At 63.0% G+C, this 55,651-nt stretch carries 54 protein-coding genes, 1 tRNA gene and 1 pseudogene (1 of these 56 only partly in view); 28 read left to right on the top strand and 28 right to left on the bottom strand.

Annotated features, from left to right (window positions below):
- Positions 1-136 precede the first annotated feature (136 nt).
- The 7 genes from ABIB90_RS04950 to ABIB90_RS04920 all read right to left on the bottom strand — a co-directional run bounded on the left by ABIB90_RS04950 (position 137) and on the right by ABIB90_RS04920 (position 8,224).
- A complete protein-coding gene (locus tag ABIB90_RS04950) occupies positions 137-991 on the bottom strand; it encodes a ParA family protein (RefSeq protein WP_007598621.1) in 855 nt (284 codons plus the stop codon).
- A 29-nt stretch (positions 992-1,020) separates the two neighbouring features.
- Entirely contained in the window at positions 1,021-1,794 is a 774-nt protein-coding gene (gene rsmG / locus ABIB90_RS04945) for a 16S rRNA (guanine(527)-N(7))-methyltransferase RsmG (RefSeq protein ID WP_354200332.1), read from the bottom strand.
- A gap of 7 nt (positions 1,795-1,801) precedes the next feature.
- The gene (mnmG, locus tag ABIB90_RS04940) at positions 1,802-3,682 is read right to left on the bottom strand and encodes a tRNA uridine-5-carboxymethylaminomethyl(34) synthesis enzyme MnmG (RefSeq protein ID WP_354200331.1); all 1,881 of its coding nucleotides are present in this window, start codon (positions 3,680-3,682) and stop codon (positions 1,802-1,804) included.
- Between the two features lie 442 nt (positions 3,683-4,124).
- Positions 4,125-5,483, bottom strand: a complete 1,359-nt coding sequence (gene mnmE, locus ABIB90_RS04935; protein WP_354200330.1) for a tRNA uridine-5-carboxymethylaminomethyl(34) synthesis GTPase MnmE — start codon at positions 5,481-5,483, stop codon at positions 4,125-4,127.
- Positions 5,484-5,792: 309 nt separating this feature from the next.
- Positions 5,793-7,058 carry a transcription termination factor Rho gene (rho, locus tag ABIB90_RS04930; protein ID WP_007598612.1) on the bottom strand — a complete coding sequence of 422 codons (1,266 nt, stop codon included), beginning with the start codon at positions 7,056-7,058 and terminating at the stop codon, positions 5,793-5,795.
- A gap of 246 nt (positions 7,059-7,304) precedes the next feature.
- On the bottom strand, positions 7,305-7,739 hold the full coding sequence (gene hemJ / locus ABIB90_RS04925; RefSeq protein WP_354200329.1) for a protoporphyrinogen oxidase HemJ: 435 nt from the start codon (positions 7,737-7,739) through the stop codon (positions 7,305-7,307).
- Positions 7,740-7,915: 176 nt separating this feature from the next.
- On the bottom strand, positions 7,916-8,224 hold the full coding sequence (locus tag ABIB90_RS04920; RefSeq protein WP_354200391.1) for a hypothetical protein: 309 nt from the start codon (positions 8,222-8,224) through the stop codon (positions 7,916-7,918).
- Here ABIB90_RS04920 and ABIB90_RS04915 point away from each other — a divergent pair.
- From ABIB90_RS04915 to dnaQ, 4 genes are read left to right on the top strand one after another with little or no spacing between them, the layout of a single operon-like run.
- The gene (locus ABIB90_RS04915) at positions 8,198-9,037 is read left to right on the top strand and encodes a pyruvate, water dikinase regulatory protein (RefSeq protein WP_007598606.1); all 840 of its coding nucleotides are present in this window, start codon (positions 8,198-8,200) and stop codon (positions 9,035-9,037) included. The genes ABIB90_RS04920 and ABIB90_RS04915 overlap by 27 nt on opposite strands.
- A gap of 19 nt (positions 9,038-9,056) precedes the next feature.
- Entirely contained in the window at positions 9,057-9,665 is a 609-nt protein-coding gene (locus tag ABIB90_RS04910; RefSeq protein ID WP_354200328.1) for a Maf family protein, read from the top strand.
- Positions 9,666-9,688: 23 nt separating this feature from the next.
- The gene (coaE, locus tag ABIB90_RS04905; RefSeq protein WP_007598603.1) at positions 9,689-10,288 is read left to right on the top strand and encodes a dephospho-CoA kinase; all 600 of its coding nucleotides are present in this window, start codon (positions 9,689-9,691) and stop codon (positions 10,286-10,288) included.
- 28 nt (positions 10,289-10,316) lie between these two features.
- Entirely contained in the window at positions 10,317-11,033 is a 717-nt protein-coding gene (dnaQ, locus tag ABIB90_RS04900; protein WP_354168466.1) for a DNA polymerase III subunit epsilon, read from the top strand.
- Here dnaQ and secB read toward each other — a convergent pair.
- Positions 11,030-11,512 (bottom strand): protein-export chaperone SecB, encoded by a 483-nt coding sequence (gene secB / locus ABIB90_RS04895; protein ID WP_007598595.1) that lies wholly within the window; start codon positions 11,510-11,512, stop codon positions 11,030-11,032. The genes dnaQ and secB overlap by 4 nt on opposite strands.
- A gap of 414 nt (positions 11,513-11,926) precedes the next feature.
- Between secB and ABIB90_RS04890 the strand changes: the two genes are divergently transcribed.
- The 9 genes from ABIB90_RS04890 to ABIB90_RS04850 all read left to right on the top strand — a co-directional run bounded on the left by ABIB90_RS04890 (position 11,927) and on the right by ABIB90_RS04850 (position 20,236).
- A complete protein-coding gene (locus ABIB90_RS04890; protein WP_007598593.1) occupies positions 11,927-12,622 on the top strand; it encodes a Tim44/TimA family putative adaptor protein in 696 nt (231 codons plus the stop codon).
- Entirely contained in the window at positions 12,600-14,126 is a 1,527-nt protein-coding gene (gene mltA / locus ABIB90_RS04885) for a murein transglycosylase A (protein WP_219681900.1), read from the top strand. The genes ABIB90_RS04890 and mltA overlap by 23 nt, the downstream gene beginning before the upstream one ends.
- A complete protein-coding gene (locus tag ABIB90_RS04880) occupies positions 14,123-14,713 on the top strand; it encodes a Smr/MutS family protein (RefSeq protein WP_007598590.1) in 591 nt (196 codons plus the stop codon). The genes mltA and ABIB90_RS04880 overlap by 4 nt, the downstream gene beginning before the upstream one ends.
- Before the next feature lie 297 nt (positions 14,714-15,010).
- Positions 15,011-16,327 (top strand): sn-glycerol-3-phosphate ABC transporter substrate-binding protein UgpB, encoded by a 1,317-nt coding sequence (gene ugpB / locus ABIB90_RS04875; RefSeq protein WP_219681901.1) that lies wholly within the window; start codon positions 15,011-15,013, stop codon positions 16,325-16,327.
- Between the two features lie 47 nt (positions 16,328-16,374).
- Positions 16,375-17,256 carry a sn-glycerol-3-phosphate ABC transporter permease UgpA gene (gene ugpA, locus ABIB90_RS04870; protein ID WP_354200327.1) on the top strand — a complete coding sequence of 294 codons (882 nt, stop codon included), beginning with the start codon at positions 16,375-16,377 and terminating at the stop codon, positions 17,254-17,256.
- Positions 17,256-18,104 carry a sn-glycerol-3-phosphate ABC transporter permease UgpE gene (gene ugpE / locus ABIB90_RS04865; RefSeq protein WP_007598587.1) on the top strand — a complete coding sequence of 283 codons (849 nt, stop codon included), beginning with the start codon at positions 17,256-17,258 and terminating at the stop codon, positions 18,102-18,104. The genes ugpA and ugpE overlap by 1 nt, the downstream gene beginning before the upstream one ends.
- A 5-nt stretch (positions 18,105-18,109) precedes the next feature.
- On the top strand, positions 18,110-19,189 hold the full coding sequence (locus ABIB90_RS04860) for a sn-glycerol-3-phosphate import ATP-binding protein UgpC (RefSeq protein WP_354200326.1): 1,080 nt from the start codon (positions 18,110-18,112) through the stop codon (positions 19,187-19,189).
- Between the two features lie 297 nt (positions 19,190-19,486).
- Entirely contained in the window at positions 19,487-19,912 is a 426-nt protein-coding gene (locus tag ABIB90_RS04855) for an Hsp20 family protein (protein ID WP_007598583.1), read from the top strand.
- Between the two features lie 51 nt (positions 19,913-19,963).
- Positions 19,964-20,236, top strand: coding sequence for a BQ00720 family protein (locus tag ABIB90_RS04850; protein WP_007598581.1), 273 nt, complete (start codon positions 19,964-19,966; stop codon positions 20,234-20,236).
- 562 nt (positions 20,237-20,798) lie between these two features.
- Here the strand turns inward: ABIB90_RS04850 and ABIB90_RS04845 are convergent.
- From ABIB90_RS04845 to ABIB90_RS04790, 12 genes are all read right to left on the bottom strand, one after another.
- Entirely contained in the window at positions 20,799-23,120 is a 2,322-nt protein-coding gene (locus ABIB90_RS04845) for a S8 family peptidase (RefSeq protein WP_354200325.1), read from the bottom strand.
- A 29-nt stretch (positions 23,121-23,149) separates the two neighbouring features.
- On the bottom strand, positions 23,150-23,962 hold the full coding sequence (locus tag ABIB90_RS04840) for an AAA family ATPase (protein ID WP_354200324.1): 813 nt from the start codon (positions 23,960-23,962) through the stop codon (positions 23,150-23,152).
- 478 nt (positions 23,963-24,440) lie between these two features.
- Positions 24,441-25,553 (bottom strand): tetratricopeptide repeat protein, encoded by a 1,113-nt coding sequence (locus ABIB90_RS04835; protein ID WP_354200323.1) that lies wholly within the window; start codon positions 25,551-25,553, stop codon positions 24,441-24,443.
- A 103-nt stretch (positions 25,554-25,656) separates the two neighbouring features.
- Positions 25,657-26,118, bottom strand: a complete 462-nt coding sequence (gene ptsN / locus ABIB90_RS04830; RefSeq protein ID WP_027514736.1) for a PTS IIA-like nitrogen regulatory protein PtsN — start codon at positions 26,116-26,118, stop codon at positions 25,657-25,659.
- Between the two features lie 238 nt (positions 26,119-26,356).
- The gene (gene hpf / locus ABIB90_RS04825) at positions 26,357-26,974 is read right to left on the bottom strand and encodes a ribosome hibernation-promoting factor, HPF/YfiA family (RefSeq protein WP_007598572.1); all 618 of its coding nucleotides are present in this window, start codon (positions 26,972-26,974) and stop codon (positions 26,357-26,359) included.
- A gap of 80 nt (positions 26,975-27,054) precedes the next feature.
- Positions 27,055-28,668: an RNA polymerase factor sigma-54 gene (gene rpoN, locus ABIB90_RS04820; protein WP_354200322.1), complete on the bottom strand. Its 1,614-nt coding sequence runs from the start codon at positions 28,666-28,668 to the stop codon at positions 27,055-27,057.
- 91 nt (positions 28,669-28,759) lie between these two features.
- On the bottom strand, positions 28,760-29,758 hold the full coding sequence (lptB, locus tag ABIB90_RS04815; protein ID WP_354200321.1) for an LPS export ABC transporter ATP-binding protein: 999 nt from the start codon (positions 29,756-29,758) through the stop codon (positions 28,760-28,762).
- Between the two features lie 230 nt (positions 29,759-29,988).
- Positions 29,989-30,717, bottom strand: a complete 729-nt coding sequence (locus tag ABIB90_RS04810; RefSeq protein ID WP_354200319.1) for an LptA/OstA family protein — start codon at positions 30,715-30,717, stop codon at positions 29,989-29,991.
- Positions 30,714-31,439 (bottom strand): LPS export ABC transporter periplasmic protein LptC, encoded by a 726-nt coding sequence (lptC, locus tag ABIB90_RS04805; protein WP_354168486.1) that lies wholly within the window; start codon positions 31,437-31,439, stop codon positions 30,714-30,716. Before lptC ends, ABIB90_RS04810 begins: the two co-directional genes overlap by 4 nt.
- 145 nt (positions 31,440-31,584) lie before the next feature.
- The gene (locus ABIB90_RS04800) at positions 31,585-32,199 is read right to left on the bottom strand and encodes a ribonuclease D (protein ID WP_007598566.1); all 615 of its coding nucleotides are present in this window, start codon (positions 32,197-32,199) and stop codon (positions 31,585-31,587) included.
- 119 nt (positions 32,200-32,318) lie between these two features.
- Complete coding sequence (locus ABIB90_RS04795) at positions 32,319-33,839, bottom strand: glycosyltransferase family protein (RefSeq protein WP_354200318.1); 1,521 nt, start codon at positions 33,837-33,839, stop codon at positions 32,319-32,321.
- Positions 33,836-35,359, bottom strand: a complete 1,524-nt coding sequence (locus ABIB90_RS04790; protein WP_354200317.1) for a hypothetical protein — start codon at positions 35,357-35,359, stop codon at positions 33,836-33,838. The genes ABIB90_RS04795 and ABIB90_RS04790 overlap by 4 nt, the downstream gene beginning before the upstream one ends.
- 241 nt (positions 35,360-35,600) lie before the next feature.
- Between ABIB90_RS04790 and ABIB90_RS04785 the strand changes: the two genes are divergently transcribed.
- Positions 35,601-35,858: a type II toxin-antitoxin system ParD family antitoxin gene (locus ABIB90_RS04785; RefSeq protein WP_354200315.1), complete on the top strand. Its 258-nt coding sequence runs from the start codon at positions 35,601-35,603 to the stop codon at positions 35,856-35,858.
- Positions 35,855-36,115, top strand: a pseudogene (locus ABIB90_RS04780) (type II toxin-antitoxin system RelE/ParE family toxin); the annotation flags it as partial. The gene ABIB90_RS04785 and the pseudogene ABIB90_RS04780, both read left to right, overlap by 4 nt.
- Positions 36,116-36,185: 70 nt before the next feature.
- Here the strand turns inward: ABIB90_RS04780 and ABIB90_RS04775 are convergent.
- Positions 36,186-36,272 (bottom strand) — tRNA-Leu (locus tag ABIB90_RS04775).
- A gap of 161 nt (positions 36,273-36,433) precedes the next feature.
- On the opposite strand from ABIB90_RS04775, the gene ABIB90_RS04770 reads away from it, so the two are divergent.
- Positions 36,434-37,399: a complex I NDUFA9 subunit family protein gene (locus ABIB90_RS04770; RefSeq protein ID WP_354200314.1), complete on the top strand. Its 966-nt coding sequence runs from the start codon at positions 36,434-36,436 to the stop codon at positions 37,397-37,399.
- A 133-nt stretch (positions 37,400-37,532) separates the two neighbouring features.
- Here ABIB90_RS04770 and ABIB90_RS04765 read toward each other — a convergent pair whose 3' ends face one another.
- A complete protein-coding gene (locus ABIB90_RS04765; RefSeq protein WP_007598554.1) occupies positions 37,533-38,339 on the bottom strand; it encodes an undecaprenyl-diphosphate phosphatase in 807 nt (268 codons plus the stop codon).
- 170 nt (positions 38,340-38,509) lie between these two features.
- On the opposite strand from ABIB90_RS04765, the gene ABIB90_RS04760 reads away from it, so the two are divergent.
- The 3 genes from ABIB90_RS04760 (at position 38,510) to ABIB90_RS04750 (ending at position 41,340) form a co-directional block, all read left to right on the top strand.
- Positions 38,510-39,202: a glutathione S-transferase family protein gene (locus ABIB90_RS04760; RefSeq protein WP_007598553.1), complete on the top strand. Its 693-nt coding sequence runs from the start codon at positions 38,510-38,512 to the stop codon at positions 39,200-39,202.
- Positions 39,151-40,341 carry a tRNA epoxyqueuosine(34) reductase QueG gene (gene queG / locus ABIB90_RS04755; RefSeq protein WP_354200313.1) on the top strand — a complete coding sequence of 397 codons (1,191 nt, stop codon included), beginning with the start codon at positions 39,151-39,153 and terminating at the stop codon, positions 40,339-40,341. Before ABIB90_RS04760 ends, queG begins: the two co-directional genes overlap by 52 nt.
- 201 nt (positions 40,342-40,542) lie before the next feature.
- The gene (locus tag ABIB90_RS04750; protein WP_035993858.1) at positions 40,543-41,340 is read left to right on the top strand and encodes an acyl-CoA thioesterase domain-containing protein; all 798 of its coding nucleotides are present in this window, start codon (positions 40,543-40,545) and stop codon (positions 41,338-41,340) included.
- Between the two features lie 17 nt (positions 41,341-41,357).
- On the opposite strand, the gene ABIB90_RS04745 is transcribed toward ABIB90_RS04750, so the two are convergent.
- Both ABIB90_RS04745 and ABIB90_RS04740 read right to left on the bottom strand, forming a co-directional pair.
- Positions 41,358-41,825, bottom strand: coding sequence for a nuclear transport factor 2 family protein (locus ABIB90_RS04745; protein WP_354200312.1), 468 nt, complete (start codon positions 41,823-41,825; stop codon positions 41,358-41,360).
- A gap of 149 nt (positions 41,826-41,974) precedes the next feature.
- Positions 41,975-42,799 (bottom strand): alpha/beta hydrolase, encoded by an 825-nt coding sequence (locus ABIB90_RS04740; protein ID WP_354200311.1) that lies wholly within the window; start codon positions 42,797-42,799, stop codon positions 41,975-41,977.
- A 249-nt stretch (positions 42,800-43,048) separates the two neighbouring features.
- Between ABIB90_RS04740 and infC the strand changes: the two genes are divergently transcribed.
- Positions 43,049-43,588, top strand: a complete 540-nt coding sequence (gene infC, locus ABIB90_RS04735) for a translation initiation factor IF-3 (RefSeq protein WP_085349942.1) — start codon at positions 43,049-43,051, stop codon at positions 43,586-43,588.
- A 106-nt stretch (positions 43,589-43,694) separates the two neighbouring features.
- Here infC and ABIB90_RS04730 read toward each other — a convergent pair whose 3' ends face one another.
- A complete protein-coding gene (locus ABIB90_RS04730) occupies positions 43,695-44,099 on the bottom strand; it encodes a hypothetical protein (protein ID WP_007598546.1) in 405 nt (134 codons plus the stop codon).
- Between the two features lie 270 nt (positions 44,100-44,369).
- Here ABIB90_RS04730 and rpmI point away from each other — a divergent pair, with 270 nt between their 5' ends.
- Both rpmI and rplT read left to right on the top strand, forming a co-directional pair.
- Entirely contained in the window at positions 44,370-44,570 is a 201-nt protein-coding gene (rpmI, locus tag ABIB90_RS04725) for a 50S ribosomal protein L35 (protein ID WP_007598540.1), read from the top strand.
- Between the two features lie 80 nt (positions 44,571-44,650).
- Positions 44,651-45,010, top strand: coding sequence for a 50S ribosomal protein L20 (rplT, locus tag ABIB90_RS04720; protein ID WP_007598538.1), 360 nt, complete (start codon positions 44,651-44,653; stop codon positions 45,008-45,010).
- A 3-nt stretch (positions 45,011-45,013) separates the two neighbouring features.
- Here the strand turns inward: rplT and ABIB90_RS04715 are convergent, their stop codons facing one another.
- Complete coding sequence (locus tag ABIB90_RS04715; protein WP_354127087.1) at positions 45,014-45,424, bottom strand: hypothetical protein; 411 nt, start codon at positions 45,422-45,424, stop codon at positions 45,014-45,016.
- A 150-nt stretch (positions 45,425-45,574) separates the two neighbouring features.
- On the opposite strand from ABIB90_RS04715, the gene pheS reads away from it, so the two are divergent.
- The 4 genes from pheS to ABIB90_RS04695 all read left to right on the top strand — a co-directional run bounded on the left by pheS (position 45,575) and on the right by ABIB90_RS04695 (position 50,413).
- Positions 45,575-46,657: a phenylalanine--tRNA ligase subunit alpha gene (pheS, locus tag ABIB90_RS04710; RefSeq protein WP_027514765.1), complete on the top strand. Its 1,083-nt coding sequence runs from the start codon at positions 45,575-45,577 to the stop codon at positions 46,655-46,657.
- An 86-nt stretch (positions 46,658-46,743) separates the two neighbouring features.
- On the top strand, positions 46,744-47,214 hold the full coding sequence (locus ABIB90_RS04705; RefSeq protein ID WP_354200310.1) for an endonuclease domain-containing protein: 471 nt from the start codon (positions 46,744-46,746) through the stop codon (positions 47,212-47,214).
- Positions 47,211-49,619 carry a phenylalanine--tRNA ligase subunit beta gene (gene pheT / locus ABIB90_RS04700; RefSeq protein ID WP_354200309.1) on the top strand — a complete coding sequence of 803 codons (2,409 nt, stop codon included), beginning with the start codon at positions 47,211-47,213 and terminating at the stop codon, positions 49,617-49,619. Before ABIB90_RS04705 ends, pheT begins: the two co-directional genes overlap by 4 nt.
- 23 nt (positions 49,620-49,642) lie before the next feature.
- Positions 49,643-50,413, top strand: a complete 771-nt coding sequence (locus ABIB90_RS04695; RefSeq protein ID WP_354200308.1) for a sulfite exporter TauE/SafE family protein — start codon at positions 49,643-49,645, stop codon at positions 50,411-50,413.
- A 157-nt stretch (positions 50,414-50,570) separates the two neighbouring features.
- On the opposite strand, the gene ABIB90_RS04690 is transcribed toward ABIB90_RS04695, so the two are convergent.
- Positions 50,571-51,959, bottom strand: coding sequence for a flavin monoamine oxidase family protein (locus tag ABIB90_RS04690; RefSeq protein ID WP_354200307.1), 1,389 nt, complete (start codon positions 51,957-51,959; stop codon positions 50,571-50,573).
- 192 nt (positions 51,960-52,151) lie between these two features.
- On the opposite strand from ABIB90_RS04690, the gene ABIB90_RS04685 reads away from it, so the two are divergent.
- Positions 52,152-53,129 (top strand): YiiX/YebB-like N1pC/P60 family cysteine hydrolase, encoded by a 978-nt coding sequence (locus ABIB90_RS04685; protein ID WP_354200306.1) that lies wholly within the window; start codon positions 52,152-52,154, stop codon positions 53,127-53,129.
- 230 nt (positions 53,130-53,359) lie between these two features.
- On the opposite strand, the gene ABIB90_RS04680 is transcribed toward ABIB90_RS04685, so the two are convergent.
- Positions 53,360-53,635, bottom strand: a complete 276-nt coding sequence (locus ABIB90_RS04680) for a metal-sensitive transcriptional regulator (RefSeq protein WP_007598521.1) — start codon at positions 53,633-53,635, stop codon at positions 53,360-53,362.
- A 50-nt stretch (positions 53,636-53,685) separates the two neighbouring features.
- Here ABIB90_RS04680 and ABIB90_RS04675 point away from each other — a divergent pair, with 50 nt between their 5' ends.
- Positions 53,686-55,651: the 5' portion of a heavy metal translocating P-type ATPase gene (locus ABIB90_RS04675; RefSeq protein WP_354200305.1), read on the top strand. It continues 470 nt past the right edge of the window; 1,966 of the gene's 2,436 nt are visible here — the first part of the coding sequence; it begins with the start codon at positions 53,686-53,688; its stop codon lies beyond the right edge, outside the window.

Raw genomic sequence — 55,651 nt, 5'->3', positions numbered from 1 at the left:
AGCACTCCAGAACTGAATATCGAATTGTAGAATCGTAGGGTGGGTTAGCGAAGCGTAACCCACCATCACTTCGTTCGAGGCACCAGACGTGGTGGGTTACGCCTTCGGCTAACCCACCCTACGGGCCGGCGGTGGATCAATGCGTCGTCCGCAGTTCGCGCTCGCGCTGGATCACTTCGGTGGCGAGCCGCAGATAAGCTTCGCTGCCGACGCATTTGAGATCGTAGACCAGCACCGGTTTGCCGTAGGACGGCGCCTCCGAGATGCGCACGTTGCGCGGGATCATGGTCTTGTAGACCTTCTCGCCCATGAACTGCCGGACGTCGGCAACGACCTGGTTCGAGAGATTGTTGCGCGAGTCGAACATGGTCAGCACGATGCCGTGGATCGACAGGTTCGGATTGAGCGTCGAGCGCACCTGCTCCACCGTCTGGAGCAATTGCGACAGACCTTCGAGCGCGAAGAACTCACACTGCAGCGGCACCAGGATTGCGTCGGAAGCCGCCATCGCGTTCACGGTGATCAAGTTGAGAGAGGGCGGACAGTCGATCAGCACGTAGGTGTAATCGGCGTCGGGCGAGACGTTGTTGTTGAGCGCGCTGATCGCGTCGCGCAGCTTGTACGCACGACCGGGCGTGGTGCCGAGCTCGAGCTCGAGGCCGGAGAGATCCATGGTCGAGGGCGCGATATGCAGCCGCGGCACTGCAGTCGATACTACCGCTTCCCGCAGGCTCGCCTCGCCCACCAGCACGTCATAGGTCGAGCAGGAGCGGTTGCGGCGATCAATGCCGAGGCCGGTCGAGGCGTTGCCCTGCGGATCGAGATCGACGATCAGGACACGCTCGCCAATCGCCGCGAGCGCCGTGCCGAGGTTGATCGCCGTGGTTGTTTTTCCCACGCCGCCCTTCTGATTCGCCAGCGCCAGGATGCGCGGATGGCCCTGCGGGACGGCGGCGGTCTGTTCTTGCTGCGGTTCGTCAATCACGCTCATCGCAAATTCCCCACTCGGCCCCTGACGCCTCACCCGCGCCGTTCGACGGAAGCCAGCTCGACGATCCAACCGTCGCCTGTCCGGCTTTGGTGGAGCTGCGGCTGAATATTCCAATATTTAGTGGCTTCGGTCAATTCAGACTCTACATCTTGACCCTTGAGAAACAACGCTTTTGCGCCCTGGCGCATCAGCGGTTCCGCAAAGCCGATGAGTTGGTGTAGCGGAGCCAGCGCACGCGCGGTGACGCAATCGACCGGGCCGGTGATTCTATCCACATTATCCCCGATCTCAGCGAGATGTACGACTCCCGGGGATGTAGTTATGCGGACGGCTTCGCGCAGGAAGGCCGCCTTCTTGGCGATTCGCTCGACCAGATGGACGCTGGCCCCGGCCGTCCCCGCCATGGCGCAAGCCAGCACTATGCCGGGGAAGCCGCCGCCGCTGCCCAAGTCAGCCCAGCGTTTGGCCGATGGCGCAAGAGCGACGAGCTGAAGCGAGTCGGCGATGTGCCGGGTCCAGAGATGCGGCAATGTCGAGGGCGCGACCAGGTTGGTCTTGGCCTGCCACTCCCGGAGCAGTGCGATGTAGCGATCGAGCCGGGCCTCCGTTTCATGTGAAACGGGCGCAAGCTTGAGCGCCGCAATCTTGTCGGCTGCGATGACGGCGTCCAGCGATCGATCGTTGGCGCTGGCCTTGTCGATCTTCGGTCTGGTCGGCGCCGGTTCGAAGCGACCACCGGCGCCCTCTCCCGCCGAGGGTTTTCCTGATGACGATCTGCCGCCGCCCGGCCCGCGCTGTTTCACGTGAAACCTATGCGATCGCTTTGGACGTCTTCCGCGCTTCGCGGCGGAGATAGGCCGCAAGGATGCCGAGCGCGGCCGGCGTCATCCCGTCGATTCGGCCGGCTTGGCCAACCGTGAACGGACGTGCCTTCTCCAGCTTGGCCCGGACCTCATTGGAGAGACCGGGGACCTGCTGGTAGTCGACGTCCGACAGCCCCATCCCCTCGTCCCGCCTGAAGGCTTCGACGTCGGCGCTCTGGCGCTCCAGATAGACGTCGTACTTCGCGTCGATCTCAAGATGGGTGGCAATGACGGGATCAATGGCAGCGAGCTCCGGCCAGATCGCACGGACCTGGCTCCAGCCGATGTCGGGATAGGCCATCAGCTCGAAGGCCGACCGCCGCTGGCCGTCCCGGTTCAGGGACAGTCCATGCTTGATCGCTTCGTTCGGGGTGATCGTCAGCGACTTCGACAGCGCTCGAGCCGCATTCAGGGCGTCCATCTTGGCGCGATGATGCACGGTCCGGGCGCTCCCGACGCATCCCAGGGCGATGCCCTTCTCGGTCAAGCGCTGATCGGCATTGTCTGCGCGCAGGGTCAGCCGGTACTCGGCCCTGGAGGTGAACATCCGATAGGGTTCGCTGATGCCGCGGGTGACGAGGTCGTCGATCATGACGCCGAGATAGCCATCGGCGCGGTCGAACACCGTCAGCGCGGCGCCGCTCGCGGCCAATGCCGCGTTCAGCCCGGCCACGATGCCCTGGCCAGCGGCTTCCTCGTACCCCGTGGTGCCGTTGATCTGCCCGGCCAGGAACAGGCCGCGCAGACGCTTGGTCTGGAGGGTCGGATCGAGCTCCCGGGGATCGACGTGGTCGTATTCGATGGCATAGCCCGGCCGGACCATCTTGACCCGCTCCAGGCCGGGAATGGTTGCGAGGATGGCGAGCTGGACCTCCTCCGGCAGCGAAGTGGAGATGCCGTTGGGATAGACCGTGCTGTCGTCGAGCCCCTCCGGCTCCAGGAAGATCTGGTGACCATCGCGATCGCCGAAGCGAACGATCTTGTCCTCGATCGAGGGGCAATAGCGCGGTCCGGAGCTCTTGATCTGGCCGGAGTACATCGGAGAACGATGGACATTGGCCCTGATCACGTCGTGGGTCGCAGGCGTGGTCCGGGTGATCCCGCACTGGATCTGCGGCGTCGTGATCCGCTCGGTCATCACGGAAAACGGCTCCGGAGGCTCGTCCCCCGGCTGCATCTCGACCGCCGGCCAGTCGATCGTGGTGCCATCCAGACGCGGCGGTGTCCCTGTCTTGAGCCGTCCAAGGGTGAACCCGGCGCGCTCGAAGGACGTCGAAAGGCCCATTGCCGGCGCCTCGCCAACCCTGCCGGCCGGCCAGTTCTTCTCTCCGAGATGGATCAGACCGCGGAGGAAGGTGCCGGTGGTGACGACGACAGCCCCTGCCCGAAGTTCGCGGCCATCCGCCAGGCTCAGGCCGATCACCCGTCCCTCGACCACGATCAGCTCGTCCGCCTCGCCTTCGATGACGGAAAGACCCTCGGTCTCCCGGATCGCCGCCTGCATCGCGGCGGCATAGAGCTTCCGGTCGGCTTGGGCGCGCGGACCACGCACCGCCGGGCCCTTACGTCGATTGAGGACGCGAAATTGGATGCCGCCGGCGTCTCCGACCCGGCCCATCAGACCATCGAGCGCGTCGACCTCGCGAACCAGATGGCCCTTGCCGAGACCGCCAATCGCGGGATTGCAGGACATCGCGCCGGCGGTGGAGAAACGATGCGTCACCAGAGCGGTCGCCGCGCCCATCCGCGCTGAGGCCGCCGCCGCCTCACAGCCGGCGTGGCCGCCGCCAATCACGATGACGTCGAAGCTCTCTCGCTCTGTTCGCATGGGCGGACTTCTAACTCAGAGGCGGGCAAGCCGGAAGTGGAAACTGGTCAAGGCAGTTGTTTCACGTGAAACGGGGAAAGCGGAGCCCAAGTGTTTTCCGCGAAAACAACCCCATGCACAGTAGAATGGCCCTTGGAAAGATTACCATTTTTAGTGAGCGAAAACGGGGCTCTCGAAGGATAAAGGCAGCGACCGGAGGTCGTAATGCCCAGATACGGGCCGCTCTCCGAAGTGCGATGGCAGCGGCATACTCCTAATCATCGCGAGCGGAGCGATCCCTGGATCGCTCCGCGCACCCGGTCCTTATCTGGTACGTTTCAGGCCGGAGAATCTTGGGCGATGGAGCCATGTTTCACGTGAAACATCTGGAACCGCGCCCGCCGTGTTTCACGTGAAACAGAATAAGTGGAACAAAGGCTAGTTCTACAATGAAGAACTAGCGCTACTTTCCAACACAGAACTTCTGGAAAATGGCCCCCAGGACGTCCTCGACATCTACCCGACCCAACAGCCGGCCCAAGGCATAGGCGGCAGCGCGCAGCTCTTCGGCAGCAAGCTCCTCACCCTCTTCTACGAGCTCCAGACTCCGGTGCAAGCTGCCTGATGCCCGGCGCAGCAGATCCCGTTGGCGGGCCCGGGTCACCAAGGCGCCCTCGGTCGTTCCGAAGAAGTCGGCGGCGAATTTCACCAAGGCATCGACCAGCTCGGGGATGCCGTCCCCCCGGCTCGCTGCGATTCCGAACTCACCGCGCGGGCCGACGTCCTCGACCCCACCAAGATCGATCTTGTTGCGTACGATCCAGACCGAGCCGCCGGAGCGACTGCCTGCGTTGCCCGACTTCCCCAGCAGCGGCATCGCGGCCGGATCAACAGCGCGCCCACCCTCCACCAGCCACAACACGAGGTCGGCGTCTTCGGCTCGCGCCCGCGCCCGGCGCACACCCTCCTGCTCGACTGGATCGTCGGTCTCGCGAATCCCGGCCGTGTCGATCACCGTGACGGGATAGCCGTCGAGATCGAGCTGCACCTCGATCACATCGCGCGTCGTACCGGCATGCGGCGAGACGATCGCGACGTCGCGGCGCGCGAGCTGGTTGATCAGCGTCGACTTGCCGACATTCGGCTCGCCCGCGATCGCAACCACCAGGCCGTCTCGCAAACGTTCAGCTTGTCCCTGTGCCGCAAGGACTTCTGTGATTTCGTCGTGCAGCGCACTGATCGCCTTGACCGCAGGCGCCATCAACTCGGCGGGCACATCGCCCTCGTCGGAGAAATCGATGCCGGCCTCGATCAAGGCCGAGGCCTCGATGATGCGCTCGCGCCAGTCGCGCGCGCGATTGCCGAGCAGACCCTGCAACTGCCGTAACGCCTGGCGGCGCTGGCGGTCGGTGTCGGCGTGAATGAGATCGTCGAGGCCCTCCGCCTCGGTCAGGTCGAGCTTGCCATTCTCGAAGGCGCGCCGGGTGAATTCGCCGGGCTCGGCGGCGCGCATATTCGGAATTACGGAAATAGCGGCGAAGAGCGCGGCCAGCACCGCGCGGCCTCCATGGACGTGGAATTCGGCGACGTCCTCCCCCGTCGCGCTGGCGGGGCCTGGAAACCACAACACTACCGAATCGTCGATCGGCTGGCCCACGCCGTCATGCAGGAGCCGGCGGCTGGCCTGTCTCGGCGCCGGCAGCTTGCCCGCCAGCGTCGTCAACGCCAGGCTGGCGTCTGACCCGGAGACGCGCACCACCGCGAGCGCACTCGGCGGACGGCCGGACGACAGCGCAAAGATGGTCTGGTCTCGCGGATGCATGGCCTATTTGTCCGGCTGAAAGGGAAAAGGCAAACATCTGTTTCTGCCGACGAACGGCGGGTTTTGCTGCGCCAAATCCTGCAGCAAAACCTATGTTGCAATGCGATATATCCAGTGGCAATTGCTGCGAGAATTACTCACTGCGGAATGATAAACGAGCCGGATAATAAATATTACCAAGTAGTATCAAGGCCTTATTACAAAATCCGGTCGAGGCAACAAACACGCCGCCATGCTGCACCTTCGCTGCAGCAAAGCCGCACAAAAAAAGGGCGCCCGGAGGCGCCCTTTGATCATATTGCACCGCAATCAGGTGTTCATCGAATCGAAGAACTCGGAATTGCTCTTGGTCGAACGCAGCTTGTCGAGCAGGAAGTCGATACCGTCCATCGTCCCCATCGGATTCAGGATGCGGCGGAGTACGTACATCTTCTTCAGGACCACCGGATCGGTGATCAGCTCTTCCTTGCGGGTGCCGGAGCGCGAAATGTCGATCGCCGGGAAGGTCCGCTTGTCCGAAACCTTGCGGTCGAGGATCAGCTCGGAGTTGCCGGTGCCCTTGAACTCTTCGAAGATGACTTCGTCCATGCGGCTGCCGGTATCGACCAGCGCGGTCGCGATGATCGTCAGCGAGCCGCCCTCTTCGATGTTGCGGGCGGCGCCGAAGAACCGCTTCGGCCGCTGCAGCGCGTTGGCATCGACACCGCCGGTCAGCACCTTACCCGATGACGGCACCACGGTGTTGTAGGCGCGGCCGAGGCGCGTGATGGAGTCCAGCAGGATCACCACGTCGCGGCCATGCTCGACCAGGCGCTTGGCCTTCTCGATCACCATCTCGGCGACCTGGACGTGGCGCACCGCCGGCTCGTCGAAGGTCGAGGAGACGACCTCGCCCTTCACCGAGCGCTGCATGTCCGTGACTTCTTCCGGACGTTCGTCGATCAGGAGCACGATCAGATAGCACTCGGGATGATTATGCGCGATCGAGTGCGCGATGTTCTGCATCAGCACCGTCTTGCCTGTGCGCGGCGGCGCGACGATCAGCGCGCGCTGGCCCTTGCCGATCGGCGCGACGATGTCGATCACCCTTGCAGAAAGGTCTTTCCGCGTCGGATCGTCGATTTCCATGCGGAAGCGCTGATTCGGAAACAGTGGCGTGAGGTTGTCGAAATTGACCTTGTGCTTGGCCTTTTCCGGGTCCTCGAAATTGAGCGTGTTGACCTTCAGCAACGCGAAATAGCGCTCGCCCTCTTTCGGGCTGCGGATGTGGCCTTCGATGGTGTCGCCGGTGCGCAGGCCAAAACGGCGGATCTGCGAGGGCGAAACGTAGATGTCGTCCGGGCCCGGCAGATAATTCGCATCGGGCGAACGGAGGAAGCCGAAGCCGTCGGAGAGAACCTCGACGACGCCTTCGCCGACGATATCGGTCTCGGCGAGCGCAAGCTGCTTGAGGATGGCGAACAGCAGCTCCTGCTTGCGCATGGTGCTGGCATTCTCGACCCCGTTCTCTTCCGCGAACGAGACGAGCTCGGCCGGCGTCTTCGACTTGAGGTCCTGGAGTTTGATTTCCCGCATTGGGGTGGTCCTGTGGGGTAACCTGGGGAGGGGTGCGAGGAGGCTCTGAAATGCGGACGCGAAAAGGTAAGGTCCGCAGGTCTGGCAAGGAGAGCGCCGGTGAGGCTTCAAACCTGATGGGGTGTCCGGCCTCTGGAAAGCTCAGACACGACCACATCCGCCTGCGTTGGGTGGGATATTGCTAATATAGAAAATCGCCTCTCACTCCGCAAGCAGAAGCACTGAGCGATTGTTCGCGACCCCTGCCTAGAACGGCTTCACGATCACCATGATGACGATCAGAATCATCAGGGCAGTGGGTACCTCGTTGATAATCCGATAAAATTTCTGGCTCCGGGGGCGCCGATCCGCGGCGAAATCCTTCAGCCAGCGCGAAAAAAAGCCGTGGACCGCGGACATCGCGAGGACCAGTGCCAGTTTTACGTGCAGCCAGCCGAAGCTGAACCAATGGCCAGCCCAGGCGAGATAGAGCCCGGCGAGCCAGGTCACGATCATGGCGGGGTTGATGATGGCCTTGAACAGCCGCCGTTCCATGATCTTGAACGTTTCCGACTGCTTCGAGCCGATGTCGGCCTCGCAATGATAAACGAACAGCCGTGGCAGATAGAGCATGCCCGCCATCCAGGAGATGACGGCGATCACATGCATCGCCTTGATCCAGAGATAGACGTCTTCAAACATGTCTGGGATCCGGATTCCTGCCCAGCCGCGGGGAACGCTGGGGATAGTAAGAACTCGTTAAGGTCTTGCCTGCACACATATCCGTCCGTAGCGCCCTTCTCCAATAAGAATCTTAGATTCTTAAGGTTTGAGTCTATGTGACGGTGAATTGGACTCACACATTTCCGTCCGCCCGTTCACACGCGCTTGTTCACATCCATCGACATATCCCTGATCACTCTGGCCGCCCTCGATAAGGCGGTCAGCTTCAAAGGCTTGCGCGTTTCTGTCGGCAGCTTATCAAGAGGGTTATCGGCACAATCCCGTTTCCCTTTCGACGGGGCGCCGAACTTGTTCTCACGGGCAGTGGTGTGAAGAAAATTGGCACTTGTCCCGCCCCCGGTGTCGCGCATCCCTTTCCGAGGGGTTAAGGTCCACAGAAATCCACAAACCAAACCGGTTTCATACAAAGGGCTTTTGTGCCGACCTCGAACAATTATTTCCATTTGCACCTCGTGTCCGATTCCACCGGTGAGACGCTGATCACGGTCGCGCGGGCCGTTGCCGCCCAGTACGCCAACGTGACCCCGGTCGAGCACGTCTATCCGCTGGTGCGCAGTCAGAAACAGCTCGATCGCGTGCTCGACGAGATCGAGGAAGCGCCGGGAATCGTGCTGTTCACGTTGCTCGAGAAGGATCTGGTCGCCAGGCTCGAGGACAAGTGCAAGGGGATCAATGTTCCGAGCCTGTCGATCATCGGCCCGGTGATGCAATTGTTCGAGGCGTATCTCGGAGCCGCCACGACCGGCCGGGTCGGTGCCCAGCACGTGCTCAACGCCGAATACTTCAAGCGCATCGACGCGCTGAACTACACGATGATCCATGATGACGGTCAGCATGTCGAAGGGCTCGACGACGCGGACGTGGTGCTCGTCGGTGTCTCCCGCACCTCCAAGACCCCGACATCGATCTATCTTGCCAACCGTGGCATCCGCACCGCCAACGTGCCGCTGGTTCCAGGCATTCCGGTGCCGTCGCAGTTGGAAACGTTGACGCGACCGCTGGTGGTGAGCTTGCATGCGACGCCGGAACGCTTGATCCAGGTGCGCACGAACCGCCTGCTCTCCATGGGCGCCGATTCCAGCGGCGACACCTACACGGACAAGCAGTCGGTCGCCGAAGAGGTCGCATTTGCCCGCAAGCTGAGCGCCAAGCACGATTGGCCGCTGCTCGACGTCACGCGGCGCTCGATCGAGGAAACCGCCGCGGCGATCATGAAACTCTACAGCGATCGCCAGCGTAACCGGCCTTCTGAATAGCTTTGGGAATAGTTTCGCGATGGGTCTGTGGCTCGGCAAATCTGCGTTGATCCTGGCCTCGCAGAGCAGCGCGCGAAAGATGCTGCTGGCCAATGCCGGGCTCGAGTTCAAGGTGATCACGGCTGATATCGACGAGCGCGCGATCCAGGCCGCCTCCGGGCTGTCTGGTCCGCGCGAGATTGCCTTGCTGCTGGCGCGCGAAAAGGCCAAGGCGGTCTCGGCTCATCACGCTGGAAGCACCGTCATCGGTGCGGATCAAACGCTGGCGCTTGGCGATCGCCTCTTCAACAAGCCTGCGGGCCGCGCCCAGGCGCTGGCGCAACTGCGCGATCTCTCCGGACACAGCCATGAGCTGAATTCTGCCGTGGCGATAGCACGTAATGGTGAGATCATCTTCGAGGACGTCTCGGTCGCCCGCCTCACCATGCGGCAGATGACCGATGCCGAGCTTTCGGCCTATCTCGACGCCGCCGGCGATGCCGTCACCACCAGCGTCGGCGGTTATCAGCTCGAAAGCCTGGGTATCCATTTGTTCGAGCGTATCGAGGGCGACCACTTCACCATTCTCGGCTTGCCGCTGCTGCCGCTGCTTGCGTTCCTGCGGCGCGAGCGGCTAGTTGCGGTGTGATTGGCAGAGATGGTTGGGCGCTGATGCGGATCCTGGGACTGACCGGCTCGATCGGGATGGGAAAATCCACCACCGCGAAATTATTCGCGGAGGCTGGCGTCCCTGTCTACGATGCCGATGCCGCCGTCCATCAGCTCTATGAGGGCGAGGCTGCGCCCGCGATCGAGGCCGCCTTCCCCGGCACCACCGCGAACGGCAAGGTCGATCGGTCGAAACTGTCGGCGCGTGTGGTGCACGATGCTGCGGCCATCAAGCAGCTGGAGCAGATCGTCCATCCGATGCTGGGCGCTTCCCGCAAAAAATTCTTCGCCGACGCCGAAGCCGCCAAGGCGCCGGTCGTGGTGCTCGACATTCCACTGCTGTTCGAGACTGGGGGCGAGACGCGGGTCGATGCCGTAGTCGTGGTGACGACGTCTCCGGAACTGCAGCGCGAGCGGGTGCTGGCGCGCGGCACGATGGACGAGGCCAAGCTCGACGCCATCATCGCCAAGCAGACACCGGACGCGGAAAAGCGCAGGCGTGCCGATTTCGTGGTGGATACGTCCCACGGGCTCGATCCAGTGCGCGCCCAAATCGCGCACATCCTGGCGGAGGTCGTTAAGATGCCGCAGCGGCGCGCCTGATTCGGCGCCTGACACGGCTTCTCAGATCATGCGCGAAATCGTTCTCGACACAGAAACCACCGGCCTCGACCCGCTGCGGGGAGACCGCCTGGTCGAAATCGGCTGCGTCGAGATGCTCAATCGCATGCCGACGGGGCAGAGTTTCCACGTCTATATCAATCCCGAAAGGGACATGCCGGCAGAAGCCTTCGCGGTGCACGGGCTGTCGGCCGAGTTCCTGGCGACAAAGCAGCTGTTTCACGAGGTCGTTGACGATTTTCTGGAGTTCGTCGGCGATGCGCCGCTGGTGATCCACAATGCCTCGTTCGACATCAGCTTCATCAATGCCGAGCTCGACCGGATCAAGCGCCCGGCGATCCCGCGTGAGCGGCTGGTCGATACGCTGCTGCTGGCACGTCGCAAGCATCCCGGCGTGTCGAACCGGCTCGACGATCTCTGCTCGCGCTATGCGATCGACAATTCACGCCGCACCAAGCACGGCGCGTTGCTCGACGCCGAGTTGCTTGCGGAAGTCTATGTGGATCTGGTCGGGGCGCGGCAATCGCAGCTGCTGCTGGCCTCGGAATCCGAGGAGACTCGCGCCAACGGGGCTGCTGATGCGCCACGGCGGCAGCGGCCAGCGCCGCTCGCGCCGCGGATTTCAGACGCCGAGCGCGAGGCCCACCGGGCCTTCATCGCAACGCTCGGCGACAAGGCGATCTGGAACGAGTTCTTGCCCGCTCCAGCTGTCGCTTCGGCTGGTTAGGCCTGACCGCTCGGCTGAGCGGCCATTTGCCGCTCCATGTTCTGACGATAGAGGCCGACGAAGTCGACCGGGTCCAGCATCAAAGGCGGGAACCCGCCGTCGCGCACGGCCGTGGCGATGATCTCACGGGCGAACGGGAACAGCAGGCGCGGGCATTCGATCATGACCAGCGGATGCAAATTGTCCTTCGGCACGTTGGAGATGCGGAACACGCCGGCATAAGCGAGCTCGAACGAGAACATGATCTTGCCGGCGGTCTCGGCCTTGCCCTCGACCGACAGGGTCACCTCGAACTCCTGTTCGCTGAGGTTGTTGGCGCTGACATTGATCTGGATGTTGATCTGGGGCGGTTGGCTCTGCTGCTGGAGCGAGCTGGGCGCATTCGGATTTTCGAACGAGAGGTCCTTGGTATATTGCGCCAGGACGTTGAGCTGGGGAGCCTGGGCCGCCTCGGGAGGGGTGCCGTTACCGTTGGTCATAAGAGTGTCTCCTTACCCGATTGGGCTGAATTTCGCGGCGGTTGGCTAACATAGGGCTACCTCGTTCCACAAGGACGAACGGTCCCGGATGGGGAATTCCGGCCACGGCCACAACTGCGGCGTTCATCCCGCCGATCCAGCGCAACTGCGCCTTAAACGATTGAAGATGCGCGATTTCCGGCCAGGATCGGGTTTCCCCTTAAGCATAAAACGCGCTACACTCGGTGCTGTGCCAAAAGGCGCCATTGGCCGGGCAAGATTTCGTGCCTACATCCCACGGACCTGACGCGCGGACCCGAAATGGTGATGTGGACTTGCCGTTCCGGTATGGAACGGTCTACTGGCCGGATCGATTTTCCCGGCACGACGCCTTCGAACGGCCCCTTCTACAGACGACCAGAAAGCGAATACGACGTGGACATCTACACCATCATCTTCCTGGCGCTGGCGGTCTTCATCTTTCTGAGGCTGCGCAGCGTGCTGGGGCAGCGCACCGGCAACGAGCGGCCGCCGTTCGACCGTAACGCGCTCCAGGGTGCCCAGGACAAGAACGTCGTCACCATGCCGGGCAAGGTCATCGACCAGGCTCCGTTGGCGCCGACGGCCGAGCCGGCCCCGCCCTCCGACCGCTGGAAGGGCCTGACCGAGCCGGGCACCGTGCTCGCCCAGGGTCTCGATTCCATCGTCGAAAAGGATTCCACCTTCGATCCGCGCCATTTCATCTCCGGCGCCCGCGGCGCCTATGAGATGATCGTGCTGGCCTTTGCCAATGGCGACCGCCGCGCGCTGCGCGACCTGCTGTCGTCGGAGGTCTATGAAAGCTTCGATGCCGCGATCAAAGAGCGCGAGAAGAACGAGCAGAAGACCGAGACGCGTTTTGTCTCGATCGACAAGGCCGAGCTCGTCGGCGCCGAGCTGCGCGACCGCACCGCCCAGCTCACGATCCGCTTCGTCTCGCAGATGATCTCGGCCACGCGTGACAAGGCCGGCAACATCGTCGATGGCAGCGCCGACACGGTCGCCGACATCACCGACATCTGGACTTTCGCCCGCGACATCACCTCTCGCGATCCGAACTGGAAGCTGGTTGGCACCGGAAGCGCGAATTAAGGCTTTCCTGAAGACCAGCGCGACGGCGCTTTGCGCAGGTGCCGTCGCGCTGTCGTCGTTTTCACTCGGCGCCGAGGCGGCGCGGCGCCACTATCGCAGCCATCACCATCATCTCCCGGAATTGCCTGCCGCGCCGCCGCGCGCCTTGCCGTATCCGCAGCTTCCCCTGCCGTTCGAGATTCCCGGCGCGCAATATCTGCCGCTGGCCTGGGCCGACGTGAAGGGCTGGGGCGACGACAATCATCTCGCCGCCTACAAGACCTTTCGCGCGAGCTGCCGTCCGATCAGCGCCCAGACCGGCGCGCCCGAACCGAAGGCTTTGGGCGCCTCTCTGGCCGAACCCTGCCGGGTCGCCAAATCGCTCGAGCTTACCGACGACGCCAGGGCCAAAACCTTTTTCGAGGAAAATTTTGCGCCGCTACGGATCTCTCGCCTCGGCGAGCCGGATGGTTTCGTCACCGGCTATTACGAGCCGGTGCTGGAGGGATCGCGCACGCAGACCGACGTCTACAACGTCCCGGTCTATCGCCGCCCGTCGAACCTGTTCGTGCGCGGCTACAAGCAGGATTCGGTCAGCCTGCCCAACAAGGGCTCGGTCTATCGCAAGATCGGCCGCCGCAAGCTGGTCCCCTATTACGACCGCGCCGAGATCGAGGACGGCAAGATCGCCGGCCGCGGACTCGAGATTGCCTGGCTGAAGGACCCGACCGATCTGCTGTTCGCCCAAATCCAGGGCTCGGCGCGGATCAAGTTCGACGATGGCGGCACGGTCCGGCTCAACTACGACGCCTATAACGGCTATCCCTATACAGCGGTCGGTCGCATCCTGATCGAGCGCGGCATCATTCCGAAGGAAGAGATGTCGATGCAGAAGATCAGGGAGTGGATGGCGCAGACACCAGACGGTGCCAAGGAGCTGCGGCGCCAGAACCGCTCCTACATCTTCTTCCGCGAGGTCAATCTGTCCGACAAGGAGGAGGCCGTCGGCGCGCAGGGCATTCCGCTGACGGCCGGCCGCTCGATCGCAGTCGACAAATCGCTCCACGTCTACGGCACGCCGTTTTTCATCGAAGGCGAGTTGCCGATCGATTCCGAACGCGCGAAGACGCCGTTCCATCGGTTGATGATCGCGCAGGACACCGGCTCGGCCATCATCGGTCCGGCGCGCGCCGATCTCTATTTCGGCGCGGGCCAGGAGGCCGGCCGCGTCTCCGGGCGTCTGCGCCATGCCATGCATTTCGTGATGCTGGTGCCGAAGGGTCTCGATCCGACGGCGCGTGCCGCGCGGCTGCCGGTGCCGGACCCGCGGCCGTCGGAGAAGATCGCGAAGCTGTTTCCGCAAACAGAGCCCGCGAAGGACAAGCCGGCGGCAGCCGAGGCGCAAAGCAGGAGCGAGACGGTCGCTGTCGCCGGTCCAGTCCCGCTGCCGGTGCCGCGTCCCGTGATCGAGCCGGTTCAGGAGCCGCGGCGGCCGGTGAAAAATCGTTCCCATCGGCAGCAATGAAGCGATCGTCCCGTCCGCCCGTGCTGGAGCCTCGTCCCTCGCCGCGCCGTCGCGCGCTGAGCGAAGAAGAGCGCGCGCTGTGGGATACGGTCGCAAAGCAGGTCAAGCCGCTGAGGAAGCCTCGTGCGGTGAAGGCGCAAGCTGCGCCGCGCACCGAGCCTTCCCCCGCAGCGCCCCCCACGCGGCCTGCGCCATCACCACGTCCGATTGCCGCTGCCCCGGCACTGCGTGCAGCGAAGCCGGCGGTGCCGCCGCTCGCGCCGCTCGGCAAGCGCGAGCGCACAAAGTTGTCGCGCGGGCGCAGCGAGATCGAGGCGCGGCTCGATCTGCACGGCATGACCCAGATGCGCGCGCATCGCGCACTGACCGGATTTCTGCACCGCGCTCATCATGACGGCCTGACCTTCGTGCTCGTCATCACCGGCAAGGGCCGAAGCGGCGGCGAAAGCGGCGTGCTGCGCCGCCAGGTGCCGGAATGGCTGAGCCTGCCGGAATTCCGGGCTTTTGTGGTCGGCTTTGAGGAAGCCGGTATCGGCCATGGCGGCGAGGGCGCGCTTTACGTGCGGATCAGGCGGGCGAGATTCTAACCGCGGGCTCGCTGCGACCTCTCCCGCGTGCCTTGCGGGTGAGGTTTCGGAGCCCGCGGGACGATCGTCTGCTTCACTATTCTGCTGAAGACGTAGCGACCAACCCATCACTCCCGAATGCTGCACCGCGAACGGAGGACGCCGCTCGCGGCATTCGCCTATTTGACGGCTTCCCTTTTGCCGCGCTTGCCGCTTTCGTTTCGGCCGCTTACACAGTCATGTGAACGTCATATGGCGCTGCTAGCGCAAGCGATCATTTTTGACGGCCCAAGAGAACGGCCAAGGGAGGTTTACTTGATGGCTCTTAGACACTTTGGAGCGGCTGCCGCTATTGCGCTCACGGTTGGACTATCGGCCTCGCCGGCCTTGGCCGCGACCGAAATCCAGTGGTGGCACGCGATGACCGGCGCCAACAATGACGTCATCGTCAAGCTCGCCACCGACTTCAACGCGTCGCAGAGCGACTACAAGGTGATCCCGACCTACAAGGGCAACTACCCCGATACGATGAACGCCGGCATCGCGGCGTTCCGCGCCGGCAACGCGCCGCACATCATGCAGGTGTTCGAAGTCGGCACCGCGACCATGATGGCTGCGACCGGCGCCGTGAAGCCCGTCTACAAGCTTATGGCGGACGCCGGCGAAAAGTTCGATCCCAAGATCTACCTGCCCGCCATCACCGGCTACTATTCGACGTCGAAGGGCGAGATGCTCTCATTCCCCTTCAACTCGTCCTCGACTGTGATGTGGGTGAACCTCGACGAGCTGAAGAAGGCGAACGTGGAGATTCCGAAGACCTGGCCCGAAACGTTCGAGGCCGCCAAGAAGCTGAAGGCTGCGGGTCACGACACCTGCGGCTTCTCCGGCTCCTGGGTCACATGGGTCAATCTCGAGCAGCTCTCGGCCTGGCACAACGTGCCGCTCGCCAGCAAGGCCAACGGCCTCGACGGCTTTGACACCGTGCTCGAGTTCAACGGACCGCTTCAGGTCAAGCATCTCGAAACCCTTGTCGAGCTGCAGAAGACCAAGACCTATGACTACGCCGGCCGCACCAACACCGGCGAAGGCCGCTTCACCTCCGGCGAATGCCCGATCTACCTGACCTCGTCGGCGTTCTTCGGCAACGTCAAGGCGCAGGCCAAGTTCAACTTCACCGCCGTGCCGATGCCGTATTATCCCGACGTCAAGGGCGCGCCGCAGAACTCGATCATCGGCGGCGCTTCGCTCTGGGTGATGGGCGGCAAGTCGGCCGAGGAATACAAGGGCGTCGCGAAGTTCCTGACCTTCCTCTCGGACACCGATCGCCAGGTCTATATCCACAAGGCCTCGGGCTATCTGCCGATCACCAAGGCGGCCTATGCCAAGGCGAAGGAAGAGGGCTTCTACAAGGATCAGCCCTATCTCGAGACCCCGCTGCTCGAGCTGACCAACAAGGAGCCGACCGAGAACTCGCGCGGCCTGCGCCTCGGCAACATGGTGCAGCTGCGTGACGTCTGGTCGGAAGAGATCGAGCAGGCGCTGGCCGGCAAGAAGACCGCCAAGCAGGCGCTGGATTCCGCCGTCGAGCGCGGCAACACGATGCTGCGGCAGTTCGAAAAAACCGCCGTCAAGTGAGGCAATGAGCGGCAGGCCGCGACCCGGCCTGCCGCTCTGCTGGCATCATGCAAAAGCAAGCCATTTTCCAGTCAAGGCTGTTACCGTACGCGCTGGTTGCGCCGCAGCTCGCGATCGTCCTGATTTTCTTCTATTGGCCGGCCCTGCAGGCGGTGATCCAGTCCTTCCTGCTCCAGGACGCCTTCGGTCTGTCGACCACCTTTGTCTGGTTCGAGAATTACATCGAGCTGTTCAAGGACGCGGCCTATTTCGAGGCGATCGTCCGAACGTTCTTCTTCTCGTTCGCGATCGCCGTCTCGTCGTTGTCCTTCGCGCTGCTGCTCGCCGTGATGGCGGACAAGCCGCTGCGTGGCTCGATGCTCTACCGCACGCTCCTGATCTGGCCCTATGCGGTGGCGCCGCCCGTGGTCGGCGTGCTCTGGATCTTCATGCTGCATCCCTCGCTCGGCGTGCTCTCGCGCTATCTGCGCAACATGGGCATCGACTGGAATCCGCTGCTCGACGGCGACCAGGCCGCGGCGCTGATCATCCTCGCCGCCGCGTGGAAGCAAATCTCCTATAATTTCCTGTTCTTCCTCGCAGGCCTGCAAGCGATCCCCAAGAGCGTGTTCGAGGCCGCCGCGATCGACGGCGCCCGTCCGATGCGGCGGTTCTGGACCGTGACTTTCCCGCTGCTATCGCCGACCATCTTCTTCCTGCTGGTGGTCAACATCGTCTACGCCTTCTTCGACACGTTCGGCATCATTGACACTATGACCCGCGGCGGACCCGGAACGTCGACGGTCACGCTGGTCTACAAGGTCTATTCCGACGGCCTGCTTGGCGGCAATCTCGGCAGCTCGGCGGCGCAGTCGGTGATCCTGATGGTCATGGTCATCGTGCTCACCGGAATCCAGTTCCGGTTCGTCGAACGCAAGGTGACCTACTGATGGTCGAGGAAGAGGGCTTCCGGCGCTACATCGCCCATATCATCCTCTGGATCGGGATCGCGATCGTCGCTTTCCCCGTCTACATCGCGTTCGTCGCTTCGACCCAGGACAACGCGCTGATCGCCAACGGACAGATGTCACTGCTGCCGGGCGGTCATTTCTTCGAGGTTTACTACCAGACCATTTTCGTCGGCACGAGCGGATCGACCCGCGAGCCCGTCGGCAACATGATGCTGAACTCGCTGGTGATGGCCTTGCTGATCGCGGTCGGCAAGATCGCAATCTCGATCATCTCGGCCTACGCGATCGTCTATTTCCGCTTTCCGTTCCGGATGCCGATCTTCTGGATCATCTTCATCACGCTGATGCTGCCGGTCGAGGTCCGCATCTATCCGACCTACAAGATCGTCGCAGATCTGCACATGCTCGACAGCTATGCGGGCCTGTCGCTGCCGCTGATCGCCTCGGCCACCGCGACGCTGCTGTTCCGCCAGTTCTTCATGACGGTGCCGGACGAGCTGCTGGAGGCCTCGCGCATCGACGGCGCCGGTCCCCTGCGCTTCTTCTGGGACACGCTGCTGCCGTTGTCGCGCACCAACATGGCGGCGCTGTTCGTGATCCTCTTCATCCTCGGCTGGAATCAATATCTCTGGCCGCTGCTGATCACCACCCGCGACGACATGCAGACCATCCAGGTCGGCATCCGCAAGATGATCACCACCACTGACGCGCTGACCGAATGGCCGATCGTGATGGCGACCGCCGTGCTCGCGATGCTGCCGCCGGTGTTCGTCGTCGTCGTAATGCAGAAATTGTTCGTGCGCGGACTCGTGGAGACGGAAAAGTAAATCCCATGGCTAACGTCACTCTGCGCAACGTCCGCAAAACCTATCCCGGCGGCTTCGAGGCCATCAAGGGCGTCAACGTCGATGTCGGCGACGGCCAGTTCTGCGTGCTGGTCGGTCCCTCCGGCTGCGGCAAGTCGACATTGCTGCGCATGGTCGCGGGCCTCGAGACCGTCACCGGCGGCGAGATCGACATCGGCGGCCGCATCGTCAACCAGATCGAGCCCGCCGACCGCGACATCGCGATGGTGTTCCAGAACTACGCGCTCTATCCGCATATGAGCGTCTTCAACAACATGGCCTACGGCCTGCGCAACCGCGGCATGAAGGAGGCCGAGGTCAAGAGCCGCGTCGACGAAGCCGCGCGCGTGCTCGAACTCACGTCGATGCTGGAGCGCAAGCCGCGCCAGCTCTCCGGCGGCCAGCGCCAGCGTGTCGCCATGGGCCGCGCCATCGTGCGTCAGCCAAAAGTGTTTCTGTTCGACGAGCCGCTGTCCAACCTCGACGCCAAACTCCGCATCGCGATGCGCGTCGAGATCCGCAAATTGCAGCGCCGGCTCAACACCACGTCGATCTACGTCACCCACGACCAGCTCGAGGCGATGACTCTCGCCGACATTCTCGTGGTCATGAATGGCGGTCAGGTCGAGCAGGTCGGCAATCCCCTGGCGATCTACGAAAAGCCGGCCACGACCTTCGTCGCCTCCTTCATCGGCGCGCCGCCGATGAATTTGATGTCGATTCGCGCCGATGAAATCAAATCGCAGCTCGGCAGCACTAACGCCGGCATCCTCGGCATCCGCCCGGAAGACTTCGTGATCACCGACCAGACCCCGGCCGGCGGCGTCACGCTCCCGCTCACCGTGGAAGCGATCGAGCGCGTCGGCGCCGAAACCTTCGTCTACGGCACGCGGGCTCAGGACGAGCAGCGCATCGCTGCCAATCCCGGCGAGCTGCCGCCCGGCGAAGTCATCGTCCGCATCCCCGGCTCAGAGGCGCCGCCGATCGGCGAGAAGATCCGCGTCGCAGCGGTGCGCCAAAAGCTGCATCTGTTCAGCGGCGATGGACGGACGCGGATCGAGCCCTGACCGGGTTCCGCGGAGCCGTCGATTAAATACGGCGAAAACAACCCCATGCACAGTAGAAGGGGGTTTGTTTTCGTTGAGAAAAATCGCGCCGCAATTTCGTCGTGTCGGGCTTGTCGCAGGCGTTTCGCACCATGACGACCAGTCAGCCTTTGTGCATGGCAGGAGCGGGTGAGCCGCCAATCCACAGCCCCCCGCTACGTCCTTGAACCGACACGCGGATATGCCCATATTGCTCATCAAGGGGTGCCTGTACGGGCCCTGATGCACCAAAGTCGCTTCGAGAGGACTTTGTAAACTATGTCTCGTGTTCCCACGCTTTCCAGTCCGTTCCTTCTGGGCTTCGACGAGATCGAGCGCGTGCTCGATCGGGTCGTCAAAGGCGCCGACGGTTACCCTCCCTACAATATCGAGAGGTGCGACCGGTCGGAGGGCCAGCCCGAGCGTTTGCGGATCACGCTGGCGGTTGCCGGATTCACCCGCGACCAACTCGATGTAACCATTGAGGAAAACCAGCTCGTCATTCGCGGGCGGCAGCAGGACGACAAGACCCGGCAATACATCCATCGCGGCATCGCCGCGCGCCACTTCCAGCGCACCTTCGTGCTGGCGGAGGGGATGCTGGTCCTGGGTGCGGATCTGAAGAACGGATTGCTGGCGATCGATCTTGCCCGGCCGGAACCGGAGAGGATCGTTAAGACAATCGCTATCAATGAGCACGAATAATGGAACGAGTAGCGGACTCGACCGCTTAGTTTCTGTGAAGGAGTCGAGACCATGAGTGAAGGTCACGTTGCGTTCGAATACGAAGCCAAGAACGTCTCGCCGGAGACGCTGGCAACCCTCGGCGAAGGCCATATCGCCTATGTGAAGCAGATCCGCTCCGAGGATGTGCCGGGCCTGTTTCCCGAAGCGCCGAAGATCGCGCCGGGCCTCAAGCTCTTCGCGCTCCACGCCGCCGACGGCACGCCGATCATGCTGACCGACAGCCGCGAAGCCGCGATCGCCAACGCCTGGAGCAACGAGTTGCAAGCGGTGAGCGTGCACTGAGCACGCGCACGTCGCATCAATAGGGTTTCAAGCGGGCACGCCTTTGAAGGAAGGCGTGCTCGTTTGTTTTGGACATGCATTTTTCAGAGCCGAATGTACGTCAGATTGGCTCAATCGAGCCGCAGGCCCCTTCGACCTTTGCCCGCTTGCGGAGAGACAGGCGGGAGTTTCCTCCTAGCTGTTTCCGTGATGGTGGCCCGCGAAAGACTTAGCCGAAGAGCGTTGTCACCATATTTTCCGGAGGATTCGCCGAGCAAGAGGGGGCGCATGAGTCAAATGGACTCAGGCAAAATCGGCGCAATGGCCTGAAGTCTTCCATGCTGCAAAGCGACAATCGCGCGGGCGCTAAGAGGGTCGTGAATCCGGCTTCAGCTAATTGAAGGGGGCACGGGGGAAGCTCCGAGCTCTTGCGACGAGGTGACCTCTCAGATTGGGGACCCATTTTAAATATCGACCGGGATCGATGCCCAATATGGCTCGATGCCCGCCAAGCTGACCTGCCACAATAATGAGTGCCTCTGAAACCCATCGACCACGGCGGCTGATGTTTCCGCAGTGAACTCTAAACACGCACCCGAACGCGTTCTTGAACTCTTTGATAGAGTTGAATGTCCGCTAGCGATCGCAACTCGATGGCAATGGCAAATCGTTGATCCTCTGAAGACCAGCCACTTTCACAGCGGACCGCGAGGAAATATCTATCTCCATAGCGTTGCGAGTTGGTGGTCATCGAGAATGTTGCACACTGAAGCGTGCCCCGTTCCCGACGTTGTGCGCCGGGCTTCAAGTCACATTTGAGACTCTCTTTGATGCGGAAGGCGTGGCCTTCGTCAGCCTCCCATTTGCGGAAGGCGTCGAATACATCGCTCGCGCTGGCGCCCCGTATCAGGTAAAATCCCATCTTGAGGCCGGCGTAGTCGAGCCGCGTGTGCTTCACCGGAGGGTCGAAACTGAGCGCCACCCGAATTTGTCGAGCCCCTTTAGTTTGGAATACGTCGGGGATAGGCACTTCGTAGACTGCAAACTTATCTGCCGAGAGAACGTCTTCTGCGATCAGAACAACTCGGTTGTCTTCGGATTCTAGTGCCTTAGCGACATCAGGCAGGCCGTACCCAAGGAGATTGAAGATCGCGTCGTCATCTCCGAAGTTTTGATCGATGGCCGTCGGATGCTCGGCGCTTAGGGCAAGTAGCGCTCTGACCAGATTTGCTGACGCGTTGGGAAAGCTCTCGAACAGCAATGCGGCCTTGTAGGCCACTAGCGGAGCAGCGAATGACGTCCCTGAGTAGTACCTAAGTAATTGTTGTAGATATTCGTGATGCGTAGAAAGAATACCTGCATTGGCCCGCGCAGACCCGTTTTGCAGTCGTTGAGTGGGTCCGTCATAAACGGCAGTTCCACCAAAGTCGACGAGGTCGGGCTTGAGCACTTTGTTAGAGCCTGGACCGGCGCGGGTGAACGGGGAGGGCTGAAATGTCTGCGCGATGGATCTCACGCCGACGTTTTCTTCATCAATCGTCGAAAGGCCGTTTGAATGCGCGATGGAACCAACGGTCAGAACATTGATTGCGCTTGCTGGCTCAAGAATGCGATTGGCTTCGTCGAGGAGGAACCTCGGATAGGCTGCGACGATACCGTCTCCAAAGGACGCAAGGTAGGCTGGAGACGCGTTTCCTGCCGAGACGACGATCAGAATGTCTAACTCCCGGGCCAAAGCATCTAGGGTCGCAGCCCAAGCGCTGGGCTTGGAGCCCGCGGACCTTTTGATATCGCCCAAAGAGATGTTTATTACTCGGCAGCCAAACTCCGCAGTCAGCTTACGGATAGAATTTTCCATTTGAGTGGGGACGAGTTCCTCGTCGTCGAAGCGCCCCGCCGCATTTACAACCCGAGCGCTTGCTACGCGAAATTTAGCTCGGAACGGAGTTTCGGATAGACGCTGGCGAACATCTCCAAAAATGGCAATACCGGAGACCGATGTGCCGTGTCCCTTTTCGTCGCTGTCCCCCAAGCTTGCAGGTTCACCAAACGCTGCGGCTAACGAGCCAGCTATTAATGGGTGTGCGGAGGTAAGCCCGCTATCAATTATACCGATAGTCAGCGCCCCATTCTCGGGAGGCAAAATCTCAGGCAAATCGCCGAGTTCGATATTGCTTGCCGGAAGCTCCGGCCAATCCGGTGTCGGGGGACGATCAATGGTGGCAATCTCCGGCAACTCCAGTAGCTGACGAACGGCGGTGCCGGACCCTTGCACCCGCATAAGCAGCGCGGACTTGCCACGATAAGAGCTGACAACAACGCCTTCAAATTGCTCTAGCACCGTGGTCACGCGGTACACGAACAAGTCCGCGTTCAAATCGGAAACGGGCCAAAGCTCCACGTCATAGAATTCCGCCGGTTCGGGGATAAGCTCAGGAGTAGCATAGCCTTCCCCCTTTAATACTGGACCGATCCGATCGGTTGCGTCGATTGGTCGAATAGCCTCGATCGCTTCGATTAGCGCAGCATACGGCTGACTCTTCTGATTCTCTGGTTTTTCGCCATTATATGCAGTGACCTTTTGTTGAAACGCAGTTAGCTCCGCATCGTCTGCAAAGAGTATCAATGTTTGGCCCGGCTCATTCGCCAAGACTGTCAAACCGATTTTAGCCCACTCGTCTTCGCTTATGTTTCCCGACGTCTGCACTTTCAAAATGAGCGCCGGATCAATGTCGCCAATTTTAGGCTTGGCTCGATGTTCCTGGAGAACTTCTTGAACTTCCGCCTGTATTTTTGCTCCATGGCTTTTGGCCTCTCGACCAGACGGTTGGCCAAAGCCCGGTCGCTTTCGGCGATCCAGTTCGCCCTCGACACGTTGTAGTGGTAAGTGTTGATATGTTGCCATCGTGAAAAGTGCCTAAGGAAAAAAGCAGATCAGCGTTGGGGGAGGCGGGCTCTGATGTCTTTGCGCCGAAGTCCTTCTCGGATTGATGAGTCGAACTCAGCCTCAAGGAGCGACCGTGATCTTTTTAGAATTGATCGCTTAATTGCATTATCGCAAATTCGCTCAACGTCAGCGAAGGACATACCTTTTAGCCGCGCTGCTTTTTCTGCAAGCGAGAAGGACGCGGGGAAATTCTTTAGTTTGATCTCGAAAAGCCGTCGAATTTCGCGCTGAGATGGATAGTCGAAAATCACGACCTCATCAAAACGTCGCCAGATAGCGGCGTCTAAGCTTTCTTCTAGATTGGTCGCGGCGACAAGAAATCCTTTTCCCTTGAAGCGATCGATTAGCATCAACAGGCTGTTGACCACTCGTCTCAGTTCATTGTGCTCGGAGCCGTCGGCTCGGGCCCTCGCGAGCGCATCAAATTCATCTAAAAACAAAACACACGGCTGCTCAGCAGCGGTCTCGAATACCTTTCGTATGTTTGTCGCAGTCTCACCGAGGAACGAGGAAATGATTGCATCCAGCCGAGCCACGATCAGAGGCAAGCCAAGTTCGTGGGCAAATACCTCTGCAGTGAGAGTTTTCCCGCATCCCGGCGGGCCGCAAAAGAGCAGCTTTGAGCGAATCGTTAGTCCATGTCTGCGCAGGAGGTCGGCCCCACGGAACTCTTCCATTAAGCCCAAGAAGGTTCGTATGTTATGGGGCGAGAGGACGAGCTGCTCCGGCGTTCGCTGCGGAACTACAACTTCCACTAGATTCGAAAAGGCAGCACTCTTGGCAAGTTTCAGCGGAATCAACGGGAGGCCAGGTTCTATTGCCGTGACTGGCTTGCGCCGAGGAGACCTCATACGTGACCCGCTAAGTGTCCGATATTTGAGCGAAATTAGATGTCAGAGGGCCTAGGAAAGTGGGTGGGGAAGTTCGCCCGGTTCCACGAGCAGCCAAGCCGATACTGCGAAGACAGTAGGACACATTCGCGTGCGTCGCACTGACGAACTTGGTTATCCAAAGATGATAGCGAGTTGACGAACAGCGCTGCGTAACAATCCGTAGAAAAACAAAAAAATTATGCTTTAGAATCAAGGTGTAAAGGGCTGCAATCCTTTCCTGGGCATCACTTTTGAACTTCGCATCAGTGGCTCGCCTGAACGTCAGGTTTTTGCTGGCACCCGCGCAAGACACGGCCAGTGCTGCGCGGAAAGTCCTGGATTGCTTCGTCGCAAGGGCTCCTCGCAATGACGGAGAGTAAGGTTACAGCACAGCCCTACATCCGCATCACTTCACAAAGCCAAGTCCTTCGCGCGCCGTGTCCACGGCCCATTTGTCGGCCGGCGGAAGCGCGAGCACGCTGTTGAAGTCCGCGCGCGCATGTTTGGGGTCGGACATCATCATGTAGAGGAGAGCGCGGTTGACCAGGGCGAGCTGATTTTTCGGATCGAGCCGGATCGCCTCGTTGTAGTCGGCGAGCGCGCGATCGTGCTGTCCCATGTCCCGAAACAGACCGGCGCGACTCTTGTAGGCTCCCGAATTCTCCGGCTGTAACCGGATCACTTCGTCGAAATCGGCAAGGGCGCGTTTGTCGTCGCCCTTGCCGTGCAGGACGACGCCGCGAACGAGATAGGCCTTTTCGAAAGACGGCATGATCCTGGTAACCTCATCCAGCTCCCGGATGGTGCTGTCGGCATCGTCCTTCTTCAGGAACACCATGGCCCGGCAATAGTGGCCGCCGGCCCTTCCGGGCTCCAGACGGACGGCGCTGTCGCAGTCGTCCAGAGCCGCATCGATCTCGCCCTTGTTGAGACGAACGGTGCTTCGCAACTGATAGGGCCAGGCGGCGGCCGGATTGCGCTGCATCGCCTCGCTGTAATCGGCGACGGCATGATCGGTGTCGCCCTTCGCCGCATACGCCTCCCCTCGCATGATGAGCGCACGGTAGGCCTGCTTGGGGCTGCGTTCGATGGCCTCGGCGAAGCCGGCGATCGCGCGATCGAAATCGCCCCTGCTGAAATACTCCTCGGCGCGCGAGGTGTAGGACGGCCCATAATTTGGGTCGAGGCGAATGGCCTCGTTGTAGTCGGCCAAAGCGTGATCGCGATCGCCTTTGGCGGAATAGGCGCGACCGCGGCAATTATAGGCCCGCCCGAAATTCGGATCGATCCGGATCGCGGCGCTGCAATCCTCGAAGGCGCGATTCCAGTCGTGCTTGATGTACCAGGCTTCGCCGCGCAGCTCGTAAGCGACCGCATTGGTTGCATCGGCTGCAATGATCTCGGTCTTCTCCGCGATGACGCGGTCGTTGGACGCCTCGTCGGCGCGGGCCACGGCGGTGGCGACAATGGTGACGGAGCAAAGCAGACCGAAAACCCGCCCGATCGAATTGCAAATCATCTTGCAAAATCCCCGCGCCGAAACCGTGCCGGAGATGAAATATCGCAGCACCCGGCTGCCCAATATGTCGCAGACGGCGCTGCGTCGGTTCGAGGGAGAAGGGTTACGCCGCGGTTGCCGGCGGCAGTGCCAGCACCGAATAGATCGCCTGGGCGTCGCGCGAGGCGCGGAGCTTTTTGGCGATGTCCTGGTCGCGCAGCAGGCGGGCGATGCGGGCGAGCGCCTTGAGGTGATCGGCGCCGGCGCCTTCGGGGGCGAGCAGCAGGAAGACGAGATCGACCGGCTGGCCGTCCATCGATTCGAAATCGATCGGGCGATCGAGACGGGCGAACAGGCCGAAGATCTTTTCCAGCTTGGGCAGCTTGCCGTGGGGAATGGCGACGCCGTAGCCGACCGCGGTGGTGCCGAGCTTCTCGCGTTGCAGGAGCACCTCGAACACGGAACGCTCGTTCTGCCCGGTCAGCTCGGCGGCCTTGGCCGCGAGTTCCTGAAGCGCCTGCTTCTTGCTGTTGACCTTCAATGCCGGGAGAATCGCCTCGGGCGCGACCAGATCGGTAATCGGCATGGAAGTCTTCCGAGGTGAATGAAAACGTCAGGTTCCGAATTGGCCAGCCTGGACAAAGAACCTGGGCGGGCCGACGTCAAGAAGATGAAGCAGGAGGCGGACTTAGCTCGCCCCTGATGTGGGGGGCTTCTACTCCAACGCAATCCCGGTGCCAACTCCCGCGTGCAGCTTTGCCCCGGTCATTGTTAAGGCGGAAAGGAGCCCCCGCGCCGGGCCGCAGGGGCGTCGCCCGACGGCCTCAGGCCTTGCCAGCCACCTTGCCGTCCGCCTTGACCCCCGGGGGGTCGATCCAGCCGACATTGCCGTCGGCCCGGCGGTAAATGATGTTCACCCGGCCCGAGGAGCCGTGCTGAAACACCAGGCAGGGCGCCCCGCTGAGGTCGAGTTCCATGACTGCTTCGCTGACGGACAGCGGCTTCAGCGAGGTGGTGGCCTCGGCGATGATGACGGGGCTGTAGCCGGTGATTTCGTCCTCGTCCTCACCTTCGCCCGGCGCCTCCAGCACGTAGCTGGTGGCATCCATGGCGGCCAACGCCGCGGAGGCGACATGGGCCTTGCGGGCGGAGCGGTCCTTGAGCCGGCTCTTGTAGCGCTTGAGGCGCTTCTCGATCATCAGCAGCGCCTGGTCGGCACTGGCATAGGCATCCGGTGCGTTCGAATCGGCCTCAAGCGTAATTCCCGAATCAAGATGCAGCGCACAGTCGGTGCGGAAGCCGAAGCCGTCCTTGCTCAGCGTGATGTGGCCGGAATAATTACCGTCGAAATATTTGCGCAGGACCTCTTCAGTCCGGTCGGTGACGCGGCCGCGCAGGGCCTCGCCGACGTTGACGCTCTTTCCCGAGATGCGGAGAGTCATGTGAACCTCGCTTGGTTCGTGCCTGGCCAGGATCGGGCCCGATAGCGGATCGAGAGTAGCGCGATTTGGCGCCGACGCAATCAGGCCGGTTCGGGATTGCGGGAGCGATCGGCCATGGCGGTGGAGAGGACGTTACCAAGAGCGCTCTGCTTGTCGCGACGGCGTTGCACCGAGGAAGGAATGCGCATGGCTTCGCGGTACTTCGCGACCGTGCGGCGGGCGATATCAATGCCCGAGCCGCGCAAGCGTTCCACGATGGTGTCGTCGGACAGGATCGCGGACGGCGCCTCCGCATCGATCAGCAGCTTGATGTGGTGACGCACGGCTTCGGCCGAATGCGCCTCGCCGCCATCGGCCGAGGCGATCGAGGCCGTGAAGAAATATTTCAGCTCGAACGTGCCGCGATTGGTCGCCATGTATTTGTTGGCGGTGACGCGCGACACCGTGGATTCATGCATCTGGATGGCGTCGGCGACGGCCTTCAGATTCAGCGGTCGCAGATGCGCCACGCCATGGGTGAAGAAGCCGTCCTGCTGGCGCACGATCTCGGTTGCGACTTTCAGGATGGTGCGAGCGCGCTGGTCGAGCGCACGCACCAGCCAGGTCGCGTTCTGAAGCGCGTCGGTGAAATACGATTTGTCGCCGTCCTTGCCGATCTTCCTCGAGAGCTGCGAATAGTAGGTCTGGTTGACCAGCACGCGCGGCAAGGTGTCGCTGTTGAGCTCGACATGCCAGCCGCCATCGGGGCCCGGGCGGACATAGACATCGGGCACCATGGTCTGGAGCCGGGCCGTACCGAACTTCATGCCGGGCTTGGGATTGAGCCGGCGGATCTCGCCGATCATGTCGGCGATGTCCTCGTCGTCGACGCCGCAGAGCTTGCGCAAGGCCGCGACGTCGCGCTTGGCGAGGAGATCGAGATGCTCGACCAGGGCCTGCATCGCGGGATCGTAGCGGTCGAGCTCGCGGAGCTGGATCGCCAGGCATTCGCTCAAATTGCGCGCGCAGACGCCGGGCGGATCGAATTTTTGCAGCACGGCAAGGACGTTCTCGACATCCTGCTGCGATGCGCCCAGCCGTTCGGCGGCCTGGCCGAGATCCGGGGGCAGATAGCCGGCCTCGTCGACGAGGTCGATCAAATACTGGCCGATCATGCGCTGCGCTGCGCCGGTGAAGGCAACCGAGAGCTGCTCGGCGAGATGGTCGCCGAGCGTGGTCTCCGCGGCGACGAAGGCTTCGAGATTGTAGTCCTCGTCACCGGAGGCGCCGCCGCCCCATTCGGTATAGGTGGTCGGCGCCGCATCCTGGGCGTTGCGCGCGGCCGCTTCGGCGGGTTCCTCGGAGAAGACGTTGTCCAGCCCCGTGTCCATGGTCTGCTCGATCTCGGCGCGGGTGCCGAGATCCTTGCTCATCCACTCTTCCTGGCCGGGCTCGAAGGCTTCGCCCGGGCCGCCGCCCGGCTCGTCGTTGTGGCCGCCATCGCTGTCGTTGAACTGGCCGGTCTCGGCCGGGCCCTCGCCCACGGGCGGCTCGTCGTTGGCCCGTTCCAGCAACGGGTTACGCTCGAGTTCCTCTTCGACGAACGTCGTGAGATCGAGGTTGGACAATTGCAGCAGCTTGATCGCCTGCATCAACTGCGGCGTCATGACTAGCGACTGCGATTGCCGGAACTCTAATCTCTGCGAAAGCGCCATGAAGCAAGAACCGATCCCAAAAAGTTGGTCCGATTTTTGCTTATCTTAGTCCGAGCCCGATGTACACGTCTTGACGAAATGGAAAAACGGGCTAGAGGCGGAATTCCTCGCCAAGGTAAAGGCGGCGCACGTCCGGATCGGCGACGATCTCATCCGGGCTGCCCTCGGTCAGGATTTCCCCGGCATAGACGATGTAGGCGCGATCGGTGAGGCCGAGCGTCTCGCGCACATTGTGGTCGGTGATCAGCACGCCGATGCCGCGGTTGGTGAGATGGCGGACGAGGTCCTGGATGTCGCCGACCGCGATCGGATCGATGCCGGCAAAGGGCTCGTCGAGCAGCATGTAGTTCGGACGCGTCGCCAGCGCGCGCGCGATCTCGACGCGGCGCCGCTCACCGCCGGACAGCGCGATCGACGGCGATTTCCGCAGGCGCGTGATGTTGAATTCGTCGAGCAGCGAGTCGAGCTGCTGCTCGCGCTTCTTGCGCGAGGGCTCGACCACTTCGAGCACGGCGCGGATGTTCTGCTCGACGGTGAGACCGCGGAAGATCGAGGCTTCCTGTGGCAGATAGCCGATGCCGAGCCGTGCGCGCTGATACATCGGCAGCTTGGTGACGTCGTGGCCGTCGAGCTCGATGGCGCCGCGATCGGCCTTGATCAGGCCGGTGATCATGTAGAACACGGTGGTCTTGCCGGCGCCGTTGGGCCCGAGCAGGCCGACCGCTTCGCCGCGGCGCACATAGATGCTGACGCCGCGCACGACTTGGCGGCTGCCAAAACTCTTTTCCACGCTATGCACAGCCAGGAAGCCCGGCCGCTTCAAGAGCTGAGGCCCGCCGGAACCGTTGGCCCTGCCGGCAGCCCTCACGGGATGAACCGCCTGGGCCCGGGGCGGCTCGGCCTCATAGTCGCCTTGGAACTGATCGGGCGCATGCATCGGCTGGTTCCGGGCGATCGACGGCGCGTCCCTGACTGGGCTGGCCACGAGGCCGCCGACGCTGTCACCGAGCGCGGTGATGTCCTGGCGCGCAAATCCTGGCCGGCCGCGTTTGGCGGGGCGCCGACGGAACATGCTGAAGAGATCGACCATCCCCGCCTTCTAGCCTTTCGCGACGATCCTGCGCGATCTTCGCGCGATCTGCCGCGCCGGCCTCAGCCGACGCAGCATGAATGAAGGCATGTCTCATGCCCAGTGAAACACGCCCGAAAAGCGGCGAACCCCGCTTCGAAAGCCCTTCGCGCTAGATACAGTCTCGCCGGGCAAGCTTCAACCTCGGATCGGGAGTCTCCAGATCAAGGCGTTGAAATCGCGAACGGAATTTACTTTGGCTTGTTTCCGCCGGGCAACTGCAAAGGCGGGGCCGCGCCCGGGGCCACCGGCGTCCCGCATTTGCCGTTCTGTCCGCCCTGGGACTGGATGAACAGGCCTTGCACCCTTCCGCTGTCCGACTCCACCCTGGAGACGCCCGTGGTCATGTCGACCAGGAGGCGGTCGCCGCGCAGCACGTTCTGGCACTGGGTCAGCACGACCTGGCTCCCAGCTCCGCCGAGCATGGTGATGAGATTGGTCTTCGTATCGAACACCGCGGTCTCGCCGGTCACCACCTGGTCCTTTTGGGTGACCACGACATTGCCGCGTGCCTCCAGCCGCTTGATCGAGGAGCTACCGCCCGGGCCCGGTGTCGCCGACTGGATCGGCGCCGCCTTCGCACCCTTTGCTGCCGCAGGCTGCGGCGTCGCCGGCTTGTCACCACCCGAGTCGTAGAACACCACCAGCGTCTTCGAGGTCATGGTGGTATCGCCCTGCACGACCTTCACGTTGCCCGAGAAGGTCGCCTCCTTTTTCTTGTCGCGCATCTCTAGCGATGCAGCGTCGATCTGGATCGGCTGATCGCGGTTCTGCGAAAAACCCTGCATCGCGTTGGGCACGCTCGCCGAGCTCTGTGCGTGCGCCGCATCTGCAGTGAGCAGCAAGAGACCGGAGACAAGCGTCGCTACACTGACAGCAATGCGACGCTTGCTCAGATGAAGATGGGTCATGAGAATCATTTTGAATTCGCGGATTTGTTCTTGGACTTCGCCGCCGGCGGCGGCGTGGGCTCGACCGGCGCGGGCGCGCTGGCGGCGGGATCGTCCAGCTTGTCGAGGTGCATCACCACATTGCCTTCGAAGCGGATGACGTCGCCGCCCTCCGTGATCCGCAGCCGATCGGCGGTCAGCGTTCCGTTGGTCAGCTTGACGTCGACATGCTCATCCGAGGAGACCGTGCCCTTGCCCATGTCGACGAAGGCCGAGTTCAGCCGCGCCTCGTAGCCGGTCGAGGTGCGCAGGAAGATGTCCTTGTGCAGGTCGAGCTGCTGCTGCTTGTTGTCGAACCTTCCGGTGCGTGCATCGAGAAACAGCGTCGATTGGTCTTCCATCAGCACTTTCGCGCGCAAATCATGGAGATCGACATGATCGGGATCAGTGATGTCCTGGGTCGCGGTCTTGGCCCAGAGCTCGTAGGGCCGTTGGTCTGGAGTGAAGCCGGACATATGCGGCGATTCCATCGTGATCTTGGTGCCTGTGACCACGAGATTTCCGGAGTCGAGCTTCACGGGGATCTGGAACGGGTTGAAAATGGTCGAGATAAGGACGAGCAGACCCATTGCCGCAGCCACTGTCGCTGGCACCGCGACGCGCAGAATCCGCACCAGGCGGCTGTGGCGCGCCGCGCTGGCGAACTTCGCCGCAAGCGCGGCATCATAGGTGACATGATGGGCCGAATTCACCTGGGCTCCTGAGGTGTCGCTCGCCTGGTCCGGCTGGCGGGCGCCCCATTGTAGCCGGCAACGCCAAAATATGCAGCCAGCGACAGGCCGTTACGAAAGTGTCTGAAACGGGGCGACCGCCCCAACCCGGCCGCGACGCGAAACGCTAGGAATGCGCGAAAATGTCCTCTTCGGCCCAACCCTGGAGATCGAGCAAAGCACGGGTCGGCAGGAAGTCGAAACAGGCCTTGGCCAGCGCGGTGCGGCCTTCCCGCGCCAGCATGGCATCGAGCCGCTCGCGCAAGCCGTGCAGATGCAGCACGTCGGAGGCGGCGTAGGCGAGCTGCGGCTCGGTCAGGCTGTCGGAACCCCAATCGCTCGATTGCTGCTGCTTGGAGAGGTCGACATTGAGCACCTCGCGCACGAGGTCCTTGAGGCCATGGCGGTCGGTATAGGTGCGGATCAGGCGGGAGGCGATCTTGGTGCAGTAGATCGGCCCGGTCATGACGCCAAACGTCTGGTACAGCACCGCGACGTCGAACCGCGCAAAGTGGAAGATTTTCGTGTTCGCGGGATTGGCCAGCAGGGCCTTCAGGTTCGGCGCGTCGGTATGACCCTTGGGGATCTGCACCACGTCCGCGCTGCCGTCGCCGGGCGAGAGCTGCACCACGCAGAGCCGGTCACGATGCGGGTTCAGGCCCATGGTCTCGGTGTCGATCGCCACCGCTCCGGTGTAGCGGGACAGATCGGGCAGGTCGCCGCGGTGCAGGCGTACGGTCATGGCGTTTCAAACCTCAATCGAATAGGTGCGCTTTTGCAAGCTAATCCCCGGGACAGATGCTGGCGAGGGCCGGCCGCGATGTATCCGCTGGCAGCCGCCGGCGCAAGCATCAGGCGCGGCTAGTAATTCAGGCGCACGAGCACGTCGTTGGTGGCGAACGGGCTGGCGGGCGCATCGCAAGCGCCGCGTCGAGCGAAGACGCAGGCCGGCTTGTCATCGCTCATCATCGCGCAACTTCGTTGCGAGAAATCCGCCGGCAGCTCGCTGGCCAGGCTCGCCGGGCCGATGATGCGGTTGAACCCGGCCTGGTGCGTCTGCACCACAGCCGGAAGGCGTCCCTTGGCCAGGGGGTCGTCCCGATAAAAGGAATAGATCGGCTTGCGGGCCGCGAGCTGCCCGCGTCCGGGCACAAAGGGATAGTTGATCGCGTAGAGGGCCAGACCGCAGGCTTCAGGATCGGCCTCGAGCTCCGCCATCAACTGGGCCACGCCGATGCCGCGCATCCAGTTGTCACGCATGATGAGCGTAGCGCCCGACAGACCGAGCGAGAGCAGCAGCCAGCCGCCACATACGACGGCGAGTGCCCGGGAGCGCCACGCGCTTTGCCGGCGCATCATCTCGACCCAATCGGCGGAGCCAAGCGCCGCCGCGATGATCAGCAGAGCGATCGACAGGAAAATGAAACGGTATTCCTTGTGCACGATCATGCTGTGAAACGCGACGTTCACGACGGCCGCGACGATCAGCAGGGGGGCATGTCGCCAGCCGCGCCAGAGCGCCAGCAGCATCAGCAGCGTCGCGCCCGACCACAGAATTGAAGCCTGCAGAACGTACGCGGCCGCCGGCGCGTCACCGAATTCCGATGCCCGGTCATGCAGGAGGTTTTGCTGAATATTCCGGACGAGCCACGCAAACGGCGCTGAGCCGTGGGCCAGGTCGAGGGCGCCGGACAGCGCCAGGACGATGCAAGCGCCCGCGACCAGCGCAATCGCGTTTCGCAGGTCGCGCCAGCACGCCGCCAACGCAAACACCGAACAAGCCGGTACATATTGAAAGCGCCAGACACAGGCGAGAGCAAGCAGTGCGCCTGCGGTGAAGAGCCGGTTTCGCGCGAGTTCGCCCGTCAGCAGATAGGCCGCCGGCAGGATCACGGCCGTCGCCAGCGGTTCGCTCAGCGTGTGGGGCGCGTAGTAGACCAGCTCAAACCAGACCGCGGCGGCAAACGCCGCGACGACGGCATGCGATCTGGAGATGCGTTCGCCGAAATGCCAGGCCGTCACGACGATCGACAACGAGGCAAGCCCGACCACCAGGCGAGGCACGACGAAGGCGCCCCACCCGCCCGGCGCAAGCCAGTCCCCCAGAGCGACCGGCCCTGCGAACAAGGTCGGCAGAAACCAGCTCCGGATACCGTCGCGCCATTCCCAGGTGACGACCCCCTGGTGGCCAAGCAGGCGCCAGGCCGGCTCGAGATATTGATACAGCTCGTCGACGTGAACGATGTTCGGCCAGAAGGCGAGCGGCAGCCGGACTGCCGCAGCCAGCAGCAGCAATGCGCACAAGGCACCGTACCGCGTCGCGAAGCTCTCGGCTCTGACGGTGGGCGCGATGTCGGGCAGAGCCGCGGCGCTGGTGGTCATTGTCGTTTGGTGTCGCCGGCCAAACCGGAGTGGGGCCTGACGTAAACGGTCTCGTAAGCGCCGGTGTATTGCTCGCGCCAGCCTCGCCGCTCCACCAGAAACTGCCGCAGCTGTTCGTGCGCCTTGACCCACAGCACCGCGTCGATCCGGTATTTGTCGAGCACCATGTCCCACGCGGCTTCGTCGATCTCCCAGCTCACCAGCTTGAAATAGTCGCGCAGCAAATCGTCCGGATAGGCGGTCGCGGCGCGACCATCGACGAATGGGGGGACGGTGCCGTGCGTCGCGAAGATCAGGTAGCCGCCGACGTTCCAATTGTTCAGGACCCGCCGACCTGCGAGATGCTCTCGCAGGTAGCCGGCATCTTCGCTCGACAGCATCGGCGGAAGCGCGAGCGCCGGCGCAACGCGCAAATAGACAATCGGCAGGGTGCCGAGACCGACGATGCCCGCGGCCAGCAACGGTCCACGCACGTCAAGCGCAGTGAGACGCCGAGGCAGCAAGCGGCTGAGGTGAAGCGCCATCGGTGCGGTCGAGAAGATGAAGAAGAAAGCGATGTACCTGAACTGATACAGTCCCAGAATCAGGAACAGCCAGGACATCAGTCTCGGCTCGAGCGGGATGGGCCTGGAATTTCTGTAGCGGAGCTCGAACGCGACAAAGGCCAGCATGTACAGGATGCCGGGAATGCTGCCCGGCATTTCCATGTTGTGATAGTAGGACAGCCATTCGCCGATATTGCCCTGGACGAAGTGCCCCATCGTCGCGGCGGCACCGGCATAAATATTCCAGCCGAGCGGATTGACGAAGGTCGCGGCAAGGCACGCGATCCCCGCGAGAGCAAGGATCCTGAGGTCGGCCCAGGCCCCTCTGAGCACGGCGCCACCGCAGAAGACGCCGATCACGAAAAAGCCGAGCAGGAAACCGCCGTGCAGATTGGCCCAGAGCACCATCAACAGGGGAAGCACGAACCATCGCGTTCGTCTCAGGCATTCGCGATAGAAGACGACGCAGAACAACATCGTGCATGTATTCGGCGAGACCGCGAGATACATGTTCGGCGAGGCTTCGTATGCGGGATAGAGCAGGCAGGCCAAGAAGACCGAAACGCAGACCGCGATCGCCGACGCGCCGTAGCCAAGAGAGATCGCGGTCAGGATGCCGACGATCGCCGCGCCGCAGGCCGCCGTCAGCAGGACGAGGCCGCCAAAGCCTGCGTATTGAAACGTCGCACTGGCAAGCGCGTCCCAGAGCCAGGACAGATTGAGCCATGGCTTGTCGCCGTGGGTTGACGACCAGGGGTCCTGCAGCGGGATGGCGTTGCGTTCCCGGATGAGATCTCCGGCCGCCAGATGCCAGCCCAAATCGTAGTGACCGAGCAGAAGCGGCGCGTTCAAGACGTAGAACAGGCAGATGAATGAGATCAGGAACAGATAAATCCCCGATCTCAGGAAAAACGGGCTGATCGCGTTCGCAACCTTGTCGAATGCCGGCTCGTGCCAGACCTGGTGCTGATCCACCGCTTCCCTCACGACAAAGCGAGCCCGATGGCTCCGCGCTCGCCGACGGCCGGATGCGAGCCTGCCGGCTGACTTAGGACCAGTTTGTCTAAAGTGGGGTAAATTTGGATCGTGCAATCGAGGGGGTTTGGCGGAATAAATTCGGCTGGAGGGCGGGCTTCCGAAGCTTTCAAGCAGCTGTTTAGACTTGAAAATTCCAGCGTCCAATAATAGTTATTAGAGGTCGAACGGAGGTTCCGGTATGGCTGTGAGCGCCGATTTAGGAGAGACGCTCGAGAGCGTGATGAACGAGCTCGTGGCGTCCGGTCGATACCATTCCAAGAGCGAGGTGCTGCGTGAGGGCGTACGCCTCGTCCAGGAAAGAGAGGCCAGGCTGGCGGCCCTGGACGCTTCGATTGCACGCGGACTCTCAGATGCCGACGCAGGCCGGACCAGAGCGGGCTCTGACGTGCTCGATCGGCTCGAAGCCAGACTGGCGGTCCAGACGGACGGCAAGTGATCCTCACCGTCAGCGCTGAGGCAGAGGCCGATCTCGAACAGATCGTGGCGTATGTCGCGGAGCAAAGTCCTGCGAGCGCCCTCAAGCTCGTTCGCACGCTACGAGAAAAATGTGAGTCTTTGCTGGACGCCCCACGCGCCTATCCCTTGGTGCCGCGCTACGAGCAATTTGGTGTGCGCAGGGGTCCGTTCGGTCAATTTCTGATTTTCTATCGTGTGGGTGACGACGCGGTTGAGATCATTCACATCCTCCACAGCGCGCGCGACTACGAGGCGTTGCTGTTCCCTGAGGAGCCCGACAAGCAATTTCAATCGCTTAGGGAAAAGATGGTGCCCAGGAAAGGACTCGAACCTTCACGGCCGTTAAGCCACTGGCACCTGAAGCCAGCGCGTCTACCAATTCCACCACCTGGGCATGCCGGTTAGGCACGGAGGCGGTTACTACGGTTCGGTGACGCGGTTGTCAATTCATGCTTGAACCCCGCTTCGGGATGCGGATTGCGCATCGCAAACCGGCCCGATACAAGCCTGACGAGACGCACTCTTCCCGCAGGAACGACCCCAGGAATGGATCCCATGGCATCGAATCTGGACACGCTCGTCACGGTTTTCGGCGGATCGGGGTTTTTGGGCCGGAATGTCGTCCGCGCACTGTGCCGGCGCGACTACCGGATCCGGGTCGCGGTGCGGCGGCCGGAGCTGGCCGGGTACCTCCAGCCCTCCGGCAAGGTCGGGCAGGTCCACACCGTGCAGGCCAACGTGCGCTATCCGGCCTCGATCGAGGCGGCACTGCGTGATTCGCAGGTCGTGATCAATCTGGTCGGCATCCTCGCCGAGGGCGGCGCGCAGAGTTTTGATGCTGTCCAGGCCAGGGGCGCCGAGACCGTCGCCAAGGCGGCCGCGGCCGCTGGGGCAGACCTGATCCATGTCTCGGCGATCGGCGCCGACGCGGAATCGCCCTCGCGCTATGCCAGGGCCAAGGCGGCTGGCGAAGCGGCGGTGTTGGCCGCGGTGCCGTCGGCGACGATCTTCCGCCCCTCCGTGATGTTCGGCCCCGAGGACCAGTTCACCAACCGCTTCGCGGCGCTGGCGCGGATGTTGCCGGTGGTGCCGCTGATCGGCGGTGAAACCAGGATGCAGCCGGTCTATGTCGGCGACGTCGCCACCGCGGTCGCGGATGCCGTCGACGGCAAGGCCAAGGCGGGCGCGACCTACGAGCTCGGCGGACCGGAAGTGCTGACCATGCGCGAGATCATCGAGGCCATTCTCGAGATCGCCGATCGCAAGCGAATGCTCATGCCGCTGCCGTTTGGCCTCGCCCGCTTCAAGGCCAACTTCCTGCAATTCGCGCCGGGCGCGCTGAAGCTGACGCCGGACCAGGTCACGCTGCTCGCGCGCGATAATGTGGTGTCGGACGCGGCGAAGGCCGCTGGGCTAACGCTGGAAGGCCTCGGCATCACGCCCGACTCGCTTGAAGCGATCGCCCCGCAATATCTCTGGCGCTTCCGCGCCGCCGGGCAATTCCAGCGCAAGAGCGCGTAACCATCCCCCACCGTCATGGCCGGGCTTGTCCCGGCCATCCACGCCTTTTCAAGGGCCAAGAACGTGGATGCCCGGCACAAGGCCGGGCATGACGAACTTCAACGTCTGGACTGCAGTTGTTTGACGTTCGGGTTTACCGCCCCAGCGCCAGCGCGATCAGGCCGAGCGTGCCGACGATCACGCGCCACCAGGCGAACACCACGAAGCCGTGGCGAGTGACGTATTCCAGGAACGTCTTCACCACGATGATCGCGGTGACGAACGACACCACGAAGCCGATCGCGACGATGCCCATGTGGTCCATCGTCATCTCGGAGCGGTTCTTGTAGAAATCGTAGGCGAACGCGCCGATCATGGTGGGAATGGCGAGGAAGAACGAGAACTCCGCCGCCGCGCGCTTGTCGGCCCCCAGGAACATCGCCGCGACGATGCTGGCACCGGAGCGCGACACGCCCGGGATCATCGCGATGCACTGCGCGATGCCGATATAGAGATACATCAGCAACGGAAACCGGGTGGCGTCGTGCTCGCGCGCCTTGAGATCGAGCTTATCGACCCAGAGCAGGATGGCGCCCCCGACGATCAGCGAGAAGCACACCACCCATGGATTGAACAGCATGCTCTTGATGTATTTGCCGGCGACGAGACCGACGACGACCGCGGGCAGGAACGCCACCAGCACGCCGAGCACGAAGCGGCGTGCATAGGCGTCGCCCGTGAACATGCCGATTGCGACGTCCCATAATTTCTTGAAGTACAACACGACGATCGCGAGGATCGCGCCGAGCTGGATCAGGACCGTAAACGAATCCCAGAACGCGCCTTCGCCGAGATGGAAGAAGCGTTCCGCGAGCAGCAAATGGCCGGTCGAGGACACGGGAAGGAACTCGGTCACACCCTCGATGATGCCGAGGATCACTGCCCGGATTGCATCTGACATATTTACGGTCCATTTCGGCTGGAAAAGCGGGGATCTTCTCGCCCATCCGCTCCCTTGCTGCAATCGCAAAATGCGGCGTCGCGCCCTTGCTTCGCGGTTTTGAATGACTAGTGTGGCGCCGCACAAAACATTGATGGATTCTTAAGCACCATCACATAGTCAAAGGCTTCATGTTTACGCTGTTTCATCATCCGTTCTGCCCGCACTCGCGGTTCATCCGCCTGATCGCGGGAGAATACGGGCTTGAGCTGAAGTTGATCGAAGAGCGCAGCTGGGAGCGGCGCGAAGCATTTCTGCTGCTCAATGCGGCGGGCACGACGCCCGTCCTGGTGGACGACGAGCAGCCGCCGATCCCGGGCGCGGCGATCGTCGCCGAATATGTCGACGAGGCCTATGGCTCCGAGATGGGACTGAAGCGCCTGATGCCGGACACGATCGGCGAGCGCGTCGAGGTCCGCCGGCTGATGGCCTGGTTCAACGAAAAGTTTTTCGAGGAAGTCTCTCACCCGCTCGTCACCGAGCGCATCTACAAGCGCTTCATGAGCGAGGACAACGGCGGCGGACCGCCCTCGGCCGACGTGATGCGCGCCGCCAAGGCAAATGTGCGCTATCATCTGGCCTATATCGGCTGGCTGGCGCAGACGCGTAATTTCCTCGCCGGCGACCGGCTCAGCTACGCGGATCTCGCCGCCGCGGCGCACCTCTCGGCGATCGACTATCTGGGCGACGTGCCATGGAGCGAGGACGACGCGGCAAAGGCGTGGTACGCGCGGGTGAAATCCCGCCCCTCGTTCCGTCCGCTGTTGAGCGAATGGCTGGCCGGCGTGCCGGCGTCGCGGACCTACGTGGACCTGGACTTCTGAACTCCGATCCGACCGAACTGAAGACGGCGCTTGCAAACGAGGCACGTGCGCTCGGCTTCGATTGCATCGGCATCACGGAGCCCGGCACGATCGAAAGCGCCGGAAAGCATTTCCTCGAATTCATCGCATCCGGCGGCCATGGCGACATGGACTGGCTCGCCGCGCAGCCGGAGCGCCGGGTCGATCCGCGCGGGCTGTGGCAGGACGTGCGCAGCGTCATCATGCTCGGCGTCAACTACGGCCCCGACCAGGATCCGCTCGCGATCCTGCAACAGCGCACGCGCGCGGCGATCTCGGTCTATGCGCAGGGCGACGACTATCACGACCTCATCAAGAAGCGCCTGAAGGCACTGGCGCGATGGCTGGTTGCGACCTCAACTTGTGAGGTGAAGCCTTGCGAAGTGAAGGTGTTCGTCGACACCGCGGCCGTGATGGAGAAGCCGCTGGCGCAAGCCGCGCATCTGGGCTGGCAGGGCAAGCACACCAATCTGGTCTCGCGCGAATTCGGCTCCTGGCTGTTTCTCGGCGCGATCTACACCACGCTGGAACTGCCGCGCGACGATTCCGAGATCGATCATTGCGGCTCGTGCCGGGCGTGCCTCGACATCTGCCCGACCGCCGCCTTCCCCGCGCCCTACAGGCTCGATGCAAGGCGATGCATCTCGTATCTCACCATCGAGAACAAGGGACCGATCCCGCGCGAATTTCGCAAAAACATCGGCAACCGCATCTATGGCTGCGATGATTGCCTCGCCGCCTGCCCCTGGAACAAGTTCGCGCAGGAGGGCCGCGAGGCCAAGCTCGCCGCACGTGACGTTTTGCGCGCGCCGGGTCTCGCCGAGCTCGCACGGCTCGACGACGCTGCGTTTCGTGCGCTGTTCACGAAGTCTCCGGTCAAGCGCATCGGCCGCGAGCGCTTTTTGCGCAACGTGCTGATCGCGATCGGCAACTCCGGCGATGCGGCACTGGCGGACGAGGCGCGGCGATTGCTGGAGGATGAGAGCGCGCTGGTGCGCGGGGCTGCGGTGTGGGCGCTAGGGCAGTTGATGCCGCGGGATGAGTTCGAAACGATCAGGACGAATGCGATTGCTGGCGAGCGCGACGAAAGCGTGCATGAGGAGTGGCGCACCGCCTCCTAGTTCCTCTGCTGTCATGCTCCGCGAAAGCGGGGCATCCAGTACGCCGCGGCGTCTCGACTGAACCACAGCCGTCTCGGAGTACTGGATCGCCCGGTCAAGCCGGGCGATGACACCGTTGTTTTGATGAGAGCGCTTCGCGCCTCCTCACCATGAGGATTGAGCATCTTGATTTCCCCGCAGCTTCCCGCAAAGTCGCGCGTCATGACAAACATGCCTTTCTTCACCCGCGACGGCGACACATTCCATCCGACGGAAGTCGCCAACGGCCCGTGGGATCCGAAATCGCTGCACGGACGCGTCATCATCGGCCTGCTCGGCTTCGCCATCGAGGAGCGCCATTCCGGCCCCGAATTCGTGCCGGCGCGGCTGACCGTCGATATGTTTCGGCTTCCGACCATCGACAAGCCGATCGAGATGACGACACGTCTGGTGCGCGACGGGATGCGCATCCGCGTCGTGGAAGCAGAGTTCTTATCCGGCGGCGTCGGCATGGCGCGCGCTTCGTGCCAGCTGTTGCGGCGAACGCAGAATCCGGACGGCAATGTCTGGTCGCCGCCGAACTGGGACGTGCCGAAGCCGGCCGACATTCCCAAGCCGACCGATCCCAGGCTCGGCATGAACGGCAAATGGACCACGCGACCGATCGTCGGCCACATGGGCTCGCTCGGGCCACGAAAGCTCTGGATGAGCGAGGTGCGCGAGCTGGTCGCGGGCGTGCCGATGACGCCGTTCGTCCGTGTCGCTACCGGCGCGGACTTCGCCAGTCCGTTCGCCAACGCCGGCGACAAGGGGCTCGGCTACATCAACAGCGACGTCACGATCTATCTGCACCGCCTGCCGGTGACGAACTGGATCGGCTTCGACGTCGTGAACCACCAGGCCACCGATGGTGTGGCGATCGGCGAGTGCTGGCTGTACGATGAAGCGGGCCCGATCGGCACCGCCACAGTTGCGGCGCTGGCGCAGCGCAAGCCGATGGTAAACCCGTCGAAGCGGTAGGTACGCAAGAACGACGGCTAGCCAAAATGCCGCTGCATTTCCGGCCGCGCCTTGAGTTCCGCGCCCTGCCTGGCGACGATCTTCGCGATTCTATCAGGTGCAAACTTCAAATCGACAAACGCCGGCGCGGTGTTGGCGACCTCGTGATAGCTGACGATCCTGCCGTCTCGAAGCGTCATGATCGCCACGCCCTCGAACATCGCCCGCGCGCCATTCGCCTCCGGCAAGGTCGAGCGATAGCTGAACGTGTAGCGCGCATAGAGCGTGGTGCTGTTCGATACCGGGTCGTGCATGTCCCAGCGGAAGTCGGTCGCCGTGCGGTAGAACCAGTCGTCGATCATCGCGGCGATCTTCTCGCGGCCGGCGAAGGCGCCATAGAACACGTCGTGATAGACGCCGTCCTCGGTGAAGAGATCAGCGAAGGCTTTTCCGTTGCGTTGTTCGACCGCGTCGCAGAAGGCGCGCAGCATGGCGGTGGTGGTCATCGGCGATTCTCCCCTCCCATTCTCAGTCATGCCCGGGCGTGACCGGGGCATCCAGTACGCCGCGGCTTCTCGGCTTGAGCACGAGCGCCTCTGGAATACTGGATCGCCCGATCAAGTCGGGCGATGACACCGAGTGCTAGGTCGCGATTTCACCCGATCTCGGCCACCGCGGCAAGAATGCGGGCGATGTCCTGCGGGCGCGAGAGGCGGTGATCGCCGTCCTGGATCATGGTCAGCACGACATCGTCGGCGGGCAGGCGATGAGTCAGCGCGAACGCGTGCTGCCAGGGCACGTCAGGATCCTGCGCTCCTTGCAGGATGCGAACGGGACAGCCGAGGTCGATGGCGCTGCCGAGCACGAGATGGTTGCGCCCCTCCTCGATCAGATTCCGCGTGATCGGATAGGGCGAGCCGTCGCCATAATCCGATGGTCTCAGCCAGACGCCTTTGGTCTCGATCTCCTTCTTCACCGCGGCCGAAAAATTCTTCCACATCAGCTCCTCGGTGAAATCGGGCGCCGGCGCGATCAGCACCAGGCCCGCCAGCGAGGCTTTGGCTTGCTGTGTCTCTTGCCGCTTTTTGATTTCGCGCGCGAGCAACAGCGCCATCCAGCCGCCCATGGACGAGCCGATCAGGACTTGCGGGCCGGCGCAGAACCGCTCGAACACCGCGACGCTTTCCTCGAGCCAGCGCCCGATGGTTCCGTCGACGAAATCCCCGCCGGATTCGCCGTGGCCGGAATAATCGAACCGGACCAATGCACGGCCGTGATCCCGGGCCCATTCGTCCAGCGCCACGGCCTTGCTCCCCTGCATGTCCGATTTGAACCCGCCGAGCCAGACCAGTCCCGGTCCTTGAGCAGATTCTTGACCAGATTCTTGCGCTGCGCGGCGGCGCACTGCGATCCGGCGTGCGGACGGGCCCTCGCCCACATCGATGAAGTCGAGCACGGCATCGGGAATTGCAGGGGTCATGGAACGTTTACTCTGGCTGTGCAGTTTGAGCTGTCCGGACGCGCTCCGCAGCGCAGCCGGACGTCGGCATTTGCCCTTTGGGACGCTTGCGGAACGGAAGCAAGGTGTCTATGTCCCTCTGCGTGCCCCGCCGTGGCCAAAATGCCTCGCATTTGAGGCTTTTTCGACCGCCGCACGAGCGATTGCTTGCCGGCAACCGTATCTTCCTGCAAAATAGCCGCCTCTTTTCATAACTTTGGAGAACCACCCATTCGCCGTCCCAATAAAGCCCCGCCCACTGCCGCCAAAGACGGGCCGCGCATCAATGACGACATTCGCAATGCGCAGATCCAGCTGATCGATCAGACCGGTGACAACAAGGGCACCATCGAGACCGTCGCGGCTATCCGCCTGGCCCAGGAAGCCGGCATGGATCTGGTCGAGATCTCGCCGAACGTCAGCCCTCCCGTCTGCAAGATCATGGACTACGGGAAGTATAAGTATTCCGCGCAGAAAAAAGCCGCCGAAGCCCGCAAGCGGCAGAAGATCGTCGAGATCAAGGAGATCAAGCTCCGCCCGATGATCGACGACCACGATTACGAAGTGAAGATGCGCGCCATGCAGCGGTTCTTCGAAGAAGGCGACAAGGTCAAGATCACCCTGCGCTATCGCGGCCGCGAAATGGCGCACCAGGAGATCGGCACCAAGCTGCTCGACAAGATCAAGACCGACGTCGCCGAGCTCGCCAAGGTGGAGCAGGACGCGCGGTTCGAGGGCCGTCAGGTCGTCATGGTGCTGGCGCCGCGCTGACGCGAGTTGTTCAGGATTGAGAGTTCAACGGCCCGTCCGGCTTTCCGGCGGGCCGTTTTGTTTTGGCCGAGGAAGAAGGGGAGGGAGCGCATCGAATGCTTGGCGACTAACTCCTCGTCGCCTGCCAGGTGCCGCTGCACTGATCGCCGGAGATGATACCCCTCCACGAACCGGCGCCGTTCACGCCGGCAAGCCGACCGCCGCCGCTGGCATGGGACGCCCCGACCGAGACCTGGACCGCGACGGTACCGCTGCGATTGACCTTGCCGGAGACCCGGCCACCGCCGGCGGACGACACCCGGCTGCCGGCGACGGTGAAGGGAACGCTGTAGCCGGAGCTGCAATTGCCGCGGGTGGTGGCGAAGGTGACGTTCCAGACTCCGTCATAGCCGCGGATGCGCGCATCGGCAGTCGAGGGAAACGCAGCCATGGCGAGCACGGCCAACAGCGCCAGGCGGCGCGGACGAGCGAAATCAGTCAAAGACGGAAGCGATTGGGAAAAATGGGGCATTCTGGTCCTGCTCCGGGCGACACGGCCCGGACATGAAGATAGCAATTCCGGATAGTCGGCGGCTAGGTTCCGCCGGTTCATCGTTGCCAATTCGCCCGTCCTCTGTCATAAGCCCAGCCTTCATTGCCCGGCTGATTAAGGGCTGCCGTGGCGGTGTCCGTGCGGGTTTCGCGCTTGTTCGTAAAACCTGAGCACAATCAACGCTCTAACGAGCATTTTGACGGCCAGCCGCCTTTGCGGGCGGATTTCTATGGCCATTAGGAGAGCCAAATGCCCAAGCTGAAGACCAAATCGGGCGCTAAAAAGCGCTTCAAGGTGACTGCCACCGGCAAAGTGATGTTCGCGCATCGTAGCAAGCGGCACGGCATGATCAAGCGGACGAAGAAGCAGATCCGGCAGCTGCGCGGCACCGCCGTGCTGTTCAAGACCGACGGCGACAACGTCAAGAAGTACTTCTTGCCGAACGCCTGATCGCGTCCACGATCATTGCCACCCGCGCCGCAGCTTTCGCGGCGATCCGAACATCAAGTCACTTCTGAAGGATATTTGTCATGGCTCGCGTCAAACGCGGTGTGACCGCCCACGCCAAGCACAAGAAAGTCTACAAGGCCGCCAAGGGTTTCCGCGGCCGCCGCAAGAACACGATCCGCACCGCCAAGCCGGCGGTCGAGAAGGCTCTCGTGTATGCCTTCCGTGATCGCAAGCGCAAGAAGCGGACGTTCCGCGCGCTCTGGATCCAGCGCATCAACGCCGCCGTGCGTCCGTTCGGCCTGACCTACAGCCGCTTTATCGACGGCATGGCCAAGTCCGGGATCACCGTGGACCGCAAGGTGCTGTCGGATCTCGCGATCAACGAGCCCGCGTCGTTCCAGGCGATCGCCGAGAAGGCCAAAGCCGCTCTGGCGGCCTGAAGCCTAACGGCCGGCTCCGCCGGCCTTCAGCGCGCGTTGCGAGTAGCGCTGGGCGATCTCCGCCCGGCAGAATGCGGTGAATGACAAATACATGGTGCCGGATTTATTCCGGTACTTCCGGTCGCACACGCGCATCTCGCGTTGGTAAGCCTGTTTCCGCGCACTGTTGAGGCTGGGCATGAAGTCCGCCTCGCATTTCTTCTCGACGGCGGCGCCGAGCTGGACATCGCCGCTCGCGGTCAATTGGCAATCCTGAAACACTTTCATCGCGCTTTCGCAGCCCTTCTGGGCACCGATGGTGTCGACGACCTCGTCCAGCGTCATGGATTTCTCCATGCAGACCATGGCGCGCGCCGGGGTGCTCGTGACAGAGAGAACGACGGCGAGAGCAGCCAGACCGGATCTTGAGAGCATCGCGAAAGTCTCCTCATATCCTCCTTGGTGCCAGCCTCCCGCGCGAGGTTCAACCCAGCCGCTCGTCAGCCCGAATCACCGGCTTTTCGCTTGACGTTACGGCCTTCGGGCGGCGACAACCCAGCCGAATTTGGCAGCAGGGATTTGACCGTGTCCGACCTCGCAATGCTCGAAACATCCATCCTCGACCAGATCGCCGCCGCCGGCGACGAGGCCGCCCTCGAAGCGGTGCGCGTCGCAGCCCTCGGCAAGAAGGGTTCGATCTCGGCGCTGCTTGCCACGCTCGGAAAAATGTCGCCGGACGAACGCAAGACCCAAGGTGCTGCGATCAACCAGGCCAAGGACAAGGTCACCGAGGCACTCGCCGCGCGGCGCGACGTCTTGAAATCGGCGGCGCTCGACGCGCGGCTTGCGTCGGAAACCATCGACGTCACCCTGCCGCTGCGCGATGCGCCGGCTGAAGCCGGCCGCATCCATCCGCTGAGCCAGGTCTGGGACGAGCTGACCACGATCTTCGCCGATATGGGATTCTCGGTCGCCGAAGGCCCGGATATCGAAACCGACGACTACAACTTCACCAAGCTGAATTTTCCGGAAGGCCATCCCGCGCGCGAGATGCACGACACCTTCTTCTTCCATCCGAAGGAGGACGGCTCCCGCATGCTGTTGCGAACCCACACCTCGCCGGTGCAGGTGCGCACCATGCTGAGCCAGAAGCCGCCGATCCGCGTGATCTGCCCGGGCCGCACCTATCGCATCGATTCGGATGCGACGCACACGCCGCAATTCCACCAGGTCGAAGGCCTCGTCATCGACAAGCACTCGCATCTCGGCCACCTCAAATGGATCCTGCACGAGTTCTGCAAGGCGTTCTTCGAGGTCGACCATATCAACATGCGTTTCCGGCCCTCGTTCTTCCCGTTCACCGAGCCGTCGCTGGAAGTCGACATCCAGTGCCGCCGCGACAAGGGCGAGATCCGCTTCGGCGAGGGCGAGGACTGGCTCGAGATTCTCGGCTGCGGCATGGTGCATCCGAACGTGCTGCGCGCCTGCGGCATCGATCCCGACGAGTATCAGGGCTTCGCCTGGGGCATGGGCATCGACCGCATCGCCATGTTGAAATACGGCATCGCCGATTTGCGCCAGCTGTTCGACAGCGACGTCCGCTGGCTCTCCCATTACGGCTTCAAGCCGCTCGAAGTGCCGACGCTGGCGGGAGGGCTGAGCTCGTGATGGGCTTGCCCGGACACGCGTACGCAAAGACTCTCTCCGTTCCCTCCCCCCTTGTGGGGGAGGGTCAGGGAGGGGGGTAGCCGCGGATGCCGCACGCAGTTGTAAGCCAGCGTCAGCGCGGCCGGGCGAAGCAGCTTCGCCAAGCGATGACGCGCGCCGAAACACTGCTGTGGCGGTATTTGAAGGCTAACCGGATGGATGGTGTCGGCATCCGACGCCAGACGCCGATCGGAAACTACATCGCCGATTTCGTTTGTTTCTCATCAAAACTCATCATCGAGGTCGATGGGGAATCTCACGATTTCGAAGAGCGCCAAAAGGCGGATCAACAGCGCGATGCGTTCTTTGCTGCCGAGGGTTTTCAGGTTCTGCGCTTCACCAACGAGCAGGTGATGACAAATCTGGAGGGCGTTGTTGAGGCAATCCGCCAGGCGGCATCCGCCGGAGCCCGCGGCTTACCCCCCTCCCTGACCCTCCCCCACAAGGGGGGAGGGAACATTGACACCGACAAAAGCAACTCAGTGAACACCGACAAGAGCCGAGGCACACAGCCATGAAATTCACTCTCTCCTGGCTGAAGGAACATCTCGACACCGACGAGCCGCTGGACAAGCTGGCCGAGAAGCTCACCATGATCGGGCTCGAGGTCGAGAACATCGAGGACAAGGCGAAGGCGCTGAAGCCCTTCACCATCGCGAAGGTGATCTCCGCCGAGCAGCATCCGAATGCCGATCGGCTGCGCGTCTGCATGGTCGACACCGGCGACGGTGGCGCGCCGGTGCAGGTGGTGTGCGGCGCGCCGAATGCGCGGACGGGTCTTGTCAGCGTGTTTTCGCCGCCCGGCACCTACATTCCCGGCAAGGACATCACCCTCGGGGTCGGCACCATCCGCGGCGTCGAGAGCCGCGGCATGCTGTGCTCGGCGGCCGAATTGCAGATTTCCAACGACCATGACGGCATCATGGAATTGCCCGCGGATGCGCCGATCGGCGCTGCTTACGCTCCATGGGCCGGCCTCGGCGATCCCGTGGTCGAGATCAATCTGACACCGAACCGGCAGGACTGCACCGGCGTGCACGGCATCGCGCGCGATCTTGCCGCCGCCGACATGGGCAAGTTCAAGGACCCCACCATCAAGCCGATCAAGGGCGAATTTCCTTGCCCGGTGAAGGTCACGGTCGAGGACGCGACGTTGTGCCCGGGTTTTGCGCTGCGGCTGGTGCGCGGCGTGAAGAACGGGCCGTCGCCGGAGTGGCTGCAGAAGCGGCTGACCGCGATCGGGCTGCGTCCGATCAACGCGCTGGTCGACATCACCAACTTCATGACTTACGACCGCGCGCGGCCGCTGCACGTGTTCGACGCGAAGAAAGTGAAGGGCAATCTCGTGGTGCGCCGCGCCCGTGACGGCGAGACGCTGCTCGCGCTGGACGGCCGCACCTACAATCTCGATCCCAACGTCTGCGTGATCGCGGACGAGCACGGCGTCGAATCGCTCGCCGGCATCATGGGCGGCGAGGCCTCGGGCTGCGACGAGACCACCACGGACGTGCTGATCGAATCGGCGCTGTGGAACGAGATCAACATCGCCCAGACCGGCCGCAAGCTCGGCATCAATTCGGACGCGCGCTACCGTTTCGAGCGCGGTGTCGATCCGGCTTTCATGGTGCCGGGGCTGGAGCTCGCGACCAAACTCGTGCTGGAGATGTGCGGCGGCACGCCGTCGGAGAACGTCGTGGTCGGCAAGACCTTCGGCGACGACCGCGTGATCGATTTTCCGGTCAACGAGGTCAAGCGGCTGTCGGGCATCGAAGTGCCGATGCCGGAGATGAAGCGCATCCTGACCCATCTCGGCTTCATGATGGCGGGCCCGGGTCCGGTCGTGAAGGTCGCCGTGCCGTCGTGGCGTACCGACGTGCACGGCAAGGCCGACATCGTCGAGGAAGTCGTCCGTATCCACGGCGTCGACAAGGTGCCGATGACGCCGTTCGAGCGCGGCGAGGACGCACGCAAATCCGTGCTGACCCCGCTCCAGCTCCGCACCCGCCGCGCCAGGCGCGCGCTGGCGAGCCGCGGCATCATCGAAGCGGTGACATGGTCCTTCATCACGAAATCCGCGGCCGAGTTGTTCGGCGGCGGCCAGCGCGAACTCGAGGTCGCCAACCCGATCGCGTCGGATTTGTCCGACATGCGCCCGACCCTGTTGGCGGGCCTGATCGCGGCGGCGCAGGCCAATGCCGATCGCGGCTTTGGCGATGTCGCGCTGTTCGAAGTCGGGCAGGTGTTCAAGGGCGATCGCCCGCAGGATCAGTTCATGGCGGCAAGCGGCGTCCGCCGCGGCTTTGCGTCATCGCAGGGTCTCGGACGGCACTGGTCGGGTTCGGCGCAGGCTGATTTGTTCGACGCCAAGGCCGATGCGCTCGCGGTGCTCGCTGCCGCCGGCGCACCGATGCAGGCCCTTCAGATCGTCGCGGGCGGCCCGTCCTGGCTGCATCCCGGGCGCTCCGGTACGATCCAGATCGGGCCGCAGAACGTGCTGGGTTATTTCGGCGAGATGCATCCGCGCGCGCTCGAGGCGCTCGGCGCCGGTGGCCCGCTGATGGTGTTCGAGGTGATCCTCGACCGCATCCCCGAGGCGAAGAAGAAGCCGACCCGTGCCAAGCCCGTGATCGAGCTGTCGGCATTTCAGCCCGTGTCGCGTGACTTCGCCTTCATCGTCGACCGCACCGTGAAGGGCGGCGACATCGTGCGCGCGGCCCAGAGCGTCGACAAGAAGCTGATCACCGCTGTGAACGTATTCGACGTCTACGAAGGCAAGGGCATCGACGACGGCAAGAAGTCGATCGCAATCGCAGTGACGATCCAGCCGCGCGAAAAGACCCTGACCGACCAGGAGATCGAGGCCGTTGGCGCGAAGATCGTGGCGGAGGTGACGAAGAAGACCGGCGGCACTTTGAGAGCATGATCATGCTCGAGAAATCATAGAGCATGAGTCTCACTGACTTTCTTCCGAAGGACGTCAGCCTCACCATTGCGATGGCGCTCTGCGCCGTCGCTTTCGTTTCGGGCACCGCGCGCGGCTTCTCCGGCTTCGGCTCGGCGCTGATCTTCATGCCGCTGGCGAGCAGCATCGCGGCGCCGCGTCTGGTTGCCGCGCTGCTCCTCGTGATCGATTTCGTCGCGGCCGCGCCGCTGCTGCCTGACGCCTGGCGCAAGGCCGACCGCAAGGCCACTGCCGTGATCGTGCTGGGCGCGCTGGTCGGCGTGCCCGTCGGCACCTATTTCCTCAGCGTGCTCGAACCCGTTACGACGCGATGGATCATCTCCTGCTTCGTCGCCGCGCTGTTGCTTCTGCTACTGTCGGGCTGGCGCTATCGCGGCAAGGACCATGCCTGGCTCTCGGTCGGCATCGGCAGCCTCTCCGGCTTCTGCAGCGGCCTCGCCCAGACCGGCGGCCCGCCGATCGTCGGCTACTGGCTCGGCCGTCCCATCGCCCCGATTGTCGCGCGCGCCAACATCTTGCTGTTTTTTGGCGCGTCGGATTTTTTCTCGATGGTCAGCTATGCGACGACCGGCCTGATCTCGCGCGAATCGCTCGTGCTCTCGCTGATCGTCGGTCCGGTCTATGCGATCGGCGTCGCCTTCGGTGCGTCGCTGTTCGGCCGTGCCAGCGAAAAGGTGTTTCGCGCGATTTGCTACGGGCTGATCGCGATCGCGGTGGTCGCGGGACTGCCGCTGCTGGATGGGGTGTTACGCTGAATTGTCCTTAGTCGTCCTGGCGAAAGCCAGGACCCATTACCCCGGTCAGCGTTTGTAGCGCGACTGACAACCACAACTCTTCGCCAAACGACTTCCTGGGGTAATGGGTCCTGGATCTGCGCTGCGCTTGTCCAGGACGACGGCTGAATCAATTGCCCTATTGCCGCGGCGCCCTGCGCTTCTTCGTCGACTGCGTCGGCACGTCGGCCGGCTCGTCCTTGAGCGCGCCGATCTTGCGCAAGGCTGCGTCCGCGGCGCGCTCGCCGCTTTCCCAGGCGCCGTCGACAGTGCCCCACAGCGTCTCGTGCGTGGCTTCGCCGGCGAGGAACATGTTGCCGATCGGCTCGGCCAGGATTCTTCGCGAGAGCTGACCGCCGGGCGAGGCCGCCGACATCGCACCCATCACGAAAGGCGAGGCGTTCCAGCGCGTCACGCTGGCCTTCTGCACTGCGGCGGCGACTTCGCTGCCGAACAGCTTCGTGATCCATTCTCTGGCGAAGGCCGTCATCGCCTTCTCGCCTTGCCGAGTGAGATCGCGGCCGAACGAGCCGCCGACATCGATCGAACACAGCGAGGAGCCGCCGATATTGGCGAACATCAGCGCTGTGCGCGTCGAGTTGCTCTGCTCGATCAGGATGTCGTCGCGCGACAGGCCGAGCGGATTGCCCGGCAGTTGCAGCACGATGTGATCGTAGCTTCCGAGCGTGAGCTTCGATGCGGCATCGAGCGTGCGCTTGGGAATGTCAGGCCCAAACTTGATCGCGCCCGAAATCAGCACATTGGTCGAGACCGTGATGATGGCGGCGCGTGCGGCGATCTTGCCCGCCTGTGTCTCCACGCTGACGTCGCGATTGCTCCAGACGATCCGGCTCGCCGGCGTCGACAACGCGACCGGCGCCTGCTCACCGAGTTTGGCGATCAGGGTCCCCAGGCCCTGGCGGCAGGCGATCGCGGCGTTGCGATCCTGTGCCCGCGCCTTGTCGATCGCAGACAGCTCCTTCAGGTCCTTGCCGGCGAAGCTCGCGCCCAGCATGAACTCGGCCGCGCCGGCCCAATCACCGAGATCCTTCGGCAGCACAGAGGCGCAGGCGGTATCGAGCTTGCCGCGCGCGGCCTCGTCGATGGCGCGGTTGGCGCGCACCAGCGCCGCCAGGAACTCCTCGGTCTCGCCGGCCCGCGCATTGCGGCGGCCGATGCGCATCTTCTGGCCTGATGGGGCCGGCAACACGTCGAGCCCGGCGCTGCGCGCCAGCCGGATCATCGGATTGGTGTCGGGATTGTGCATCCAGCGCGCCCCGCGATCGAACGGCGTGTCGAAGGTGGTCGTATCCGTGATGCAGCGGCCGCCGATCTGCGACGCCGCTTCCACCACCACGACCTTGCGATTGGCCGCCATGATGCGCCGCGCCGCGGCAATTCCGGCCGCGCCCGCGCCGATCACGACAATGTCAGCCTCGCGCGGCAGGGTCGCGGCGGTTGCGCGCAGGACCGGCATCGCGGCAAGGCCCGCCGACGCCGATAGGAAGCTGCGGCGCGTGATTGTCATGGCATGGTTTCCGGAGACTTGCAGCAAACGGGAACAGCTAGCGAACCTTGCCGTATCTGATGTTGCGCGGCAACCATCATGGTGAATCAATCGTGCTTGATGTCACGGAGCGATGAACCGAATTGCAACACGTTCCGACCATGGTAGAGAAGAGAAAAAGACGGCCGGAAAAGGCCGTGGGGGAGTTTTGAAATGGGGACGGTCCTGGATTCAGTCGGCAAGCTGATTGCCGCGTACCTCTCGAAGGAGGTGCCGGGCTATGAGCCGTTCACGCCGAGCGACCCCGAGCATCTGCGCGGCATCATGGAGCCCGGCGACGTGCTGCTGGTCGAGGGCAACAACCGCATCTCCGGCATCATCAAATATCTGACGCAGTCGACCTGGTCCCACGGCGCACTCTATGTCGGCCCGATCGAGGGCGCGGAAGAGCCCGACGGCGAGCCGCACGTGCTGATCGAGGCCAATATCGGCGAAGGCGTCACCTCCGCGCCGCTGTCGAAATATTTCCCCTATCACACCCGCGTCTGCCGCCCGGTCGGGCTGTCCTATGAGGACCGCACCACGGTCTGCCGCTATGCGATCAACCGCATCGGCTTCGGCTACGACACCAAGAACATCGTCGACCTGATGCGCTTTCTGTTTCCGCTGCCGATCCCGCAGCGCTGGCGGCGCCGCATGATCTCGATCGGCTCGGGCGATCCCACCAAGATCATCTGCTCGGCCCTGATCGCGCAGGCGTTCGACGCCGTGCGCTATCCGATCCTGCCGAAGATCACCAAGGCCGGCAGCCGTGCTGCCCGCCGCGAGATCCTGCATATCCGCGATTCCTCGCTCTACATGCCCCGCGACTTCGACATCTCGCCCTATTTCGAGGTCGTCAAACCCACCATCGTGCACGGCTTCGACTACACCGCCTTGCACTGGGCCGACAAGCAGAAGCCGCTCGAGGAGGTAGCCGGCACATTCAGTGTGTTTCCAGAAACGTTCAGTGCGCCGCCGCTCGTTCCTGAAGCGATTGACGAAGAGGCGCCGGTTCCGGCTGAAGAAGTGAGCGCGCATCCAGCGGAGATGGTCGATCGCATCACCGTCTCGGAGCGCTTCCGGCGGCTGAAGAAGCTGGCCATGGACCGCCCAAGGCGGCGCGGTCGGGCGCGCGAAAGGGCGGCGTAGCCTCGACTGCCCTTGCGTCGTCCTGGCGAAAGCCAGGACCCATTATCGCAGAGAGACGTTTGGCGAAGATTCGTCGTTCGGTACAGCTACCTGGCAAGCTCGATGGATTCCGCGGTATGGGTCCTGGCTCCCGTGCGCAATTGCGCACTAGGCCAGGACGACGCCAGAGGAAATATCGCGCATCCCTCTCCGCCATTGTGCGAGCGTCGCAAGGGAGCGACGAGCAGAACCTACCGCTCCGCCCGCCCGATCACCGCCATCAGCTCCGCGATCTTCTCGCGCTGGTCCGCCTTGTCGCCGCTCGCGATCGCATGCTCGACGCAATGGGCGACGTGATCTTTCAGAACCTCTTCCTCGACCCGGCGCAGCGCGGCGCGCACCGCCGAGATCTGGGTGACGATGTCGATGCAATAGCGGTCTTCCTCGACCATTTTCGAGAGGCCGCGAACCTGCCCCTCGATCCGGCCAAGACGTTTGCCGACGGATGCCTTGATGTCCTTGCGCATGCGGTCTATATACCCCCCTAGGGTATAACTTGCAAGGCCGGAGCGTGGCAATGAACGACGCCGAACATGAGCACCGTCACAGCGCGGACACACATTCCGGATGCGGCTGTTCCAGTAAGGGTGCCCCGGTCGACAAGCCCGCGGCTGCGTCCTGCTGCGGCGCGCACGGCGATCACGCGCATGACCACGGCGCCGCGGCAAAAGTCCGCGATCCCGTCTGCGGCATGACGGTCGATCCCGCGACGTCCAAGCACCGCTTCGACCATCATGCCGAGACCTTCCATTTCTGCTCGGCCGGCTGCCGCGCCAAATTCGCCGCCGACCCCGCAAAATATCTCACCAAAGAGAAGACACCCCAGCCCGAGATGCCCGCAGGCACGATCTACACCTGTCCGATGCATCCGCAGATCCGCCAGGCCGGACCCGGCACCTGCCCGATCTGCGGCATGGCTCTGGAGCCGGAAGTGGCAAGTTTGGAGACCGGCCCCAATCCTGAGCTTGCCGACATGACGCGGCGGTTCTGGATCGGCGGCGCGCTGGCGCTGCCGGCCGTCGTGCTGGAGATGGGCGGCCATCTCGCGGGCCCGCACAACTGGATCGATGCGACGCTGTCGAACTGGATCCAGCTCGTCTTCGCCACGCCCGTGGTGCTGTGGGCCGGTTGGCCGTTCTTCGTCCGCGGCTGGCAGTCGCTGCTGACGCGCAACCTCAACATGTTCACGCTGATCGCGATGGGCACGGGCGTTGCCTATGTCTACAGCCTGATCGGCACCATCGCGCCGCAGATTTTCCCGGCCACCTTCCGCGGCCACGAAGGCGCGATCGCGGTCTATTTCGAGGCGGCGGCGGTCATCACCGTGCTGGTGCTGCTCGGGCAGGTGCTGGAGCTGCGCGCCCGCGACGCGACGTCGGGTGCGATCAAGGCGCTGCTGCAGCTCGCTCCGAAGACCGCGCGCCGCATCGATGCTGAGGGCGGCGAGCACGAGGTCGAGATCGACGCACTTCATGCCGGTGACCGCTTGCGCGTGCGTCCTGGCGAAAAAGTGCCGGTCGACGGCGTCATTCTGGAAGGTCGTTCCTCGCTCGACGAGTCGCTGGTCACAGGCGAATGCATGCCGGTGACCAAGGAGACGGACGCGAAGGTGATCGCCGGCACGCTCAACCAATCCGGCAGCTTCATCATGCGCGCCGACAAGGTCGGGCGTGAGACGCTGCTGTCGCAGATCGTGCAGATGGTTGCGGACGCGCAGCGCTCGCGCGCGCCGATCCAGCGTCTCGCCGACCAGGTCGCGGGCTGGTTCGTGCCGGCAGTGATTGCGGTCGCGGTCGCTGCTTTCGCGGCCTGGGCTTGGTTCGGGCCGGAGCCGCGACTGGCCTTCGGCCTCGTCGCCGCCGTCAGCGTGCTGATCATCGCCTGCCCCTGCGCGCTTGGCCTGGCGACTCCGATGTCGATCATGGTCGGCGTCGGCCGCGGCGCGCAGGCAGGCGTGCTGATCAAGAACGCCGAGGCGCTGGAGCGAATGGAGAAGATCGACACGCTGGTGGTCGACAAGACCGGCACCCTGACCGAGGGCAAGCCGAAGGTGGTCGCGATCGTGCCGGCCACCGGCTTTGCGGAAGATGATATCCTCCGCATGGCCGCCAGCGTCGAGCGCGCCAGCGAGCATCCTCTGGCCGATGCGATCATGCGCGCCGCAAAGGAGAAGCAGCTCGCGCTGGGCCAGGTCGAGCAATTCGATTCGCCGACGGGCAAGGGCGCGACCGGCAAGGTCGACGGCAAAACCATCGTGCTCGGCAATGCCAGATATCTGATGTCGATCGGCATCGACACCCAAGCACTCGATGGCGAGGCCGAACGGCTGCGCGGCGATGGCGCGACCGTGATCAACATGGCGGTCGACGGCCGGCTTGCCGGCCTGTTCGCGATCGCCGATCCGGTCAAGGCTTCCACGCCCGAGGCCCTGAAGGCACTGGCAGCCGAAGGCATCAAGGTCATCATGCTGACCGGTGACAACC

The organism is Bradyrhizobium sp. JR4.1, assembly GCF_040548605.1.
GTDB classification, from domain to species: domain Bacteria; phylum Pseudomonadota; class Alphaproteobacteria; order Rhizobiales; family Xanthobacteraceae; genus Bradyrhizobium; species Bradyrhizobium canariense.
This window is presented reverse-complemented; position numbering and strand designations above follow the sequence as displayed.

Coding starts and splice junctions, on each gene's coding strand:
- ABIB90_RS04950 (WP_007598621.1), bottom strand. CDS start 991: ATGAGCGTGATTGACGAACCGCAGCAAGAACAGACCGCCGCCGTCCCG.
- mnmG (WP_354200331.1), bottom strand. CDS start 3,682: ATGCGAACAGAGCGAGAGAGCTTCGACGTCATCGTGATTGGCGGCGGC.
- mnmE (WP_354200330.1), bottom strand. CDS start 5,483: ATGCATCCGCGAGACCAGACCATCTTTGCGCTGTCGTCCGGCCGTCCG.
- rho (WP_007598612.1), bottom strand. CDS start 7,058: ATGCGGGAAATCAAACTCCAGGACCTCAAGTCGAAGACGCCGGCCGAG.
- hemJ (WP_354200329.1), bottom strand. CDS start 7,739: ATGTTTGAAGACGTCTATCTCTGGATCAAGGCGATGCATGTGATCGCC.
- ABIB90_RS04920 (WP_354200391.1), bottom strand. CDS start 8,224: ATGGAAATAATTGTTCGAGGTCGGCACAAAAGCCCTTTGTATGAAACC.
- ABIB90_RS04910 (WP_354200328.1), top strand. CDS start 9,057: ATGGGTCTGTGGCTCGGCAAATCTGCGTTGATCCTGGCCTCGCAGAGC.
- coaE (WP_007598603.1), top strand. CDS start 9,689: ATGCGGATCCTGGGACTGACCGGCTCGATCGGGATGGGAAAATCCACC.
- dnaQ (WP_354168466.1), top strand. CDS start 10,317: ATGCGCGAAATCGTTCTCGACACAGAAACCACCGGCCTCGACCCGCTG.
- secB (WP_007598595.1), bottom strand. CDS start 11,512: ATGACCAACGGTAACGGCACCCCTCCCGAGGCGGCCCAGGCTCCCCAG.
- ABIB90_RS04880 (WP_007598590.1), top strand. CDS start 14,123: ATGAAGCGATCGTCCCGTCCGCCCGTGCTGGAGCCTCGTCCCTCGCCG.
- ugpB (WP_219681901.1), top strand. CDS start 15,011: ATGGCTCTTAGACACTTTGGAGCGGCTGCCGCTATTGCGCTCACGGTT.
- ugpA (WP_354200327.1), top strand. CDS start 16,375: ATGCAAAAGCAAGCCATTTTCCAGTCAAGGCTGTTACCGTACGCGCTG.
- ugpE (WP_007598587.1), top strand. CDS start 17,256: ATGGTCGAGGAAGAGGGCTTCCGGCGCTACATCGCCCATATCATCCTC.
- ABIB90_RS04860 (WP_354200326.1), top strand. CDS start 18,110: ATGGCTAACGTCACTCTGCGCAACGTCCGCAAAACCTATCCCGGCGGC.
- ABIB90_RS04855 (WP_007598583.1), top strand. CDS start 19,487: ATGTCTCGTGTTCCCACGCTTTCCAGTCCGTTCCTTCTGGGCTTCGAC.
- ABIB90_RS04850 (WP_007598581.1), top strand. CDS start 19,964: ATGAGTGAAGGTCACGTTGCGTTCGAATACGAAGCCAAGAACGTCTCG.
- ABIB90_RS04845 (WP_354200325.1), bottom strand. CDS start 23,120: ATGGCAACATATCAACACTTACCACTACAACGTGTCGAGGGCGAACTG.
- ABIB90_RS04835 (WP_354200323.1), bottom strand. CDS start 25,553: ATGATTTGCAATTCGATCGGGCGGGTTTTCGGTCTGCTTTGCTCCGTC.
- ptsN (WP_027514736.1), bottom strand. CDS start 26,118: ATGCCGATTACCGATCTGGTCGCGCCCGAGGCGATTCTCCCGGCATTG.
- hpf (WP_007598572.1), bottom strand. CDS start 26,974: ATGACTCTCCGCATCTCGGGAAAGAGCGTCAACGTCGGCGAGGCCCTG.
- rpoN (WP_354200322.1), bottom strand. CDS start 28,668: ATGGCGCTTTCGCAGAGATTAGAGTTCCGGCAATCGCAGTCGCTAGTC.
- lptB (WP_354200321.1), bottom strand. CDS start 29,758: ATGGTCGATCTCTTCAGCATGTTCCGTCGGCGCCCCGCCAAACGCGGC.
- ABIB90_RS04810 (WP_354200319.1), bottom strand. CDS start 30,717: ATGATTCTCATGACCCATCTTCATCTGAGCAAGCGTCGCATTGCTGTC.
- ABIB90_RS04800 (WP_007598566.1), bottom strand. CDS start 32,199: ATGACCGTACGCCTGCACCGCGGCGACCTGCCCGATCTGTCCCGCTAC.
- ABIB90_RS04795 (WP_354200318.1), bottom strand. CDS start 33,839: ATGACCACCAGCGCCGCGGCTCTGCCCGACATCGCGCCCACCGTCAGA.
- ABIB90_RS04785 (WP_354200315.1), top strand. CDS start 35,601: ATGGCTGTGAGCGCCGATTTAGGAGAGACGCTCGAGAGCGTGATGAAC.
- ABIB90_RS04770 (WP_354200314.1), top strand. CDS start 36,434: ATGGCATCGAATCTGGACACGCTCGTCACGGTTTTCGGCGGATCGGGG.
- ABIB90_RS04765 (WP_007598554.1), bottom strand. CDS start 38,339: ATGTCAGATGCAATCCGGGCAGTGATCCTCGGCATCATCGAGGGTGTG.
- ABIB90_RS04760 (WP_007598553.1), top strand. CDS start 38,510: ATGTTTACGCTGTTTCATCATCCGTTCTGCCCGCACTCGCGGTTCATC.
- queG (WP_354200313.1), top strand. CDS start 39,151: ATGGCTGGCCGGCGTGCCGGCGTCGCGGACCTACGTGGACCTGGACTT.
- ABIB90_RS04750 (WP_035993858.1), top strand. CDS start 40,543: ATGACAAACATGCCTTTCTTCACCCGCGACGGCGACACATTCCATCCG.
- ABIB90_RS04745 (WP_354200312.1), bottom strand. CDS start 41,825: ATGACCACCACCGCCATGCTGCGCGCCTTCTGCGACGCGGTCGAACAA.
- ABIB90_RS04740 (WP_354200311.1), bottom strand. CDS start 42,799: ATGACCCCTGCAATTCCCGATGCCGTGCTCGACTTCATCGATGTGGGC.
- ABIB90_RS04730 (WP_007598546.1), bottom strand. CDS start 44,099: ATGCCCCATTTTTCCCAATCGCTTCCGTCTTTGACTGATTTCGCTCGT.
- rpmI (WP_007598540.1), top strand. CDS start 44,370: ATGCCCAAGCTGAAGACCAAATCGGGCGCTAAAAAGCGCTTCAAGGTG.
- rplT (WP_007598538.1), top strand. CDS start 44,651: ATGGCTCGCGTCAAACGCGGTGTGACCGCCCACGCCAAGCACAAGAAA.
- ABIB90_RS04715 (WP_354127087.1), bottom strand. CDS start 45,424: ATGCTCTCAAGATCCGGTCTGGCTGCTCTCGCCGTCGTTCTCTCTGTC.
- ABIB90_RS04705 (WP_354200310.1), top strand. CDS start 46,744: ATGCCGCACGCAGTTGTAAGCCAGCGTCAGCGCGGCCGGGCGAAGCAG.
- pheT (WP_354200309.1), top strand. CDS start 47,211: ATGAAATTCACTCTCTCCTGGCTGAAGGAACATCTCGACACCGACGAG.
- ABIB90_RS04695 (WP_354200308.1), top strand. CDS start 49,643: ATGAGTCTCACTGACTTTCTTCCGAAGGACGTCAGCCTCACCATTGCG.
- ABIB90_RS04690 (WP_354200307.1), bottom strand. CDS start 51,959: ATGACAATCACGCGCCGCAGCTTCCTATCGGCGTCGGCGGGCCTTGCC.
- ABIB90_RS04685 (WP_354200306.1), top strand. CDS start 52,152: ATGGGGACGGTCCTGGATTCAGTCGGCAAGCTGATTGCCGCGTACCTC.
- ABIB90_RS04680 (WP_007598521.1), bottom strand. CDS start 53,635: ATGCGCAAGGACATCAAGGCATCCGTCGGCAAACGTCTTGGCCGGATC.